Annotated in this window: 55 protein-coding genes (1 of these 55 running past the window's edge); 26 read left to right on the forward strand and 29 right to left on the reverse strand. The window is 70.1% G+C overall.

What is annotated here, in order from left to right; all coding sequences use genetic code 11:
• Positions 1–86: 86 nt before the first annotated feature.
• Entirely contained in the window at positions 87–1,331 is a 1,245-nt protein-coding gene (locus ABTW65_RS03965) for an acetyl-CoA C-acetyltransferase (RefSeq protein ID WP_350658636.1), read from the reverse strand.
• A gap of 150 nt (positions 1,332–1,481) precedes the next feature.
• On the opposite strand from ABTW65_RS03965, the gene ABTW65_RS03970 reads away from it, so the two are divergent.
• From ABTW65_RS03970 to ABTW65_RS03990, 5 genes are all read left to right on the forward strand, one after another.
• On the forward strand, positions 1,482–2,804 hold the full coding sequence (locus tag ABTW65_RS03970) for a 3-oxoacyl-ACP reductase (protein WP_350658637.1): 1,323 nt from the start codon (positions 1,482–1,484) through the stop codon (positions 2,802–2,804).
• Positions 2,804–3,685 (forward strand): MaoC/PaaZ C-terminal domain-containing protein, encoded by an 882-nt coding sequence (locus tag ABTW65_RS03975; RefSeq protein ID WP_350658638.1) that lies wholly within the window; start codon positions 2,804–2,806, stop codon positions 3,683–3,685. The genes ABTW65_RS03970 and ABTW65_RS03975 overlap by 1 nt, the downstream gene beginning before the upstream one ends.
• A 63-nt stretch (positions 3,686–3,748) precedes the next feature.
• Positions 3,749–4,663 carry a GNAT family N-acetyltransferase gene (locus ABTW65_RS03980; protein WP_350658639.1) on the forward strand — a complete coding sequence of 305 codons (915 nt, stop codon included), beginning with the start codon at positions 3,749–3,751 and terminating at the stop codon, positions 4,661–4,663.
• A 56-nt stretch (positions 4,664–4,719) separates the two neighbouring features.
• Positions 4,720–4,938 (forward strand): type II toxin-antitoxin system VapB family antitoxin, encoded by a 219-nt coding sequence (gene vapB, locus ABTW65_RS03985; protein ID WP_091041496.1) that lies wholly within the window; start codon positions 4,720–4,722, stop codon positions 4,936–4,938.
• Positions 4,939–4,976: 38 nt separating this feature from the next.
• Complete coding sequence (locus ABTW65_RS03990; RefSeq protein ID WP_350658641.1) at positions 4,977–5,342, forward strand: PIN domain-containing protein; 366 nt, start codon at positions 4,977–4,979, stop codon at positions 5,340–5,342.
• Positions 5,343–5,355: 13 nt separating this feature from the next.
• Here ABTW65_RS03990 and ABTW65_RS03995 read toward each other — a convergent pair whose 3' ends face one another.
• The 3 genes from ABTW65_RS03995 to ABTW65_RS04005 all read right to left on the reverse strand — a co-directional run bounded on the left by ABTW65_RS03995 (position 5,356) and on the right by ABTW65_RS04005 (position 7,780).
• Positions 5,356–5,706, reverse strand: coding sequence for an arsenate reductase family protein (locus tag ABTW65_RS03995; protein ID WP_350658642.1), 351 nt, complete (start codon positions 5,704–5,706; stop codon positions 5,356–5,358).
• Between the two features lie 139 nt (positions 5,707–5,845).
• Positions 5,846–6,724, reverse strand: coding sequence for an acyl-CoA thioesterase (locus tag ABTW65_RS04000; protein ID WP_350658643.1), 879 nt, complete (start codon positions 6,722–6,724; stop codon positions 5,846–5,848).
• A gap of 15 nt (positions 6,725–6,739) precedes the next feature.
• Complete coding sequence (locus ABTW65_RS04005) at positions 6,740–7,780, reverse strand: proteasome assembly chaperone family protein (protein WP_350658644.1); 1,041 nt, start codon at positions 7,778–7,780, stop codon at positions 6,740–6,742.
• Positions 7,781–8,009: 229 nt separating this feature from the next.
• Between ABTW65_RS04005 and ABTW65_RS04010 the strand changes: the two genes are divergently transcribed.
• On the forward strand, positions 8,010–9,209 hold the full coding sequence (locus ABTW65_RS04010; RefSeq protein WP_350658645.1) for a thiolase family protein: 1,200 nt from the start codon (positions 8,010–8,012) through the stop codon (positions 9,207–9,209).
• The gene (locus ABTW65_RS04015) at positions 9,206–11,299 is read left to right on the forward strand and encodes a 3-hydroxyacyl-CoA dehydrogenase NAD-binding domain-containing protein (RefSeq protein WP_350658646.1); all 2,094 of its coding nucleotides are present in this window, start codon (positions 9,206–9,208) and stop codon (positions 11,297–11,299) included. Before ABTW65_RS04010 ends, ABTW65_RS04015 begins: the two co-directional genes overlap by 4 nt.
• A gap of 66 nt (positions 11,300–11,365) precedes the next feature.
• Here ABTW65_RS04015 and ABTW65_RS04020 read toward each other — a convergent pair whose 3' ends face one another.
• The 11 genes from ABTW65_RS04020 to ABTW65_RS04070 form a co-directional block, all read right to left on the reverse strand.
• Positions 11,366–11,587: a hypothetical protein gene (locus ABTW65_RS04020; RefSeq protein ID WP_350658647.1), complete on the reverse strand. Its 222-nt coding sequence runs from the start codon at positions 11,585–11,587 to the stop codon at positions 11,366–11,368.
• Between the two features lie 213 nt (positions 11,588–11,800).
• Positions 11,801–12,946 carry a glycerate kinase gene (locus ABTW65_RS04025; protein ID WP_350658648.1) on the reverse strand — a complete coding sequence of 382 codons (1,146 nt, stop codon included), beginning with the start codon at positions 12,944–12,946 and terminating at the stop codon, positions 11,801–11,803.
• 3 nt (positions 12,947–12,949) lie between these two features.
• Complete coding sequence (locus tag ABTW65_RS04030; protein ID WP_350658649.1) at positions 12,950–14,323, reverse strand: GntP family permease; 1,374 nt, start codon at positions 14,321–14,323, stop codon at positions 12,950–12,952.
• Between the two features lie 152 nt (positions 14,324–14,475).
• Positions 14,476–15,591: a sugar diacid recognition domain-containing protein gene (locus tag ABTW65_RS04035; protein ID WP_350658650.1), complete on the reverse strand. Its 1,116-nt coding sequence runs from the start codon at positions 15,589–15,591 to the stop codon at positions 14,476–14,478.
• 8 nt (positions 15,592–15,599) lie between these two features.
• Positions 15,600–17,555, reverse strand: a complete 1,956-nt coding sequence (gene dxs / locus ABTW65_RS04040; protein WP_350658652.1) for a 1-deoxy-D-xylulose-5-phosphate synthase — start codon at positions 17,553–17,555, stop codon at positions 15,600–15,602.
• 10 nt (positions 17,556–17,565) lie between these two features.
• Positions 17,566–18,018, reverse strand: a complete 453-nt coding sequence (locus ABTW65_RS04045; RefSeq protein WP_350658653.1) for an NUDIX hydrolase — start codon at positions 18,016–18,018, stop codon at positions 17,566–17,568.
• 11 nt (positions 18,019–18,029) lie between these two features.
• The gene (locus tag ABTW65_RS04050) at positions 18,030–19,019 is read right to left on the reverse strand and encodes a zinc-binding dehydrogenase (protein ID WP_350658654.1); all 990 of its coding nucleotides are present in this window, start codon (positions 19,017–19,019) and stop codon (positions 18,030–18,032) included.
• Entirely contained in the window at positions 19,019–19,894 is an 876-nt protein-coding gene (gene phnE / locus ABTW65_RS04055; protein WP_350658655.1) for a phosphonate ABC transporter, permease protein PhnE, read from the reverse strand. Before phnE ends, ABTW65_RS04050 begins: the two co-directional genes overlap by 1 nt.
• Positions 19,891–20,754, reverse strand: coding sequence for a phosphonate ABC transporter ATP-binding protein (locus ABTW65_RS04060; RefSeq protein WP_350658656.1), 864 nt, complete (start codon positions 20,752–20,754; stop codon positions 19,891–19,893). Before ABTW65_RS04060 ends, phnE begins: the two co-directional genes overlap by 4 nt.
• Positions 20,754–21,695, reverse strand: coding sequence for a phosphate/phosphite/phosphonate ABC transporter substrate-binding protein (locus tag ABTW65_RS04065; protein ID WP_350658658.1), 942 nt, complete (start codon positions 21,693–21,695; stop codon positions 20,754–20,756). The genes ABTW65_RS04060 and ABTW65_RS04065 overlap by 1 nt, the downstream gene beginning before the upstream one ends.
• Positions 21,696–21,713: 18 nt before the next feature.
• The gene (locus ABTW65_RS04070) at positions 21,714–22,871 is read right to left on the reverse strand and encodes a TIGR03364 family FAD-dependent oxidoreductase (RefSeq protein ID WP_350658659.1); all 1,158 of its coding nucleotides are present in this window, start codon (positions 22,869–22,871) and stop codon (positions 21,714–21,716) included.
• Positions 22,872–23,039: 168 nt separating this feature from the next.
• Here ABTW65_RS04070 and ABTW65_RS04075 point away from each other — a divergent pair, with 168 nt between their 5' ends.
• Genes ABTW65_RS04075 through ABTW65_RS04090 form a run of 4 tightly spaced genes read left to right on the forward strand, consistent with a single transcriptional unit; the run spans position 23,040 to position 25,639 of the window.
• On the forward strand, positions 23,040–23,798 hold the full coding sequence (locus ABTW65_RS04075; protein ID WP_350658660.1) for a GntR family transcriptional regulator: 759 nt from the start codon (positions 23,040–23,042) through the stop codon (positions 23,796–23,798).
• A complete protein-coding gene (locus ABTW65_RS04080; RefSeq protein WP_350658661.1) occupies positions 23,795–24,484 on the forward strand; it encodes a phosphonatase-like hydrolase in 690 nt (229 codons plus the stop codon). Before ABTW65_RS04075 ends, ABTW65_RS04080 begins: the two co-directional genes overlap by 4 nt.
• Positions 24,485–24,544: 60 nt before the next feature.
• Entirely contained in the window at positions 24,545–25,375 is an 831-nt protein-coding gene (locus ABTW65_RS04085; protein WP_350658662.1) for a hypothetical protein, read from the forward strand.
• Positions 25,376–25,423: 48 nt separating this feature from the next.
• Positions 25,424–25,639: a hypothetical protein gene (locus tag ABTW65_RS04090; protein ID WP_350658663.1), complete on the forward strand. Its 216-nt coding sequence runs from the start codon at positions 25,424–25,426 to the stop codon at positions 25,637–25,639.
• Here ABTW65_RS04090 and ABTW65_RS04095 read toward each other — a convergent pair.
• A complete protein-coding gene (locus tag ABTW65_RS04095) occupies positions 25,636–26,865 on the reverse strand; it encodes a PucR family transcriptional regulator (protein ID WP_350658664.1) in 1,230 nt (409 codons plus the stop codon). The genes ABTW65_RS04090 and ABTW65_RS04095 overlap by 4 nt on opposite strands.
• Before the next feature lie 230 nt (positions 26,866–27,095).
• Here ABTW65_RS04095 and ABTW65_RS04100 point away from each other — a divergent pair, with 230 nt between their 5' ends.
• Complete coding sequence (locus ABTW65_RS04100) at positions 27,096–29,417, forward strand: molybdopterin cofactor-binding domain-containing protein (RefSeq protein WP_350658666.1); 2,322 nt, start codon at positions 27,096–27,098, stop codon at positions 29,415–29,417.
• An 8-nt stretch (positions 29,418–29,425) separates the two neighbouring features.
• Positions 29,426–29,917, forward strand: coding sequence for a (2Fe-2S)-binding protein (locus tag ABTW65_RS04105; protein ID WP_350658667.1), 492 nt, complete (start codon positions 29,426–29,428; stop codon positions 29,915–29,917).
• Between the two features lie 6 nt (positions 29,918–29,923).
• Here the strand turns inward: ABTW65_RS04105 and ABTW65_RS04110 are convergent, their stop codons facing one another.
• Positions 29,924–30,229, reverse strand: a complete 306-nt coding sequence (locus ABTW65_RS04110) for a thiamine-binding protein (RefSeq protein WP_350658668.1) — start codon at positions 30,227–30,229, stop codon at positions 29,924–29,926.
• A gap of 95 nt (positions 30,230–30,324) precedes the next feature.
• On the opposite strand from ABTW65_RS04110, the gene ABTW65_RS04115 reads away from it, so the two are divergent.
• The gene (locus tag ABTW65_RS04115; protein ID WP_350658669.1) at positions 30,325–30,552 is read left to right on the forward strand and encodes a hypothetical protein; all 228 of its coding nucleotides are present in this window, start codon (positions 30,325–30,327) and stop codon (positions 30,550–30,552) included.
• Entirely contained in the window at positions 30,549–31,235 is a 687-nt protein-coding gene (locus tag ABTW65_RS04120; RefSeq protein ID WP_350658670.1) for a hypothetical protein, read from the forward strand. The genes ABTW65_RS04115 and ABTW65_RS04120 overlap by 4 nt, the downstream gene beginning before the upstream one ends.
• A 170-nt stretch (positions 31,236–31,405) precedes the next feature.
• Here ABTW65_RS04120 and acnA read toward each other — a convergent pair whose 3' ends face one another.
• Entirely contained in the window at positions 31,406–34,096 is a 2,691-nt protein-coding gene (acnA, locus tag ABTW65_RS04125; protein ID WP_350658671.1) for an aconitate hydratase AcnA, read from the reverse strand.
• A 284-nt stretch (positions 34,097–34,380) separates the two neighbouring features.
• Here acnA and ABTW65_RS04130 point away from each other — a divergent pair, with 284 nt between their 5' ends.
• The gene (locus ABTW65_RS04130; RefSeq protein ID WP_141804792.1) at positions 34,381–34,752 is read left to right on the forward strand and encodes a hypothetical protein; all 372 of its coding nucleotides are present in this window, start codon (positions 34,381–34,383) and stop codon (positions 34,750–34,752) included.
• Positions 34,739–35,170 (forward strand): hypothetical protein, encoded by a 432-nt coding sequence (locus ABTW65_RS04135; protein WP_350658672.1) that lies wholly within the window; start codon positions 34,739–34,741, stop codon positions 35,168–35,170. Before ABTW65_RS04130 ends, ABTW65_RS04135 begins: the two co-directional genes overlap by 14 nt.
• Here ABTW65_RS04135 and ABTW65_RS04140 read toward each other — a convergent pair.
• The 4 genes from ABTW65_RS04140 to ABTW65_RS04155 form a co-directional block, all read right to left on the reverse strand.
• Entirely contained in the window at positions 35,167–35,985 is an 819-nt protein-coding gene (locus ABTW65_RS04140; protein ID WP_350658673.1) for an arylamine N-acetyltransferase family protein, read from the reverse strand. The genes ABTW65_RS04135 and ABTW65_RS04140 overlap by 4 nt on opposite strands.
• A 92-nt stretch (positions 35,986–36,077) precedes the next feature.
• The gene (locus ABTW65_RS04145; protein ID WP_350658674.1) at positions 36,078–36,800 is read right to left on the reverse strand and encodes a hypothetical protein; all 723 of its coding nucleotides are present in this window, start codon (positions 36,798–36,800) and stop codon (positions 36,078–36,080) included.
• Entirely contained in the window at positions 36,801–36,929 is a 129-nt protein-coding gene (locus ABTW65_RS04150; RefSeq protein WP_350658675.1) for a hypothetical protein, read from the reverse strand.
• A gap of 243 nt (positions 36,930–37,172) precedes the next feature.
• A complete protein-coding gene (locus tag ABTW65_RS04155) occupies positions 37,173–37,829 on the reverse strand; it encodes a TetR/AcrR family transcriptional regulator (RefSeq protein ID WP_350658676.1) in 657 nt (218 codons plus the stop codon).
• Between the two features lie 72 nt (positions 37,830–37,901).
• Between ABTW65_RS04155 and ABTW65_RS04160 the strand changes: the two genes are divergently transcribed.
• The gene (locus ABTW65_RS04160) at positions 37,902–39,170 is read left to right on the forward strand and encodes a glycosyltransferase (protein WP_350658677.1); all 1,269 of its coding nucleotides are present in this window, start codon (positions 37,902–37,904) and stop codon (positions 39,168–39,170) included.
• Between the two features lie 19 nt (positions 39,171–39,189).
• On the opposite strand, the gene ABTW65_RS04165 is transcribed toward ABTW65_RS04160, so the two are convergent.
• Positions 39,190–40,371, reverse strand: coding sequence for a class I SAM-dependent RNA methyltransferase (locus ABTW65_RS04165; RefSeq protein WP_350658678.1), 1,182 nt, complete (start codon positions 40,369–40,371; stop codon positions 39,190–39,192).
• Complete coding sequence (locus ABTW65_RS04170) at positions 40,368–42,383, reverse strand: APC family permease (RefSeq protein WP_502890544.1); 2,016 nt, start codon at positions 42,381–42,383, stop codon at positions 40,368–40,370. Before ABTW65_RS04170 ends, ABTW65_RS04165 begins: the two co-directional genes overlap by 4 nt.
• A gap of 121 nt (positions 42,384–42,504) precedes the next feature.
• On the opposite strand from ABTW65_RS04170, the gene ABTW65_RS04175 reads away from it, so the two are divergent.
• The 4 genes from ABTW65_RS04175 to ABTW65_RS04190 all read left to right on the forward strand — a co-directional run bounded on the left by ABTW65_RS04175 (position 42,505) and on the right by ABTW65_RS04190 (position 47,396).
• Positions 42,505–43,167, forward strand: a complete 663-nt coding sequence (locus ABTW65_RS04175) for a potassium channel family protein (protein WP_350658680.1) — start codon at positions 42,505–42,507, stop codon at positions 43,165–43,167.
• Complete coding sequence (locus ABTW65_RS04180; protein WP_091041412.1) at positions 43,167–43,838, forward strand: potassium channel family protein; 672 nt, start codon at positions 43,167–43,169, stop codon at positions 43,836–43,838. Before ABTW65_RS04175 ends, ABTW65_RS04180 begins: the two co-directional genes overlap by 1 nt.
• 118 nt (positions 43,839–43,956) lie before the next feature.
• On the forward strand, positions 43,957–45,657 hold the full coding sequence (locus ABTW65_RS04185) for an ABC transporter ATP-binding protein (protein WP_350658681.1): 1,701 nt from the start codon (positions 43,957–43,959) through the stop codon (positions 45,655–45,657).
• Positions 45,654–47,396 carry an ABC transporter ATP-binding protein gene (locus ABTW65_RS04190; protein ID WP_350658682.1) on the forward strand — a complete coding sequence of 581 codons (1,743 nt, stop codon included), beginning with the start codon at positions 45,654–45,656 and terminating at the stop codon, positions 47,394–47,396. The genes ABTW65_RS04185 and ABTW65_RS04190 overlap by 4 nt, the downstream gene beginning before the upstream one ends.
• Positions 47,397–47,446: 50 nt before the next feature.
• On the opposite strand, the gene ABTW65_RS04195 is transcribed toward ABTW65_RS04190, so the two are convergent.
• From ABTW65_RS04195 to ABTW65_RS04215, 5 genes are read right to left on the reverse strand one after another with little or no spacing between them, the layout of a single operon-like run.
• Entirely contained in the window at positions 47,447–48,460 is a 1,014-nt protein-coding gene (locus ABTW65_RS04195; RefSeq protein WP_350658683.1) for an ABC transporter substrate-binding protein, read from the reverse strand.
• On the reverse strand, positions 48,457–49,248 hold the full coding sequence (locus ABTW65_RS04200; RefSeq protein ID WP_350658684.1) for an ABC transporter ATP-binding protein: 792 nt from the start codon (positions 49,246–49,248) through the stop codon (positions 48,457–48,459). Before ABTW65_RS04200 ends, ABTW65_RS04195 begins: the two co-directional genes overlap by 4 nt.
• On the reverse strand, positions 49,245–50,387 hold the full coding sequence (locus ABTW65_RS04205) for a FecCD family ABC transporter permease (protein ID WP_350658686.1): 1,143 nt from the start codon (positions 50,385–50,387) through the stop codon (positions 49,245–49,247). Before ABTW65_RS04205 ends, ABTW65_RS04200 begins: the two co-directional genes overlap by 4 nt.
• Positions 50,387–52,066, reverse strand: coding sequence for a prolyl oligopeptidase family serine peptidase (locus ABTW65_RS04210; protein WP_350658687.1), 1,680 nt, complete (start codon positions 52,064–52,066; stop codon positions 50,387–50,389). Before ABTW65_RS04210 ends, ABTW65_RS04205 begins: the two co-directional genes overlap by 1 nt.
• Positions 52,063–53,265, reverse strand: a complete 1,203-nt coding sequence (locus ABTW65_RS04215; RefSeq protein ID WP_350658688.1) for a hypothetical protein — start codon at positions 53,263–53,265, stop codon at positions 52,063–52,065. Before ABTW65_RS04215 ends, ABTW65_RS04210 begins: the two co-directional genes overlap by 4 nt.
• Positions 53,266–53,376: 111 nt before the next feature.
• On the opposite strand from ABTW65_RS04215, the gene amiA reads away from it, so the two are divergent.
• The 4 genes from amiA to ABTW65_RS04235 all read left to right on the forward strand — a co-directional run.
• Entirely contained in the window at positions 53,377–53,475 is a 99-nt protein-coding gene (amiA, locus tag ABTW65_RS04220; protein WP_241248494.1) for a streptamidine family RiPP, read from the forward strand.
• A gap of 130 nt (positions 53,476–53,605) precedes the next feature.
• On the forward strand, positions 53,606–54,388 hold the full coding sequence (locus ABTW65_RS04225; protein WP_350658689.1) for a hypothetical protein: 783 nt from the start codon (positions 53,606–53,608) through the stop codon (positions 54,386–54,388).
• Complete coding sequence (locus ABTW65_RS04230) at positions 54,385–55,368, forward strand: CocE/NonD family hydrolase (RefSeq protein ID WP_350658690.1); 984 nt, start codon at positions 54,385–54,387, stop codon at positions 55,366–55,368. Before ABTW65_RS04225 ends, ABTW65_RS04230 begins: the two co-directional genes overlap by 4 nt.
• On the forward strand, positions 55,365–55,502 hold the 5' portion of the coding sequence (locus tag ABTW65_RS04235; protein ID WP_350658691.1) for a YcaO-like family protein. Its footprint extends 1,263 nt past the window's final position; only the first 138 of its 1,401 coding nucleotides appear in the window; its start codon is at positions 55,365–55,367; its stop codon lies beyond the right edge, outside the window. Before ABTW65_RS04230 ends, ABTW65_RS04235 begins: the two co-directional genes overlap by 4 nt.

A 55,502-nucleotide genomic window follows, 5' to 3' on the forward strand; every position in this document is an offset into this window, starting at 1 on the left:
TTATGAAAGACGCTATTTGGGAGGCTGTTTTTGGCGAATCTGCACCAAGCAGTGATCCAAAAGAATCTAGTGGAACAGAATCAGAACTAGGCGCAGACCGAGATCAGGCCGCGGCCGGAGCCCTTCTCATTGAGCAGCTTGGCGAGGTTGTTGATGATCCGGCCGCCGGTTGCGGCGAAGGGGTGGCCGGCGGCGAGGCTGGAGCCCTTGACGTTGAGCTTCTCGCGCGGGACCGACCCCAGCGGGGCGTCGAGGCCGAGCTTGTCCTTGCAGAAGTCCGGGGACTCCCAGGCGGCGAGGGTCGAGAGGACCTGCGACGCGAACGCCTCGTGGATCTCGAAGAAGTCGAAGTCGTCGAAGGTCAGGCCGTTGCGGGCGAGGAGGCGCGGGACGGCGTAGGCGGGAGCCATCAGCAGGCCCTCGCCACCGGCGACGTAGTCGACCGCGGCGACCTCGGCGTCGACGAAGTAGGCCAGGACCGGCAGGTTCTTGGCGGCGGCCCACTCCTCGCTCGCGAAGAGTACGGCCGAGGCGCCGTCGGTCAGCGGCGTCGAGTTGCCGGCCGTCATGGTCGGGTTCTCGCCCTTGACCCCGAAGACGGGCTTGAGCGTCGCGAGCTTCTCCACGGTCGAGCCCGGGCGGAGGTTGTTGTCCTTCTCCAGACCGCGGAACGGGGTGATCTGGTCCTCGAACCAGCCGGCCTCGTACGCGGCGCCGAGCTTCTGGTGGGAGGCGGCGGCCAGCTCGTCCTGGGCCTCGCGGGTGATGCCCCACTCCTGCGCGGTCAGCGCGGCGTGCTCACCCATGGAGAGCTTGGTGCGCGGCTCGACGTTGGCCGGGATGTTGGGGATGACGTCGGCCGGGCGGAGCTTGGCGAAGGCCTTGACGCGGTCGATGTTGGTCTTGGCGCGGTTGGCCTCGAGCAGGACCTTGCGGAGCTTCTCGCCCAGCGCGATCGGCGCGTCGGAGGTGGTGTCGGTGCCGCCCGCGATGCCGGAGTCGATCTGGCCGAGCGCGATCTTGTTGGCGATGTAGGTCGCGGCCTGGAGGCCGGTGCCGCAGGCCTGCTGCAGGTCGACGGCAGCAGTCTCGGGGGCGAGCTTGGAGCCGAGCACCGACTCGCGGGTCAGGTTGAAGTCGCGCGAGTGCTTGAGCACCGCCCCGGAGGCGACCTCACCGATGCGCTCGCCCTCGATGCCGAAGCGAGCGGCGAGTCCGTCGAGGACGGCGGTGAACATCTCCTGGTTGGACGCGGTCGCGTACGCACCGTTGGAGCGGGCGAAAGGAATACGGTTGCCGCCCACGATGGCGACACGACGAGTGGTGGTCATGAGTTCATCCTTGTCTGATGAAGCGCTTTGGAGAAGGGTATGTCAGAGAGATCACGAAAAGTGGACACCGAGTTACACGCCTAGTTACAACTGGCCAGTAACATACCAACGTACGCCTCAGAGACCACGTCCAGAAGGATCAGAGAGACCATGAGCGACAAGTACCAGAGCTTCACCCAGTCGGCGATCGGCAAGGTCCTCGTCAAGAACCTCGGGCTGCCGAGCCCCGCCAAGCTCGAGCGGTACGCAGCCGGTGCCCCGCTCGTGAAGGGCACCGTCCTCGTCGGCGGACGTGGTCGTCTGGCCGAGTCGCTGGGCGGGCTCCTAGGCGAGCTGGACATCACCTCGACAGACTCCGCCACCGCCGGCGCCAAGTTCAAGGGCCTCGTCTTCGACGCCACCGGCCTCACCTCGACCGCTGACCTGGTCGCGCTCCAGGAGTTCTTCACCCCGGTGCTGCGCAGCCTGGAGAACAACCCGCGCGTCGTCGTGATCGGCACCCCGCCCGAGCAGCTCAAGGGCGCAGAGCGGGTCGCCCAGCGCGCGCTGGAGGGCTTCACCCGCAGCCTCGGCAAGGAGATCGGCAAGGGCGGCACCGTCCAGCTCGTCTACGTCGCCGAGGGCTTCGAGGGCTCGTTGCTCTCCACGCTGGCCTTCCTGCTCTCCCCGAAGAGCGCCTACGTCTCGGGCCAGGTCGTGCGGATCGGCACCAAGAACGCCTCCCCCGCCGCCGAGCAGGTGGACCCGAAGAAGCCGCTGACCGGCAAGGTCGCGCTCGTCACCGGCGCCGCGCGCGGCATCGGCGAGGAGATCGCCAAGGTGCTGCAGCGCGACGGCGCGACCGTCGTCGGTCTCGACATCCCGCCCGCCGAGGACGACCTGAAGAAGGTCACCCCCGACTACATCACCGCCGACATCACCTCCGCGGACGCACCGGCCACGATCGCCGCCTACCTCCAGGAGAAGTTCGGCGGCGTCGACATCGTCGTGCACAACGCCGGCGTCACCCTCGACAAGAAGCTGGCCAACCAGAAGGCCGACCGCTTCGGCAAGGTGCTCGAGATCAACATCAGCGCGCCGGAGCGGATCACCGCCGAACTGCTCGAGCAGAAGCTGATCCGCCCCAACGGTCGCATCATCGGCGTCTCCTCGATCGCCGGCATCGCCGGAAACCTCGGCCAGACCTCTTACGGCGCCTCGAAGGCCGCCGTCATCGGCTTCGTCGACTCGCTGGCCGAGGAGCTTCCCGACGGCATCACCGTCAACGCGGTCGCGCCGGGCTTCATCATCACCCAGATGACCGCGGCCGTGCCGTTCGCGACGCGTGAGGTCGGACAGCGGCTCAACGCGATGGCCCAGGGCGGCCTGCCGGTCGACGTCGCCGAGACCATCGCCTGGTACGCCTCGCCGGCCTCCACCGGCGTCAACGGCAACGTCGTGCGGGTCTGCGGCCAGATGATGCTGGGGGCCTGATGAGCACGCCCAAGACCGAGCCCAGCTTCACCGGCAGGTCCGGTCCCGCTCTTCTCGTCCGGGCCGCGCTGCCGGCCATCCCCGGCATCAACGCGCTCCCGGGGATCAAGAAGACCGGCGTCGCCTACGAGGAGCTCAGCCTCACCCGCGAGCCCGTCGTCCTCGAGCGGGACGCGGTCGACGCCTACGCCGAGCTGTGCGGCTTCCCGATCAAGGACACCGCGCCGCTCCCCTACCCGCACATGCTGGCCTTCCCGCTGCACATGGCGCTGATGTCCTCGCCAGACTTCCCCTCGCCCGCGATGGGGATGGTCCACATCGAGAACTCGATCAGCGGCTACCGCCCGGTCTCGGTCGGCGAGGCGGTCGCGGTCACCGCGACCGTGGGGCAGCCCGAGCCGCACCCGGTCGGCAAGGCGTACCGGTTCCTCACCGTCGCCACCGTCGAGGGCGAGGTCGTGTGGGAGTCCACCTCGACGTACCTCGTCCGCGGGAAGCGCAACCCCGACGTCTCCTGGAAGTCTGACCTGATCGACGTGGATCCGTCCGGGCCGGTCTTCCCGCTCAAGGCCGACCTGGGCCGGCGCTACGCCAAGGTCGCCGGCGACTACAACCCGATCCACCTCTACCCGCTGACCGCGAAGGCGCTCGGCTTCAAGAGGCAGATCGCGCACGGGATGTGGACCAAGGCGCGCTGCATCGCGGCACTGGAGAACCGGCTGCCGGGCGCGGTGCGGGTGGATGTCGCGTTCAAGAAGCCCGTCTTCCTGCCCTCCTCGGTCGCGTTCGGGTCGCTCAAGCACCTGGACGGCTACGACTTCTCGCTCCACAAGCGCGGCTCGGACACGCTCCACCTGGTGGGGCGTACGACCGCTCTGTGACGCTGAGGGCCGCCACGATTTAACCCGTGGCGGCCCGGGTCCTGCAGGTGAGACGGTGCTCGCATGCCCGCCCCACTCCAGCTCCCGCCGCGCTACACCGAGCGGCCGTTGACACTCGCCGATGCCGCCGCCGTGACCCGCGTGATGGCGGCGAACGAGCTGGCCACCGTGGGCGAGGTCCTCATCGAGGAGGCCGACATCGTCGCGGAGTGGCAGCGGCCCTCCTTCGACGTCAGTGCGGCCACCGTCGGCGCGCTCGGACCCGATGGTGAGCTGGTGGCCTACGCGGAGTGCTCCGGCGGTGCCCGAGCCGACTCGGCCGTCCACCCCGACCACTGGGGTCACGGGATCGGCACCGCTCTGGCCGGCTGGATCAGCGCCCGCGCCGCCGAGCTCGGGGAGCCGGTCATCGGCATGCCGGTCCCCCAGGGCTCGCCCGGCGACCGGCTGCTCGAGTCGCTGGGCTGGTTCCCACGCTGGGAGTCCTGGGTGCTGGCGCTGCCGGAGGATGCGGCGATCCCGGTGCGGGAGCTGCCCGAGGCGTACGCCACCAGGGCTGCCGGCCCGCAGGACCACGAGCAGGTGTGGACCGTGATCGAGGACGCCTTCCTGGAGTGGTCCGAGCGCGAGCGGGAGCCCTATGCCGACTGGGTCGCCACGACCATCGAGCGTCCCGGCGCCGAGCCGTGGAACGTCCGCGTCATCACCGACCCGGACGGCGCCGTGGTCGCCGCGGCGGTGCTGGTGATGACCGAGGACGGCCGGGAGGGGTACGTCAGCAGGCTGGCCACCCGGGAGGACCAGCGCAACCGTGGCCTGGCCCAGGCGCTCCTCGCCGACGCGTTCGGCGCTGCCCGGGCCCATGGAGCGACGCGTGCGACCTTGTCGACGGACTCCCGCACCGGCGCCCTCGACCTCTACCGCCACGTCGGCATGGAGGTCGAGTCCACCTGGGTCCACCGCGCGACCCGCCCCTGATCCCACCTCGACGCCCTGTCCTCGGCTACCATCTTGCGTCCAGGAGGTGGACAGACATGTCCGACGTACTGATCCGAGGCCTCTCGGATGACGAGCTCGCGCGCATCGACACCGAGGCGACGCGGCTCGGGCTCACCCGCAACGAGTATCTCCGCCGATGGTTCACGCCCGACGCACTGCGTCCGCTGCCACCGGCGCGACCCGTGGCCGGCGGCGACTTCGCGAAGTTCGCCCCGCTCGCCGACCGGGGTCTGATGCGTGACGCATGGTCGTGAGGCGACCCTGGCTGATGCACCGGTCGGCACTCGCCCGGATGTCCACCAGCCCAGACGCTGAGAAGTGGTCCCGCCTGATCGAGCTGGGACAAGTACGCATCACCACCACCACACTGCTCGAGATCGGCCACCTGGCCCGCTCGGAGCGGGAATGGTCCGATCTCGTCGAGGACGTGCCGGTGATCCACATGCCGCTCGCGACCCTCACGCCGCGGACCGAGGCACGTGCGCTGGAGATCCAGCGGATCGTTCTCCGCGACGGCCGCCACCGGGCACCGTCGGTCCCGGACCTGCTGGTCGCTGCGGTCGCGGAGGAGGCCGACCTCACCGTCCTCCACGCCGACAACGACGTCGATCTGATCACCCGCACCACCGGTCAGCCGGTCGAGCGACTGCGCGCCTGACCAGCGCCGCATCTCAGAAGAGCTCGCGGACCTTCTCGATAGGCCGGGCGAGCACGCCGCGATCGCCCTTGAGCACGATCGGGCGCTGCAGCAGGGCAGGGTGCTCGACCATCAGCGCGACCAGCTCGTCCTCGGAGAGGTCGCGGTTGCCCAGGTCGAGCTCCTTGTAGACCGGCTCGCGCTTCCGCAGCACGTCACGAGCGCTCAGGCCGGTCTTCGCCAGGATGTCCTTGACCTCCTCGGTCCGCAGGCCGAGCACGTGGTAGTCGACCTTCTCGAAGTCGACGCCCTCCTCCTTCAGGAGAACGAACAGGTTCCGACACGTCGTGCAGGTCGGCTTCTCGTACACGGTGATCTGATCCACGGCGCCACCTTAGCCCGCGGGGTCGGTGCGCTATCGCGGCAGACGACCAGCGTGTGCGATAGTGCGCCGGCCTATTTCTAGCCACGATTATGAGACAGAAGCGCCGAGTCGCGTCAGGACGGGCCGACTCGGCGAAGGGTCAGCCGCGGGGCGGGCGGATGAGGCCCTCTTGAGCGACCGTGGCCGCCAGGATGCCGTCGGCGGTGAAGACCCGCCCGATGGACAGGCCACGACCGCCGTAGGCCGAGGGGCTCTCCTGGTCGTAGAGCCACCACTCGTCGGCGCGGAACGGGCGGTGGAACCAGATGGTGTGGTCGAGCGAGGCCATCTGGATGCCCTTGTGGTCCAGCGAGTGGGCCGCCAGGGAGGCGCCGAGCAGCGAGATGTCGGAGGCCCAGGTGAAGGCGCCGCGCTGGATGTCGGGATCGTCAGGGAGCGAGGCGCCCAGCCGGATCCAGAGACGCTGCTGCGCGGGATGGGTCGGGTCGGGCTTGATGCCGAGCAGCGAGTTGCCGACGGCACGCACCTCGACCGCCTCCCACTCGCGCGCCAGCGAGACGGCCTCGGGGCTGCCGGAGTCGGCCATCATCTTCAGGAAGTCGATGCACTTCTCGGGCGCCGGGACGGACGGCATCGCGTCCTGGTGCTCGAAGCCTGACTCCTCACGCTGGAAGTTGGCGGTGAGGTAGTAGATGTCGCGCCCCTTCTGGCGCGCCCGGACCCGCCGCGTCTCGAAGGAGCGCCCGTCGCGGATCCGCTCGACGTCATAGACGATCGGGTAGGACGGGTCACCCGGCAGCAAGAAGTAGGAGTGCATCGAGTGCACCGTGAAGGCCGGATCGGCCGACCGGACCGCTGCCATCAGCGCCTGGGCGGCCACCTGGCCGCCGTAGGCGCGCCCGCGCGAGTTACGGGTCGTGGTGGCACCGTGGAAGAGGTCCTTGTCGATCTCGACCAGGTCGAGCACGCCTACCAGCTCGGCCACTGCCTGATCCGCCGCTACGGCGTCGGTCGTCATGGGAGTGAGTGTCTCTCAATCCTTCTCAGGGTTGTCATCGGGGTCGGGGCCGTTCAGCCCGGCCAGGAACTGCTCGAACTGCTCGCCGAGCTCGTCGCCGGTCGGCAGCGGCTCGTCGGGCGCCAGGAGCGAGCGTCCGGACTCCTCGCCGCGCTGGAAGGTGTCGTACTGCTGCTCGAGAGCGGCCACGACCTCCCGCACCTCAGCATTGTCCTCGATGTAGGAGGCGATCTCCTCCTCGCGGCGCTGCGCCTCGGCCTCCAGGTCGGAGACCGGGATCGTCAGCCGGGCGGCGCGCTCGAGCGCCTCGACGAGCACGACCGCCGCGGCCGGGTAGTCGCTCTGGGCCAGGTAGTGCGGCATGTGCACGACATAGCCGCCCGCCGGGTGGCCCCACTCCCCCAGGCGTACCTCAACCAGGGCCTGAGCGGAGGCCGGGATCCGGATCTCGCCCTTCCACTGGCTCTCCCAGACCTGGCCGGCGAGCTCCTGCGCCGGGTCGTTGGCGTGCCTGGTCGTGGTCAGCGGCCGGGTGTGCGGCACCGCCATCGGCACCGAGGCGAGCGAGATCACCTCGGTTACGCCGAGGCGCTCGATGACCTCGCGTACGGCGCCGGCGAAGGCCTCCCAACGGTTGTCCGGCTCCGGGCCGTGCAGCAGGAGGTAGGGCGCGTCGCCGGTGTCCTTGAGCAGCCGGACGACCAGCCGCGGCGCGTCGAAGGACTCGTAGTGGTCGCTGACGAACGAGATCGCCGGGCGGCGGGCCCGGTAGTCGTGGAGCTCGTCGACATCGAAGGTCGCCACCACCGGCGCTCGCCTCGAGGTCTGGATCAGATGGGCCGCGGCGCGCTCGGCGGCCTTGCCCGCGTCGAGGAAGCCGTCCAGGACAACCACCAGCGGCAGCTGGTCACCTCCGGCAAGGATGATCTCCTCGGGCAGGTCGTCCACGATGTGCACCAGTCGTGATCCGGCCATCGGTGTCTCCTCCCGTTGCGTACGGCCCTCGCGGGCCTCGTCGTCGCTCGCCTCGCCAGGGATCGCGACCCTGGGGCTCAACCTTCTCAATACACGCTTCCACATGACGACAGCGCAGCATCCTGGACGCCCGCGTTATTCCCAAGCCGACGCGCGGAGACCGGCGATCGCCCCTGCGAGAGCCAGTGTGACCTCCCCCTCGGTGCGGCCGTTGTTACTAGCGGGTAATGTAAGCGACGGGCACCACCCGTGCCCGCACCAACAGCGCCGCCCGGCGGCAATCGACCGGCAACCCACATGGAGTGACACGGTGACCCGACAGCTGCGAGAAGTCGTCTTCGTCGACGGCGTACGCACACCTTTCGGCAAGGCCAAGGGCCAGTACGCCGAAACCCGCGCAGACGACCTCGTCGTCAAGCTCATCCGTGAGCTCACGCGCCGCAACCCTGAGCTTCCCCCCGAGCGGATCGACGAGGTCGCCATCGCCGCGACCACGCAGATCGGCGACCAGGGCCTGACGATCGGCCGCACCGCGGGCCTGCTCGCCGGGCTTCCGCAGTCCGTCCCCGGCTACGCCATCGACCGGATGTGCGCCGGCGCGATGACCGCGGTCACCACGACCGCCGGCGGCATCGCCTTCGGCGCCTACGACGTCGTCATCGCCGGCGGTGTCGAGCACATGGGCCGCCACCCGATGGGCGAGGGCGTCGACCCCAACCCGCGGATCATCTCCGAGAAGCTCGTCGACCCCTCGGCGCTCGTCATGGGCAACACCGCCGAGAACGTCCACGACCGCTACCCGGCGATCACCAAGGAGCGCACCGACGCGTTCGCCGTCCGCTCCCAGGAGCTGGCGGCCAAGGCGTACGCCGACGGCAAGATCCAGCCCGACCTGGTCCCCGTCGCCACCCGCTCGGCCGAGAACGGCTGGGGCCTGGCCACCACCGACGAGCCGATGCGTCCCGGCACCACCACCGAGGACCTGGCCAAGCTGAAGACCCCGTTCCGTCCGCACGGCCGCGTGACCGCGGGCAACGCGGCGGGCATCAACGACGGCGCGACCGCTTCGCTGCTGGCCTCCGAGGACGTCGCCCGCGAGCTCGGTCTGCCGATCAAGATGCGGCTGGTGTCGTACGCCTTCGCCGGCGTCGCCCCCGAGGTCATGGCCGTCGGCCCGATCCCGTCGACCGAGAAGGCGCTGGCCAAGGCCGGTCTCACGATCGACGACATCGAGGCATTCGAGGTCAACGAGGCGTTCGCGATCCAGGTGCTCGCGTTCCTGGACCACTTCGGCATCGCCGAGGACGACGAGCGCGTGAACCCCTACGGCGGCGCGATCGCGTTCGGTCACCCGCTGGCCTCCTCCGGTGTGCGGCTGATGATCCAGCTCGCCCGCCAGTTCGAGGAGCGCCCCGAGGTCCGCTACGGCCTCACCACCATGTGCATCGGCCTGGGTATGGGCGGCACGGTCATCTGGGAGAACCCGAACTGGACTGGGGAGTCGAAGTGACTGACATCAACACGCTTCTCGCGGACGTGGAGAAGCTCTTCTCCGACGACGAGGTCGTGACCGCGGCCAAGCTGGCGAAGGTCACCCTGCCCTCCGGCAAGGTCCTCGGTCTGGTCACCCTCGACAACGGGCACGACCACACCCGGCCGAACACGTTCGGGCCGAAGTCGCTGGTCGAGCTCAACACGGCGTACGACGCGGCCCTGGCCGACCCCGAAATCGACGCGATCGCGGTGACCGGCAAGCCGTTCATCCTCGCGGCCGGTGCCGACCTGACCTCGCTGCAGGCGGGGGGCCCCGACGGGATCCGTACGATCGCCGAGCTCGGTCACGCGGTCTTCCGCAAGCTGGGCGACGGCGCCGACGGGGTCAAGAAGCCGTCCTTCGGCTTCATCAACGGGCTCGCGCTCGGTGGCGGCCTCGAGGTCGCGCTGCACGCCGACTACCGCACGATCCAGGACTCGGTGCCGGCCGTCGGCCTGCCCGAGGTCATGCTCGGCCTGATCCCGGGCTGGGGCGGTGGCTACCTGCTGCCGAACCTGATCGGTCCGGCGAAGGCGGCCAAGGTCTTCATCGAGAACCCGCTCAACAACGGCAAGGTGCTCAAGGGCACCGAGGCGTTCGACCTGGGCATCGCGGACGCGATGTTCGGCGGCGCCGACTACCTCGAGCAGTCGCTGCTGTGGGCCGACGGCATTCTGTCCGGCGACGTGTCCGTTGAGCGTGAGGAGATCGACCGGGGCGCGGCCTGGGACGAGACTGCCAAGAACGCCGGCTTCTTCGCCTGGGCCAAGACCGGCGACGCCTCCCCGGCCGCCAAGAAGGCCGTCGAGCTGCTCACCCTGGCCAAGACCGCGACCCGCGACGAGGGCTTCGCGGCCGAGAACGACGCTCTCGTGGCGATGTCGAAGACCCCGCAGCTGCTCGCCTCGCTCTACTCCTTCGACCTGGTGCAGAAGCGCGCCAAGCGTCCCGCCGGCGCGCCCGACAAGGCGCTCGCGCAGAAGGTCACCAAGGTCGGCATCATCGGTGCCGGGCTGATGGCCTCGCAGTTCGCGCTGCTCTTCGTCCAGCGTCTCAAGGTGCCGGTCGTCATGGTCGACCTGGACCAGGAGCGTGCCGACAAGGGCGTGGCGTACGTCCACGCCGAGCTCGACAAGAAGCTCGCCAAGGGCCGCGCCTCGCAGGACGCGACCAACCGCCTCAAGGCGCTCGTGACGTCGTCGATCGACTACGCGGAGGCCTTCTCCGACGCCGACTTCATCATCGAGGCCGTCTTCGAGGAGATGGGCGTCAAGAAGACCGTCTTCGCCAACGCCGAGGCCGTCGCGCCGGAGACCGCGGTCTTCGCCACGAACACCTCGAGCCTCTCGATCACCGAGATGGCCGCCGACCTGAAGAACCCCGAGCGGGTCGTGGGCTTCCACTTCTTCAACCCGGTCGCGGTGATGCCGCTGCTGGAGATCATCCGCGGCGAGAAGACGTCCGACGCGGCCCTGGCCACGGCGTTCTCGGTCTCGAAGTCGCTGAAGAAGACCTCCATCCTGGTCAAGGACAGCCCGTCCTTCATCGTGAACCGGCTCCTGGGCCGCTTCATGGGCGAGGTCTCCAAGGTCGCCGACGAGGGCACCCCGATCGACGTCGTCGAGTCCGCCTTCGCCGGTGTCGCGCCGATGGGCCCGTTCGCGCTGATCGGCCTGGTCGGCCCGGCGATCGCGTACCACAACAACGAGACGCTCGCGAAGGCCTTCCCCGACCGGTTCCACCTCTCCGAGAACCTCCACCGGGTCGTCGAGGCCAAGAAGAGCTCCTTCTTCGGTCCCGACGGGCGCACCCTCGACCCCGAGGTCGAGGCGCTGCTCGTCTCCGGCGACGTGGTCAAGACCGCCGAGGAGGCCCGCCAGCAGGCCCTCGAGGCCATCGCCGACGAGATCGGCCGGATGCTCGAGGAGGGCGTCGCCCAGGCCGCCGAGGACATCGACCTGGCGATGATCACCGGTGCCGGCTTCCAGTTCTGGAACGGCGGCATCACCCAGCTCCTCGACCGCGAGGGCATCTCCGAGAAGGTCACCGGCAAGAAGTTCCACTGACCGTCGACGAAACCGCCCCCGGCCACGATGTGGCCGGGGGCGGTTCACGTTCAGCCGAGGTCTGGCTCAGACGTTGTTGCCGGCGAGCGGTCCGCTCCCGCTGCCGCCGGTCGCCGGCCTCGCGGTCCGCTGCCGAGCCGGTGGCCTCTGCTGGCCGTTGGTCTGCGCCGAGGCGCGCCGGCTCTCGATCTTCTTGCGGACCAGCTCGTTCGCCGCGTGCAGGTCGAACGGCGGCGACATCTGCTCCGGTGACCAGTGGAACTCGGCCACGATGTCGTCGTAGAGCATTGATTCCCCCGAGGTGCTGTTTGGTTGAGGTTGGTGACGGTCCGGGGAGCTTGCCGGTCCCGGGACCTATGACACTCTAGACCGGGATCAGCCCCGATCGGGCAGCGAACCGCCTGTGACGTACGATCGCCGCCGTCGAGCATCGACGCCTGACCTGCGAAAACCCTCCCTCCCGTCCAAGCTTTGCGATGTCTCAGGTTCAGAGACTGCCCGCTAGCCGGCCGACGCGGCACCCCACAGCCGCGCGATCGACTCCGCGACCCGCGACAGGTCATCCTCGACACGGTCCAGCGCATCGGCCAGCGGCCCGGGGCCGGGAGATGCGGAGAACACCGCGGTCATGCCGGCCGCGAGCGCCTCGCTCGCGCCCTGGGACACGTCGCCCGCGATCACGACCACAGGGACATCCTGTGCCTGGGCCAGCCGCATCACGCCGACAGGGGTCTTGCCTCCGAGAGACTGGGTGTCCAGCCTGCCCTCGCCGGTGATGACCAGGTCCGCGCCGGCGATCGCGGAGCCGAGCCCGACGGCGTCGGCGACCAACTCGAAGCCCGAGCGCAGCTCGGCACCCAGGAAGGCGAGCGCCGCGAACCCCAGCCCGCCCGCTGCCCCGGCCCCCGGAGACTCCGGGTCAGCCAGCGAGGCGCACACCTGGCCGAGCCGGCGCAGCCCCGCGTCGAGCATCTCGACGGTCGCCTCGTCCGCCCCCTTCTGCGGGCCGAAGACGCTGGCGGCACCGCGTGGACCCTGCAGCGGGTTGTCCACGTCGCACGCCGCGATCACCTCGCATCGCGCCAGGCCGGGGTGCACAGCCGCGAGATCGACCGTGGCGATGTCGCGCAGACCGGCGCCGCCGGGTGCCACATGGGCGCCGGTCGTGGTCGTGAAACGTACGCCGAGCGCCTGGGCCATTCCGACGCCCCCGTCGGTGGTCGCGCTGCCGCCCAGGGTGAGGATGAGCCGTTCGACCCCAGCGTCGAGGGCCGCCTTGATCAGCTCGCCGGTTCCGTACGTGGTGGCAGCCGCGGCGCTCTCGGGCGTGGGATCGACCAGGTGCAGTCCCGACGCGGACGCCATCTCGACCACGCCGGTCAGCCGGCCCGCAGGCCCCTCGGCCGGGATGAGACCGAGCTCCGCGTCGACCGGCCGACCGTGCGGCCCGGTGACCGTGTGACGGACGATCTGGCCGCCGAGGGAGCCGATCAGCGCGTGCAGCGTGCCTTCTCCCCCGTCGGCGACGGGCAGGCTGACGGTCTCCCAGCCCGGCGCTCCGCGCCGCCACCCGGCCGCGATGGCAGCCGCTGCCGCCGGGCTCTCGCAGCTGCCCTTGAATGAGTCCGGAGCGATGACGACGCGCATGGCTCAGGCGATCAGGAACGACAGCGGAAGGACCACGAGCATGCCCGCGACCCCTTGGACCAGCGTGGCCATCGTCTGAGCGCGGTAGGCCTGCTGCACGCTCATCCGGCTGAACTGGCTGACCACCCAGAAGTAGCTGTCGTTGGCGTGCGAGACGGTCATCGCCCCCAGGCCGATCGCGAGCACGACCAGCGTACGGCCCATGTCGCTGCCCAGGCCCAGGTCGGCGACCAGGGGCGCGACCAGGGCGGAGGTGGTGACCATCGACACCGTCGAGGAACCCTGGGCCGTCTTCAGCGCGGCCGCGATCAGGAACGGCACCAGGATCCCGATGCCCAGGGCGGACAGCTCCGTGCCGAGGTAGGTGCCGATGTCGGTCGCCTGGATGACGGCACCGAACGCGCCGCCGGCCCCGGTGATGAGGAGGATCGGGGCGGCATCGACGATGCCCTCGGCGACACGGTCGGTCACGGTCTTGTCGTGGTTTCTCGGGCGCAGACCGGCGACGGCGATCGCCAGGCCGATCAGCAGCGCGATGACCGGCTGGCCGACGAAGCGCAGCACGTCTGCGGCCAACGTGTCGGTGCCGGGCAGGAAGGGGAGCGACATCGCGGAGCCGAGCATGATCAGCAGGATCGGGATCACGATCGGGGCGAACGCCATCGCGGCACCCGGCCGCTGGACGGTGTTGGCGAGCTTCTCGAAGTCGGCGATACGGCGATCGACCTCGGCGTCCGAGGCACCATCGGGCTGTACGTCGCGGAAACGGGTCGCCCACAGCATCCCCGCTGCGGCGGAGACGAGACCGACCAGGAGTCCCATGGCCATCACCAGACCGAGCTTCGCGTCGAGGCCCAGGTTGCCGGCAGCGGCGATCGGGCCGGGCGTCGGCGGGACCAGCGTGTGGGTGGCGTAGAGACCGGTGGCCAGGGCGACCGACATCGCGACCGGGCTGGTGCGCGTGCGGGCGGCCATCGACTCCTTGAGGGAGTTGAGGATGACGTACCCGGAGTCGCAGAAGACGGGGATCGACACGACGTAGCCGATGATGCTCATCGTCAGCGTCGGGAACCGCCGGCCGAGCACCTTCACGATGGCGTCGGCCATCGTGATCGCGGCACCGGACCGGTCCAGGAAGACTCCGATGATCGTGCCGAGGATGATCACGATCCCGATTCCGCCCAGGGTCGCGCCGAAGCCGCCGGTAGCGATGGCGACGACGCCCGGGGTGTCCCCTTCGGTGAGGGGCGGTAGCCCGAAGGCCAGGCCGCCGACCAGCGCGGTCAGCAGGAGTGCCAGGAACGGGTGCATCCGTGCCCATGCGGTGAGCAGGATCAGCCCGGTCACCAAGGCGATCAGGATCAGTAGGTCGGCCATGAAAGGTCCTTCATCGTCGTACAGGAACGGCGTACGCCTGGCCTGTGCCAGGCACGTGCTGCACAGCATCTGTTGCGCGATGTGATGGCGTCCACAGGCAGATGGCCAAGGCCCGGGGACCAGATGTTGTGCACCTGCACAAGAGGGTGCGGCTACCGTTCCGAGCCGAGCACCGGTCCGAGGTAGAGCATCAGGACGTCGGGCAGGTGGTCCATCCGCAGACCGGTGATCTCGCCGATCCGGGCGAGGCGGTAGCGGACGGTGTTGCGGTGGACGTGCAGCGCCCCGGCAGCGGCCGTCGGGCTGGCGTTCTGCTGGATGTAGGCACCGAAGGTGGCGACCAGCTCGCCGGACCGGTCGGCGGCGACCAGCCGCCGCCACGGCTCGGCGAGCAGGTCGCCTCGCCACCCGTCGCCCATGCCCCTGACCAGGGCGAGCAACGGCACGTCGTCGAAGTCGTACGCTCCACCGGTCGCGTCGATGAGGCCGGTGACGGTCAGTGTGTCGCGAGCCGTCAGGTAGGCATGCTCGAACGCGGCTGACCCGGTGAAGGCGCGACCGGTGGCATGTCGGAGATCACCCTCCGCTGCACGCAGCAGCGCCGCGACATCCACGTTCGGGCCAGAAGTGCGACCGGCGGGGCTGAAGACGACGAGCTCCTGCGGCTCCACCCGGCCGACCAGGACGCCGCGTACCTGCGCCAGGTCCCGCTGGAGTCCGAGCAGAGCGTCCGTGTGCGTCTGCGTCCGGGCGGCCGGCGCGATGACGGTCGCCCGGCGGGGCCTCTCGAGGTCGATGTCCAGGCCTGCGGCCCACTCCGTGATCTCGCGCGGGGCGAGCCGTCCGGCGGCGGCATGGCCGATGAACTCCTCCCGCTCCCGGTAGCGCCACTGGCGGGACTCCGCGGCCCGGGCCTGGTCGACCATGAGCTCCGCGGTCACTCTGATCAGGTCGCCGAGGAGCCGTACTTCTTCCGGGTCGCCGGTGATGCCGACGACCCCGACCAGCTGGCCGTGGGAACGCAGCGGCAGGTTGATCCCGGGCTGGACGCCGTGCAGTGCCAGTGCGTCGGAGCGAGCGATCTCCACGACTCGGTCCTGCTGTGCCGCGAGGAGTGCACCTTCGTGCACGGCGCCGATCCGGTCGTCGTGACCCGAGGCCAGGATGACCCCGAGCGGGTCCATCACGTTGACGTTGCGGTCGATGACGCTCATCGTCCGCTCGACGACCTGCCGCGCCAGGTCCGAGGTCAGTAGCGCGGCGCTCACCACAGCGGTCAGAGCCGCGCCTGGCGCGGCGAGCTACCTTCGCCCTCGGCCTGCGCGTCGCCTTCAGGCTCGTCCAGACGCAGGCCGGCGTCGTCCTGGAGGCCGCCGTCGAGCACCGTGATGGTGTCCAGGGCGATCGCCTGCGGGGTCAGACCGATCGTCTCCAGGATCTTCGGCCGCTTGGCGTGGTCCAGGAACTCCTGGGGGATCCCGTGGATCTTCACCGGGGTGCGTACGCCCGCGGCCGTCACGGCCTGCAGGAAGGACGCTCCCACGCCGCCGGCGACGCCGTTGTCCTCGATGGTGACGACCAGGCGGTGGTCGGCGGCCGCCTCGATGAGGGCGGGGTCGATCGGCTTGACCCAGCGCGGGTCGACGACGGTGACGCCGATGCCCTGGGCGGTGAGCCGCTCGGCGACGCCCACGGCGACCTCGGCCATGGAGCCGACGCCGATGACCAGGACGTCCTTGGTGCCGTTGCGGACGAGCACGTCGGCGCCGCCGAGCTTCGCGATCGTGGAGATGTCCTCGGGCGGCGGGCCTTTCGGGAAGCGTACGACGGTGGGCGCGTCGTCCACCTCGACGGCCTCGTCGAGGAGCTCGTTGAGGCGAGCGATGTCGCGCGGCGCGGCCAGGCGGAGGCCGGGCACGACCTGGAGGAGCGACATGTCCCACATGCCGTTGTGGGAGGCGCCGTCGTCACCGGTCACGCCGGAGCGGTCGAGGACGAACGTCACGCCGGCCCGGTGGAGGGCGCAGTCCATCAGCACCTGGTCGAAGGCGCGGTTGAGGAAGGTCGCGTAGACCGCGAAGACCGGGTGGAGGCCACCCATCGCCAGGCCGGCGGCCGAGGTGGCGGCGTGCTGCTCGGCGATGCCGACGTCGAAGGTGCGCTTGGGGAACCTGGCCTGGAACGCGTCGAGGCCGACCGGGTGCATCATCGCCGCGGTGATCGCGACGATGTCCTGGCGGCTCTCCCCCAGCCGCACCATCGCGTCGGAGAAGTGGTCGGTCCAGATCCTGCCCTTGGGCTTCTCGGCGCCGGTCTGGACGTCGAAGGGACCCGGCGAGTGGAACTGGTCGGCCTCGTGGCGCTCGGCGGGGTCGTAGCCGTAGCCCTTGCGGGTGATCGCGTGCACGATCACCGGGCCGCCGAACCGCTTGGCCGAGGTCAGCGCCTGCTCGACGGCGTGCCGGTCGTGGCCGTCGACGGGGCCGACGTACTTCAGGCCGAGGTCCTCGAAGAGACCCTGGGGCGCGACCGCGTCCTTGAGCCCCTTCTTCACCGCGTGCAGCGCGTCGTAGGCCATCGCGCCGATCCCGGGCACCGCGTTGAGGCGGCGCTTGACCATGTCGAGGACCAGCTCGTAGCGAGGGTTCGTACGCAGCGCCGTCAGCGCCGTGGCCAGGCCACCGATGGTCGGGGTGTAGGAGCGGCCGTTGTCGTTGACCACGATGACCAGCTTGGAGTCGTGCTGGATCGCGATGTTGTTGAGCGCCTCCCAGGCCATCCCGCCGGTCAGCGCGCCGTCGCCGATCACGGCGACGACGTGGCGGTCCTCGCCGCGGATCGTGTAGGCCTTGGCCAGGCCGTCGGCGTAGGAGAGCGCGGTGGAGGCGTGGGAGTTCTCGACCACGTCGTGGTCGGACTCGGACTGGCTCGGGTAGCCGCTCATCCCGCCCTCGCGGCGCAGCGTGCCGAAGTCGCCGGCCCGGCCGGTGACGAGCTTGTGGACGTAGGACTGGTGGCCGGTGTCGAAGACGATCTTGTCGCGTGGGCTGTCGAAGACCCGGTGCATGGCCAGGGTCAGCTCGACCACGCCGAGGTTCGGCCCCAGGTGGCCGGTGTTGGTGGCCACCGTCCGGATCATCAGGTCCCGGATCTCGCTCGCGAGGAGCTCGAGCTGGTCATCGGAGAGATCACGAAGATCCTGCGGCGCGGCGATGCGTTCGAGGAGACCCATGGCCCGGATTCTACGTCTCGACCCTGAAGGACGCCGACCCGGATAGCGCCGCGTGCTGGGGCGATCCGAGGAACGGCGTCAGCCCGATCCGGGCCGAGTCGCTGAGGTCCAGGTCAGGCGCCTTCACGGGGTCGACGAAGACGATCTGTCGTCCCTCGTGGCAGACGATGTCGGCATCGGTGAGGTCGACGCCGGCCGCGTACAGGTGGAGCTTGTCGTCGGTCCCGGTCTCGAGGTGGTGGACGTCGTGGACGGCGAGAAGCTGCAGCTCGGCGGGGCTCAGGCTGACCTCGGTCTCCTCCTCGAGCTCGCGCACCGCACCGGCCAGCGGGTCCTCCCCCGGCTCCAGGTGGCCGCCGCAGAAGGCCCACTTCTCCGGCGCGATCACGGGGCGCTCGTCGCGCTCCTGGAGCAGCACCCAGCCACGACGGTCGACAAGGATCACAGCGGCGAACTCGGTCATGATGCGCGAGCCTAGTTGCTGCGCGGGCGCACCGACGCCCGCGGCCTCCCCAGCTCGCTCGTCAGTAAGTCACCCACGCGCTCGAGCCCGACGGGCTCCTCGACCAACTCCGTCCATGGCCGCTGCGACACCGCGAGGAAGGCGACCGCCTGTTCCAGATGGTGCGGCTCGTAGTTGTGTACGCCGCTGACCGACCGCCAGCCCCGCACGACCGCCTCGGGGTCGACCGAGATCGCGCGCCCCGGCGAGACCGACCCCACCAGGACGAGGGAGCCGCCGATGTCGAGGGCCCCGAGCGCCGCCTCGACCGCCGAGGCGGCGCCGGAGAAGTCCATCGCCACATCGACCGGTGGAAGCGGCTGACCCTCGGACAGCGTCGACGTCGCGCCGAAGTCGACGGCCAGCTCCAGCCGAGCGGGCTCGACGTCGCTCACCACGACCTCGGCCGCCCCGGCGTCGGCCGCGGCGGCGACCGCGGTGAGCCCGAGCATCCCGGCGCCGACCACCAGCACCCGCTTCCCGCGCAGCGAGCCGGCCCGCTCGAGGGCCGCCATCACGGTGGCGGTCGCACACCCGGCCGGCGCGGCGACCTCGTCTGCCACGGTGTCGGGAACGGGCACGATCGTGGCGCCGGCGGGCAGGAGCACGTGGGTCGCGTAGGTGCCCGACAGCGGCCAGGCCGGCTCGTAGGGCTCGTGGCCGAGCTTGCGGACCGAGCGGCACTTCGCGGTGAGCCCCCGGAGGCAGCGGTCGCAGGTCCCGCACGAGACGGTGACGCCCCAGACCACGCGCCGGCCGGTGCCCACGATCCGTCCGACGCCCTCGTGCCCGAGCACGCTCGGGTAGGCACCGGGACGCCGGCCGGAGACCGTGTGGTGGTCGGAGCCGCACACCGTCGCGAGGTCGATCTCGACCAGCGTCTCCCTCGGCCCCGGCACCGGGAGGTCCACGGTCTCCAGCGTCACCTCGGCGCCACCGCGCCACACCGCGACCCGTGCCATCAGACCGCGCCGACCTTCCGGCGCAGCCAGGCGCTGAACAGGTCGATGACGATGATCAGGACGATCACCATGCAGACGTACGTCATCATCGTGTCGAAGTGGAAGCTGTCCACCTCGGTCTTGATGAAGAACCCGATGCCGCCGGCACCGACGGTGCCGAGGATGACCGAGCTGCGTACGTTGGTGTCGAAGCGGTAGAGCAGCAGGCCGAGCAGCGACGGCATGACCGCGGGCAGCACGGCGTGCGCAGCCGACTGCGCGGGCGAGGCTCCGGCGACGCGGAGCGCCTCGACCGGCCCCTGGTCCACCTCGTCCATGGCCTCGGACCACAGTTTGCCCATGACCGCGACGTTGTGGATCGCCAGCGCGATCACGCCCGGGAAGGCACCGAAGCCGACCGCGGCGATGAACATCAACGCATAGACCGTCTCCGGGACGGCCCGCAGCACCGACATCACCGCGCGACCCAGGAGCCACAGCGGCACGAACCGGTTGGTCGTACGCGAGGAGATGACCGCGAACAGCAGCGCCACCGGGATCGACAGGGTCGTGCCGAGCAGGCCGATCCAGATCGTGAGCAGGCAGTACTCCAGGCCGGGCCGGATGGTCTCCGACCAGCGCAGATCGAGCGGGAAGGCACCGTCCTGATGGATGGTCTTGCCGTTCGGGTAGGTGCGGTCGACCCCGAACAGGAAGTTCCACAGCCCCCGCCAGCCCTCGAGGAGCTCCTTGGGCGAGGTGTTGGTCTGCACCGCGGCGTACCAGTGCACGAGGATCAGGGCGACCGTGATGGCCGCCGCGACGGCGATGCCGGACGGACGGAAGCGGGGCGGAATGTCGAGACGCGGTTCTGGCGCCTTGGTCACGCTGCTCATGCTGGCACCCCGATTTCGGCGGCTTCCAGGGCTTCCACGGCGGGCCGGTAGAGGTCGGCCACCGTCTCGTCGGTGACCTCGGCGCTGCTGCTGTCGAAGACGAGCCGTCCGCCGGCCAACCCAAGGATCCGGTCGGAGAAGCGGCGCGCCAGGTCGGGCTGGTGGAGCACCGCGGCCACCGCGAGGCCGTCGTCGTCGGCCAGCGAGCGGAGCAGGTTCATCACCTGCTCGGAGGCGGCTGGGTCGAGCGCCGAGACCGGCTCGTCGGCGAGCAGCACCTTGGCACGCTGGCACAGCGCGCGAGCCACGGCGACCCGCTGCTGCTGGCCGCCGGAGAGGCGACCCGCCTTCTCCCGGGCCCGGTCGGCGAGACCGACCCGGTCCAGGCATGCCATCGCCTCGACCTGCACCTCGCGCGGGAAGGCCAGCACGGACCAGGACCGGCTCAGGCCGAGCCGTCCGAGCGCTCCCGCGCAGACGTTGTCGAGCACGCTGCGCCGGGGCACCAGATGGATCTTCTGGAAGACCATCGCCACCGTCGGCATCGCCTCCGCGCTTCGCGCGGTTACTCCCTCGCTCGGCGCGAGCGGACGAGCAAGCTCGCCGCTCGACCTCGCTCCGGTCGTCTCGCCGGGCTTGGCAGCGACGCCGCCGACGGTGATCGTGCCGCCGTCGGGACGCTCCAGCCCGACAACGCATCGCAGCGAGGTGGACTTGCCGGAGCCGTTGGCCCCGAGGAGGCTGACCACCTCCCCGGAGGCGACCTCGAAGGCCAGGCCGTCCAGGACCGTCTTCTCCCCGAACGCCTTCCTCAGGCCGTTGATACGCAGGGCCGCCCCGGGCAGGTGGTCAGCGCCCATCAGAGGTCGTCCGTGGTCAGGTCGAGGGCCTCGGCGAGGTCGGACACCGGCTGGTAGTCCTCCTCGCTCACCGCGACCAGCGCGGGCTTGCCGGCGGGCGGGGTGAAGTCGAGGTACTCGCCGATCTCCGCGACCGACTCGGCAGGAAGGTTCAGCAGCGCCTCCTGGACGGCCTTGGACACCTCGGGAGTCATGTTCGGGCCCGCCGCGATCGGGTCGTTGAGGATCGGCTCCGACTTCCAGATCTGGCGGAAGGCGGACTCGTCGAACTGGCCCTCGGCCGTCGCCGAGGCCAGGGTCTGGCTGTTGATCTCGGCGGCGTCGACCTTCCCGTTGACCAGGGCCAACAGCGCCTCGGTGTGGCCACCGGCGTACTCGGCCTTGACGTCCTTCTCGATCCCGGCGTCGATGAGCGCCTTGCGCGGCACCGCGTCACCGGAGGTGGAGCCGGACTCGGACAGCGCCAGGGTCGTGCCCTTCAGATCCTCGACGGACTTGACCGGCGAGTCCTTCGGCACCCAGATGCCACCGGTGTAGGAGGAGACCTTGCCGTCCTCGCCCGCGAAGGAGGCCAGCGGCGTGGCGCCGGCCTGCTTCTGGGCGAAGACGTAGCCCAGCGGCCCGAACTGGCCGATGTCGAGCTTGCCGTTCTGCATGGCCAGGATCTCGGCGACGTACGTGTCGGAGATCTGCACCTCGACCTCGCAGCCGAGCTCTTCGCCGAGGGCCTTGCCCAGGGTCTCGTAGACGGGGATCAGGTTCTTGGGGTCCTCGAAGGGCTCGACGCCCATCTTCAGGGTGCCGTCGGGGCAGATCTGGTCGGGACCGACCTCGCCGCCCGCGGCGGCCTTGTTGGTCGTCGCCTCGCTGCCGCAGGCGGCCAGGGCGAGAGTCAGTGTGGCGGCGCCGGCGAGGGCGGTGAGGGAGCGCAGGGTGGACATGTTCGGTTTCTCCTGTGGTCAGAACAGCTGGTCGAGGACGGTGGGCGCGAGGCCCAGTGCTGTGGTCATGCCGATGCCCGACGTCACCGAGACGACCCGGAGACCCGGGAACGGCTCTGCGACGAGGAAGTCGGTCCGCGGGGAGTCCGCGTAGACCCCTCGCCAGCGACGTCGGACGGTGAGCGGAGCCCCGAGCAGCCGCGCCCCTTCCCGCAGCACCAGCTCGGCGACGTGCTCGTCGTCGAAGGGCAGGTGCGTACGGTCGTAGTGGTGGGTGTCGCCCAGGACGATCGAGCCGGGTCGGCCGCCGGTTCCGGGACGCTGGGTGAGCATGAGGTTCATGACGACGTCGAGGAGCTCCGGAGCGGTGGCCTCGAGCTGGGTGCGTACGTCAGCGGCCGCCGTGGTCTCGGCGAACCCGCCGTAGCGCAGCATCGAGAGTCCGGTCAGCACCGCCGGCCCGATCTCGACATCGCCCGGAGGCGCGACCTCGAGCATCTGCAGGCGGCAGCGGCGTACGGCTGCCTCCTCGGCGACCTGCGGGAAGAGCCGGTCGATGTCATGGCCGGCGGCGTGGACGACCCGGGCGGAACGGATGGTTCCGCGGCTCGTGCGGACGTCGATCCCATCGGCACCGGGCTCGATGGCACCGACGTGGGTCGCCCAGCTGAACCGGACGCCCTCGGACTCCAGCCACGCGGCGATCACGGGCAGCGCCTCGCGCGGGTCCACCCTCAGGTCGAGCGGCAGGTGTGCGCCGCCGAGGACCTCCGCGGTGGCCGGCGGGAACAGGTCGCGGGTGGCGTCGGCGTCCAGCAGGCGGGCCTGCTCGGTGCCCCGGATTCCGGCGAACTCCTCGAGCACGGCCATCTCGGCCTCGGTCCGGGCGACGACGACCGTGCCCGTCTCCCGGAGACCGAAGTCCGCGTTGGCGGCGAGGGCGAGCCAGCGCTCGCGGGCCGCGAGGGCGTAGGCGAGCGACTGGCCCGACTGGGCGGTGGTGCAGATGTGCCCGAAGTTTCGGATCGAGGCGCCGACGGCGCGCTCGTCACGCTCGATGACATGGACCTTCAGGCCGCGCGCGAGCCCTTCGACGGCATGCGCGAGGCCGACGATCCCGGCACCGACGACAACGAGGTCGGCGGCACCGTCGGGGGTGGTCGTATGAGTTGGCACGGCCCGAACACTTCTGTCTCGCGGCAGCCCCGGTCAACAGCCCCGACGAACATGTACATACAAGTTAACCGGTCGTTTTCCTGCGCACCGTTTGGACCTCTGAGCGTTATCCCGGCGTTCACGAAGCGCTTGATCGCACTTGTCTGATCAAGTTGTAGCCTGCTGTCCATGAGTAGCCCGTTGCATGTCCAGGTCGCCGAGGCCATCCGCGCCCGGATCATCGCCGGCGAGCTGCCGACCGGCGCCCCGATCCCTTCCGAGGCGCAGCTGTGCGAGCAGTTCGGCGCCTCCCGCGGCACGATCCGTACGGCACTGGCGAGCCTGCGCCGCGAGGGCCTGCTCAGCGGCGGCCAGGGGCGTCCGCCGACAGTGCGGGACACCGCGCTCGGGCAGCCCTTCGAGCAGCTGATCTCATTCAGCGCCTGGGTGCAGCAGATCGGCCACACCGCCGGCCAGCGCACCATCGAGGTCGCCCGGCGCGGCGCCACCGCCGCTGCCGCCGAGGCGCTCGACATCGACGAGGGTGACCCGGTGGTCGACGTGCTCCGGCTCCGTCTTCTCGACGGTCATCCCGCGATGCTCGAGCGCAGCACCTTCGTCGAGCGCGTCGGGCGGCTGCTCTTCGACTTCGACCCCGACACCGGCTCGCTCTACGCCCACCTGATCGCCGCCGGCGTCGACCTGCACGCCGCGCGCCACACCATGGACGCGGTCGCGGCCGACGAGACCGATGCCGACCTGCTCGACATCGCGGTGGGCAGTCCGCTGCTGCGCGAGCGCCGCCGGGCGACCTCCGCCGACGGCACACCGCTGGAGTACGCCGACGACCGCTACCGGCCCGACCGGGTCACCTTCACCATCGACAACACTCGCCCGTCCGCGGCGGGGATCCGCACCGACGTACGCATCCTCAAGGAGATCTCGTGACCACCGCCTTCCAGCTTGCCGCCCTCGACATGGCCGGCACCACCGTCGATGAAGGCGGGCTGGTCTACGACGTGCTCGAGTCGACGGTCGCCGACGCCGCCGGCGAGCCGGTTTCCCACGACCTGCTGCTGCAGTGGAAGGGCACCTCGAAGTGGGAGGCGATCCAGGGACTACTGCGCGGGCTCGGCCAGGACCCGACCACCGCCCAGGTCGACAAGATCTTCGACGGCTTCGGCGAGCGCCTCGTCACCGCCTACCGGGAGACCCCGCCGCAGCCGTTCCCGGGTGTGCCCGAGATGTTCGTGACGCTGCGCTCACGGGGCGTCAAGGTCGCGCTGCAGACCGGCTACTCCACCGAGATCGCCGCCGCCATCCTCGACGGCCTCGGCTGGACCGTCGGCCCCGACGCCGACTCGACCGTCGACGCCCTGGTCACCTCCGACCTCGTCGCCGCCAGCCGCCCCGCCCCCTACCTCGTCTTCCACTGCATGGAGGCCACCGGCATCCAGGACGTACGCCGCGTGCTGGTCGCCGGCGACACCCCCAACGACCTCGGCGCCGGCACCAACGCCGGGGCCGGCTTCGTCGTCGGCGTCGCCACCGGCTCCTTCAGCCACGACCGGCTCGCCACCGAGCCCCACACCCACCTCCTCCCCTCCACCGCCGACCTGCCGAGCCTGCTGTAGATCGTCGATAAACCGGCGAAACCGCCGCCGCGGCACTCATCTAGAGATACCCTCCGGCGCATGACCAACCGGACCCTGATGCGCGCCGTGACGGCCGCCGCCGTCGCTGTATTGGCGACGATGAGCCCCGCCCCCGCCACGCAGGCAGCCACTTCCGGACCGAGCATCCAGACCGTGGCTCGCCCCATCTATGGGTTCACCCTCGCGTCGAGCTTCAGGGTCATCTATGAGGCCTACAACGGCAGCGAACTGGCGGTCGGTGGCAAGCCCGTTTACGTCCAGGTGCGAGTCTCGAAGACGCCCCTCACCTCGACCAGCCGACGAGCATGGACCTACCCGTCCCACCTGCAGCGCGTGGGGCTGACCTCGACATGGCGGACGGGCCAGATCACCGTCGGCATCAATCAGGGCCAGGGATCGTGCGTCGGAGCCCGGGCCGTAGATGCCGCCGGGCGCGTCGGACCCTGGGGCCACACGACATGTATCGCACGCTTCTTCGACGACAACCAGCTCGAGCGCAAGGGCGCGGTCAAGACGGTCCGTGCGAAGAGGTTCTGGCACGGGGTCGCCACCGAGCTCGACGGCGGCGGGCAGCTGGTCCTCCGGCATGTCCCCAGGGGCAGCGATGTCTGGGTTCTGGGACGGCCGGCGCCGTACTCGATCCCCGCCTACTGGGGATTCACGCCGCGGGTCATCGGCATGAACTCGACAGGGACGAAGCAGATCGTCCTGGGCCAAGACGGCGGCGACAACGTCAGCAACCGAAGCATGTGGAGGGCCCACGTACGCACTCAGCGCCTAGGCCCGGTGTGGCTGCGTCGAGACCCCGACGGCACCTTCCCGATCGAGGGCATCGTCGTGATCCCACCCTGGGCACGATCGGCCGCCTGACCGGCCAGGATGCTTGACGCAAAGCAAACGACGGCAAAGACTGGCGATATGGCACTGACCAAGAAGCAGAAGACGATCCTGACCACCGGCGCGCTCGTGGCCCAGGCGGCGGTCGCCCCGGTGATCCTGCGCGACCTGCAGACGCGCTCCGACGACGAGATCCGCGGACCGCGGACGCTGTGGCGGCTGTGGGGCAGCACCAACCTGCTCGGCGCGGCGGTCTACTGGTTCTACGGGCGCAAGCCGGCCGCGGCGCAGGCCTAGGCCCTCGCCACCCCGCGAGGCTCGGTGAGGAGCCGGATCGCGAAGATCAGCTCCTCGACGTCGGCGAACCGGCGCAGGTCGCAGCCGGTGCGCTCGGCGATCCGCTCGAGCCGGTGGTAGGCGGTGTTGACGTGGACGTGCAGGCGCTCGGCGGCCAGCTTGGCGTTGAGGTCGCAGGCGACGTACGCCAGCATGGTCTCGATCATCACGCAGTCACGCGCGAGGTCCTCCTCGACGAACTGGCGCAGCGCGGGTCGCACCAGACGGCGGGCGGTCGGATCCTCGCGCAGCACCAGGTAGTCGATCGTCGAGATCATCGGCAGGGCCATCACGCCGGGATCCGCACCGAGGACGTCGCGAGCGATCCCCGCCTCTGCGTACGCGGCGGGCGCGGCACCCAGGCCGGCGTGCACGGTGCTGGCACCCACGGCCAGCTCGAAGCCCTCCCGGGCGAGCTGGCGATAGATGCGCCGCAGGTCGGGCACGATCGTCCTGACGTCGTCGGAGGCGACGGGCAGGATCGCGACGAGCTGCTCCTGACGGATCACCGTGACCCCCTCCCGCGCGGGGCCCAGCTCGGTGCGTACGTGCCGCAGCGCCTCCCGCAGGCTCCGCCCTGGGCGTAGCGGCCGCACCGGCACCGCGACCAGGACGATGATCCGGTCCTCGGGCTCCAGCCCGCACCTGCGGGCCACCTCGAGCATCGGGCCCGGTCGGGCCCCGCGCCCGGCGAGCAGATCCTCGACGAGGTCCCGGCGGATCCGGTCGCCCTCCGCGAGCTCGACCTGATGGGCGGCGAGATAGGCCTCGGCCGCGACCGTGCTGCCGACCTCGATCACCTGCATCACGTGCGAGGCGACCGGAAGCGCCGCGCGGCTGGTCTCCGGGTCGGCGGCCGCGATCTCGACGATGCGCTCCCACAGCGCCACCTGACCGATGCGGAAGGCCTGCAGGAAGTCGGCGAGCGCGACCCCTTGGCGAACCCGGCGAGTCGCCTGGTCCACCGTGAACTGGAAGTCCTCGCGTACGGCCGCGCGTCCCTCCTCCAGCGTGGTGAGCACCGCCAGGAAGACCGCCTCGGCGTGGTCGCCGACCTCCTTGCGCAGCTCTGGATCGGGGCTGACGGCGTAGGCCGGCACCTGGTCCCAGTTGTGCTTGAGGAACAGCTCCACGGTGTGCGGGAGGTCCTCCCTGATGCCCGCGACGATGCGTTTGATCGGCTCCATGCTCATCGCGCTCCCTCGGTGTTTCGCTGGCGGTTGCGGCGTCAACCAGATCAACGCGCGAGTGTGGCGACAGTCACGGTTTCGGGGTCATGTGATCGGTCTCCATCCGGGTTGTCGCGCCCTCACACATTTCCCGACGCGCCCTTCCCAACCGAGATCTGGCTGGTGAATGGTGCTATGTGTCGGGGGTCACAAAACTCGGACCCTGCCCACGCCAGGAGTGATTACACATGGGGACGCACAACCCGGAAGGCCCTGCTCGGGTCTCCAGACGATCGTTCGTCGGATACGTCATCGGCGGCACCACGCTGATCGCAGCCGCAGACCTGGGCCTGGCTCCATCGGCCGCCCACGCCGCACCGATCCCGTCGGTGCCACAGGTCCCCGAGGTCTATGACCTCAACGACTTCCTCACCCATTGCGCGATGCCGACGTCGAACCTGATCGCCATCGAGGTCGACGAGAAGGGGCACGCCCACTTCGCGCTGCCGCGGATGGAGGTCGGCCAGGGCATCACCACAGCCGTGGCCATGCTGATCGCCGAGGAGCTCGAGCTCCCGGTCGACCACGTACACGTCACCCTGGCCCCGGCCCGTCCCGAGCTGCTCTTCAACCAGCTGACCGGTGGCTCCAACACGATCATCTCGGTCTACACCCCGGTCCGGGTCGCCGCCGCCATCGCCCGCAAGGCACTGCTCGAGGCCGGCGCCATCCTGCTCGGGACGACGGTCGCCCAGCTGGTCGCCAAGGGCGGCGTGATCAGCGTCCCCGGTGGTTCCTCGGTGACGTACGGCGAGGCGGCCGCCAAGGCGGCAGCGCCCACGACCGAGAAGGTCGAGGTCGAGCTCAAGGAGACCTCCGATCACACCATCGTCGGCAAGCCCCATCGGCGCATCGACGCACGCGCCGCCGTCACCGGCAAGAAGAAGTTCGCGATGGACCTCGACATCCCCAACGCGCTGCCCACGATGGTCTGCCGGGCACCCGAGCTCAACGGCACGCCGGAGTCGATCAACAACAAGGGCGACGTGGAGACGATGCCGGGCGTCACCCACGTCGCGATCATCCCCACCGGCGTCGCGGTCCGGGCCAAGACCTTCGGACAGTGCATCGACGCCGTACGCGCGCTGGACGTGACCTGGAACTCCGGCACCGTGACCACGATGTCGGCCAAGCACATCAAGGCGGAGCTCAAGGCCGGGCAGATCCCGCTGGCGGTGCCGAAGATCGGGGCGACCTCGGTCGACGGTGAGTTCACCTTCCACTTCCGCAGCGGCTCGGCCCTCGAGCCCAACTGCGCCGTCGCCGACGTACGCGACGACAAGGCCACCGTCTGGGGAGGTCTGAAGTCGCCGATCGACGCCCAGGGCAGGATCGCCAAGGCACTCGGCCTCCCGCAGAACAGCGTGACGGTCAACGTGGTCCAGGGCGGCGGCTCCTTCGGGCGCAAGCTGTTCAGCGACGCCGCCGTCGAGGCTGCCCACGCCTCCAAGGCGTTCGGCGCGCCGGTCAAGCTGATGTGGCACCGCGCCGACGAGCCGCGCCAGGGCCGGGTGCACCCGATGGCGGTCTCCCAGATCCGGGCGACCGTACTGGCCGGCAGCATCCTCACCTTCGAGCAGCGCCACGCCAGCGTGGCCTGTGACTTCACCCATGGGCTCGGCGAGCGGCTGACCGCCGAGGCGGCCGCGCTGCCGACCGGCCTGTCGAACCTGACCTTCTCGGAGTCGATCTTCCTGCTCAGCCAGGAACTGCCCTACAACTTCGGTGTGGTGACCCAGCTGCTCAACGAGCCGAAGCCCGCGGTCGACCGGTTCAACACCAGCTCGGTGCGCAACATCTACTCCCCCGACGTCGCCACCGCCAGCGAGCTGATGGTCGACCAGCTGGCCAAGAAGCTGAAGCAGGACCCGGTCGCTTTCCGGCGCAGGTACCTCAAGAGCGACAACGTCAAGCGGGTCCTCGATCGTGCCGCCGAGCTCGGCGACTGGGGCCGCTCGATGCCCGCCGGCACGGCGCAGGGCATCGCCGTCCACAAGGAGTACAAGGGCGCCACCGCCGTCCTCGTCGAGATCGACTGCCGCCCCGAGACGGTCAACCGCGAGATCCGCGACGCGGTCACCGGGCCGCGGGTCACCAAGGCCATCGTGGTCGCCGACGTCGGCCTGGTGATCAACCCCGCCGGTGTGAAGGCCCAGATGATGGGTGGTTTCTCCGACGGCATGTGCCAGGCGCTGACCTACAGCAACCACCTGGTCGACGGTCAGTTCCTGGAGGCCAGCTGGGACAACTCGGCCTACACCCGGCAGTGGAACACGCCGTTCGAGTTCGAGTGCGAGGTGATGGAGTCGCACGGCAGCCAGCCGGGCGGTGTCGGTGAGGCCGGTGTGGCCGCCTCGATGGCCGCCGTCGCCTGCGCCTACGCCCGCGCGACCGGCGAGGTGCCGACGGAGTTCCCGATCAACTTCCACGAGCCGCTCCACTTCAAGCCCAAGTCCTTCATCCCGTCCGTCCCCGAGTCGCCGACCGACGGCCTCGCCTACACGTTCTGAGGTCATCGATGCCTTCTCACACCTTCCAGCTCAACGGCGAGACCGTCACCGTCGACGTCGAGGACGACGTGCGCATCCTGTGGGTGCTGCGCGATGTCCTCGGCGTCACCGGTCCGAAGTACGGCTGCGGCATCAACGTCTGCAAGGCCTGTACGTCGCACATCAACGGCAAGGCGTTCAACCCGTGCTCGGTGCGGGTCGCCGACATCGGCGCCGACGACGAGATCACCACCATCGAGGGCCTCGCCGACACCGCCCCGGGCGACGGCCTGCACCCGATGCAGGAGGCCTGGCTCGAGCACGACGTCGCCCAGTGCGGCTACTGCCAGCCCGGCCAGATCATGGCCGCGGTCGCCCTCGTCAACAAGGTCCGCAAGGAGGGCCGCGCCATCACCGAGGCCGACCTCGACGCGATCCGCAACGTCTGCCGCTGCGGGACGTACTCCCGGATCCGGGAGGCCATCAAGACCGGACAGGACGCGATGGCCCGCGGTCTCTAGCCTCGGTCAGTCTCCGGAGAGCTCCTGCTCGATCCGCTCGACCTTCGCGGTGAGCTGGCCGGTGTAGCCGGGCCGGATATCGGCCTTGAGCACCAGCCCGACCCGCGGGGAGACGGTGGCGACCGCGTCGACGCACTGCTTGATGACACCCATGACCTCGTCCCACTCACCTTCCAGATTGGTGAACATGGCGTTGGTCTCGTTGGGCAGTCCGGACTCGCGGACGATGCGGATCGCCTCCGCGACGGACGCGGCCACCGAGCCGTCGGGGTCGTCGGTGGTCGTCGGGGCGATCGAGAAGGCGACAAGCATGTCGAAACACTATCCAAACCCGGCACGCCCCACCTCGGCCTGCATATAGTGGCGCCGCCGGGGGCCGAAGGTGCACCGCCGGCGGGAAGGAACCGATGAGTGAGGGACTCGACCGGCTCGCTGCCACGCTGGGCGTGCCGGCCACGCGGCTCGCGCCGCTGGAGGCGTACGACGACCAGCAGCTGGACCGGTTCAACGAACTGACCCAGGGCGCGATGATCGCGGAGGACAAGGCCTTCGATGCCTCCCTCGACGAGGCGCTGAAGCTGGTGCCGAAGATGCTGCGCGGGGTCGTCCAGAAGATGCTCGGAGGCAGCCGATGACCGCCCTGACCAGCGCGCTGGAGATCACCAAGCTCGCCCACGAGATGCACGTGGACGAGGCCGAGCTCGCCGAGTTCGCCACCACCTCGCCCGACGACCTCCGCGACCTGCGCGGGATCGTCTCGCACGCGATGTTCAGCCGTCACGAGTCCCGGGTGAAGGGGCTGGCCGCGGTCAGCAAGAAGCTCCCGGCGGCCGTCACCGCGAAGATCACCGAGATCGCGATGGGCCCCATGCTCAGCGCCCGGGTCGCGGCGGTGATGGACCCGGCCGACGCGGCGAAGCTCGCCGGCCATCTGAAGCCCGAGTTCCTCGCCGAGCTCTCCGTCCACCTCGACCCGAGCCGGGTCGAGGGCATCATCGCCAAGCTCGACAGCGCGCTCGTCGTCGAGGTCGGCCGCCGCCTGCTGTCCGAGGGACACCTGCTCACCCTGGCCAGGTTCACCGGCGTCGTACGCCCCGAGACGTCGCTCGAGGTCGTCGATGGCGCCTCGGGCGCCGAGATCCTCCAGCTCGCGCTCTTCATCGACGAGCCCTCCGTGGTCGACCCGATCCTCGCTGGGCTCCCCGACGAGACCGTCGCGGAGATCGCCGCCGCCACGGCCGAGCACGGCGAGGCCTCCGATGCCCTCCTCGCCGCGCTCCACGAGGACAGCCGCGCCAGGATCGCCTCGCTGACCTGAGGCCGAGGTGTCACTCCCGTCGGTCGAGACGTCACGTACGTCGGTCGAGACGGCACATCGCTGCCATCTCGACCGACGTACGTGACGCTTCGGTCGACCTGGCTGACGGCTCGGCATGGAGAACGGCCCGCCACCCCAGTCGGGGTGCCGGGCCGTTCGTCAGGTCAGGCTCAGGCGTTGACCAGGCTGCGCAGGACGTACTGCAGGATGCCGCCGTTGCGGTAGTAGTTGGCCTCACCGGGGGTGTCGATGCGGACGACCGCGTCGAACTCGACGCCCGTGTCGGTGGTGACCTTGACCGTCTTCGGGGTGACACCCTCGTTGAGCGCGGTGATGCCGGAGATCGAGAAGGTCTCCTCACCGGTCAGGCCGAGGCTGTCGGCGTTCTGGCCCGCGGGGAACTGCAGCGGGATGACGCCCATACCGATCAGGTTGGAGCGGTGGATGCGCTCGAACGACTCGGTGATGACGGCCTTGACGCCCAGCAGCGAGGTGCCCTTGGCGGCCCAGTCGCGAGACGAGCCGGAACCGTACTCCTTGCCACCGAGGACGACCAGCGGGGTGCCGGCCGCGGCGTAGTTCTGCGCCGCGTCGTAGACGAAGCTGACCGGAGCGTCGGGCTGGGTGAAGTCGCGGGTGTAACCACCCTCGGTGCCCGGGGCGACCTGGTTCTTGATCCGGATGTTGGCGAAGGTGCCGCGGATCATGATCTCGTGGTTGCCTCGGCGCGAGCCGTAGGAGTTGAAGTCCCGCTGCTCGACACCGTGCTCGATGAGGTACTTGCCGGCGGGCGAGTCCTTCTTGATGTTGCCCGCAGGGCTGATGTGGTCGGTGGTGACCGAGTCGCCCAGCTTCAGCAGCACGCGCGCACCCTCGATGTCGGCGACCGGGGCCGGAGCCTTGGCCATGCCGTCGAAGTAGGGCGCCTTGCGGACGTAGGTCGACTCCTCGTCCCAGGTGAAGGTGTCACCGGTCGGGGTCGGCAGGTTCTGCCAGCGCTCGTCGCCCGCGAAGACGTCGGCGTAGTCCTTCGTGAACATGTCGGAGGAGATCGCGGTGGCGATGGTCTCCTCGACCTCGGCCGGGGTCGGCCAGATGTCCTTGAGGAAGACGTCGTTGCCGTCCTGGTCCTGACCCAGCGGGTCCTCGAACAGGTTCACGTTCATGTTGCCGGCCAGGGCGTAGGCGATGACCAGCGGCGGCGACGCGAGGTAGTTCATCTTCACATCGGGGTTGATGCGACCCTCGAAGTTGCGGTTGCCGGAGAGGACCGAGACGACGGCGAGGTCGTGCTCGTTCACCGCGGCGGAGACCTCGGGGATGATCGGGCCCGAGTTGCCGATGCAGGTCACGCAGCCGTAGCCGACCAGGTTGAAGCCGACCTTCTCCAGGTAGGGCGTGAGGCCCGACTTGTCGTAGTAGTCGGTGACGACCTTCGAGCCCGGCGCGAGGGTGGTCTTGACCCACGGCTTGCGGGTCAGGCCCTTCTCGACGGCCTTCTTGGCCAGCAGCGCCGCGCCGATCATGACCGACGGGTTGGAGGTGTTGGTGCAGGAGGTGATCGAGGCGATCGTAACCGCGCCGTTCTCCAGCTCGAACTGCTGACCGTCGGCCAGGGTGACCGGGATCTTCGCGTCGGTCGCCTTGGAGGTGTACGTCGGCAGGTGACCCTCGAAGGAGGTCTTGGCGTCGGTGAGCGAGACGCGGTCCTGCGGGCGCTTCGGGCCGGCGATCGAGGGGACGACCGTGGAGAGGTCGAGCTCGAGCTTCTCCGAGAAGCGCGGCTCGGCGGCCGGGTCGTGCCAGAGGCCCTGCTCCTTGGCGTACTTCTCCACCAGCGCCAGCTGCTCCTCGGAGCGGCCGGTGAGCTTGAGGTAGTTGATGGTCTCCTCGTCGACCGGGAAGATCGCGATGGTGGAGCCGAACTCCGGGCTCATGTTGCCGATGGTGGCGCGGTTGGCCAGCGGCAGCGCGGTCACGCCGTCGCCGTAGAACTCGACGAACTTGCCGACCACACCGTGCTTGCGCAGCATTTCGGTGATGGTGAGCACCAGGTCGGTCGCGGTCGAGCCCTCGGGCAGGTCGCCGTTGAGCTTGAAGCCGACCACGCGCGGGATCAGCATGGAGACCGGCTGGCCCAGCAGCGCGGCCTCGGCCTCGATGCCGCCGACGCCGAAGCCGAGGACGCCCAGGCCGTTGACCATGGTGGTGTGGGAGTCGGTGCCGACGCAGGTGTCGGGGTAGGCCTGCAGCTCGCCGTCGACCTCACGGGTGAAGACGGTGCGGGCCAGGTGCTCGATGTTGACCTGGTGGACGATGCCGGTGCCCGGCGGGACGACCTTGAAGTCCTCGAAGGCGGTCTGGCCCCAGCGCAGGAACTGGTAGCGCTCGCGGTTGCGCTCGTACTCGATCTCGACGTTGCGCTCGAAGGCCTCCGGGGTGCCGAAGACCTCGGCGATCACGGAGTGGTCGATGACCATCTCGGCGGGCGAGAGCGGGTTGATCTTGGTCGGGTCGCCGCCGAGCTCGGCCGCGGCCTCGCGCAGGGTGGCCAGGTCGACGATGCAGGGCACGCCGGTGAAGTCCTGCATGATCACGCGCGCCGGCGTGTACTGGATCTCCTTGTCGGGCTCGGCGGTCTCGTCCCAGCCCGCCAGGGCCTTGATGTCGTCGGCGGTGATGTTCGCGCCGTCCTCGGTGCGCAGGAGGTTCTCCAGCAGCACCTTCAACGAGAAGGGCAGCGACGCGACGTCGAGGCCCTCACCCTTGACCGCATCCAGGCGGAAGATCTCGTAGGACTTACCGTCCACGTCCAGGGTGCTCTTGGCACCGAAGCTGTCCTTGCTGGCCAACGCGTCCATCTCCTTGCTCGCGTCTACAGACGTACGAATTCAAGTCTTTGAGGCCCATCCTGCCCCGGCCACCTACGCCGGGAAAACAAAGGCTCACCTAACCTTTTACCGACGGACGTGCCGTCGATCTCTTGATATCAAGATACATGATGTCGAACGACATTTCGAATCACCCCGGCGCGCCGTGTTGTGACCACCGCCGCTGACAGCGATCCTCGGATGCTCCATGATTGGTCCGACCGGGCCACCCGTCGGGCCGCTACTCGTCGGGCACTATTGATTCGAGGAGAGCCTTGAGCACCCTGATCGCCGTCGTGGCGCTGGTGATCGCCGTGGCCGCCGCCGCTGTCGCGTGGCGCCTGCGGCGCGCCAACAAGGCGCTGCGTGCCGAGACCATCGGTCTGCTGTGGCGGCTGGAGCAGGCCGACATCTCGGCCCCGCGCACCGCCTACGCCGAGCTTCCGCCCGAGGACCGGCTGCTGAGCATCCGCATCCTGAACCCGCTCGAGCTGGCTTCTGCCCAGACCAAGGCGGCCACGATGCTGCACAAGGTGCGGCCGGCGCTGCTCTCGAAGATGGTCTACGACCAGGCCGCCGAGTCGCTGCGCGAGCGGCTCGCCGACGAGGGCGTCGTGGCGGAGGTCAAGGTCCATGCTGGTCGCTAGCCTCGCGCTGCTCGGTGTGCTCGGCGCCGGCGTCGTCGTCGCTCTCGCCTTCCTGGAGCAGCGTCGTCTGGAGCAGGCCCTGGAGGACGTACGCCTCGCGGACCTGAAGGCGCGCACCTCCCTCGCGGAGGCCGAGCGTGCCGCCGACTGGCTCAGTCCCATCACCGACCAGATCACGACACCGTTCGCGGAGGCGACCCGGTCGGTGGCCGGAGCCCTGGCTCGCGTGGTGCCCTATTCCGGGCGCCGTGGTCCGCGCGTGCTCAACGCGATGCCGGCCACCACGACCGGTGAGCTGCTGGGCACGCTCGGCCCTCACCTGGACGAGGCCGTCCTGGACCGCCGGCAGCTGATCACCGACCTCTCCGAGGACCCGACGATGGCGATGCGGATCATCACCGACGAGGCCAGTCGCTAGTCCAGCGTCTTCAGCCGCTCAACGAGGCGGCTCCGCTCGTCGTCGGTGAGCGGCACCTCGAGCTCTTCGACGTAGGCCATCACCTCGTCGAGACCGATCTCGCGGTGCTCGGTCTCCTCGCCCTGGCGGCGGATGGTGACGGTGTTGTGGGTGAGGCTGACGTGTCGACCCTCGAGGAGCTTGGTCACGATCATCCGGTGACGGAAGTGCACCGTCGGATGGGTGCTGGTGTAGTGGTGGCCCAGCGCGACGTCGCTGGGCACGACCAGCGCCTCGTCGTGGGTGTGCATGAGCTCCCAGCCGTCGTCCTTGGCCCGCTCCAGCGCCCAGCCGTGCTCACCCCAGCGCACCCGGTGGGTGATGCCCCGGACCTCGTCGACCGCGCCGTCGACCATCGGGATCGGGCGCCAGACGCTCAGCCCGAACCCGGGGTCGGCCAGCAGCCGCTCCCCGTCCAGGTCGACGACGACCACCAGATGCGTACGTCCCGCCGCGGTCGGGTCGGGGCCCACCCGCGCCAGCCGCCGCTCGACGGCGAAGCCCAGCCGGTCCAGCACCGCCGCGAACAGCGTGCCGTGCTCGAAGCAGTAGCCGCCTCTCCCCCGGCCCACGAACTTCCCCTGCACGTCGGGCAGGTCGACGCCGGGGTGCTGGTCGAGCAGCACGTCGATGTTGTCGAAGGTGAAGGTGCGCAGGTGGGCGTCGTAGATCTCCTCCAGCGCCTCCCGCGACGGGCCGGGTGGCTCGGTCACCCCGATCCGCTCCAGGTACGCCGTCAGGTCGAGCCGGTCGGTCCCCCACAGGTCATCGCTCACGGGAGCATCTCAACGCCGATGCGCGCGACGCGCAACCGATATCAGGTGTGAGGCTCAGTTCGGGAGCATCTCGGAAGTGACGAAATGCGAGCCTACTGCGCTTCCTGCCCACGGAACCGGTCCAGGATCCGAAGATGCTTCAGGGACACCGGGTCGGGCGTGATCTCCCGACCCGTCCCGCCCTTCTTCGCCTCGAAGGCACGCCACGCATTCACCGTCGCCCGACCGGCCCAGCCGTCCACAACGAGCTTCTGGCCCTTCGGGAGAAAGCTGACGTTCAGAGCGTTCTGGATCGTCGCGACACCGTGGTACCGCTTCCGGGCGCCCTTCCTCGCGCCGGCGGCGATCTGGAACTGTTTCTGCACCAGCGCCAGGTCGGAGACCGCGTCGGGGTTCCACTTCCACACCGGCTCCGAGCTGAGCCATCGGGTGGTGTCGGTCCACTTCGCGGGGTTCTCCACCACGGATACGTGAACGTGCTTGAAGTGGCCGTTGCTGCCCTTGTACTTGCGGGGCACGAACCCATAGGTGCGGGAGTAGATGACCCCGTTGCTGATGACGTACCAGACACGCTTGTCGTGACGGGCGGCCTCGACGACCATCAGACGCAGGTCAGCAGTCGGGTCCTTGTCGTCGACGTCGACGTCGATCGCACGCACAGCGCCTCCGTTCGCCCAGTCAGGGTTGTGGGAGGACTTCCGGGCTTGGTGCGACGGGTCCCCGATCCAGCCGTCACTGGCCTTGTCGCGGTGCGAGAACCGGGTGTTCACCTCATCGCGCAGCGTCACGAGCGCAGGCACCAGGAAAAAGGACATCTAGAACCCCTCCTTGTCCTCTTCGGCTACGAAGACGTCGTCCACGTAGTCACCGGCCAGGTCGTCCGGGTTGCGCTCATCTTCGGGCTCCGCCACCACGCCAGGCTCTTCGATCGTCTTCTCACTCATTACTCATCCCTCGTCGAGGGGCTCTGGCAGCTCGTGGCCATTCGGATACGCGAGCACCTTCACTACCCACATCGGACCTGCATCGGGGCCTGGCGATTAGATGGCGTTTGCGCCACAGGAACCGAGTCGCCGACACATGGGCCCGGCACTCTCGGATTTTGATTCGCTGCTTTCTACTAGCAATTAACCTGCAGCGCGGGCCCGGAATCATCCTCAATCTTGCGTACCCGCGCCAGCGGCGAATCACGCGGCGAGCAGCTGTGTGGTGAGCAGTTGGTAGAGGAATGACTCGGTTCGTTCGGCCGACCATCCCCGGCCGGTCCGGACGGACTGGTAGAGCTCGGCACTGAACAGCACAAGAAGGATGTCGGTCGCCTTGGCCACCGTGAGCCCGGGGCGCAAGCCACCCGGCTTGGCGGCGATGATTCGGACCGACTCCCGGTAAGCACCGAGACGTCGTTCCTCGCTGGTTCTCAACACTTCGGCTGCTTCCGGGTCACCACTGGCACCGTGCAGCGTGGCGACAAGGGGCGCTGCGCGCTCGAGGATCCCGACACCGTGGGAGAAGAAGGTGTCGAAGGCGGCGTCCGAGGTCGGAGACGACTCGAACTCTTCCCACCAGTGGTTCCACGGCAGGAGCTCGTCGATCTGTGGATCCGCCGGCGGCGGGCGCCATCGATCGAATCCCACGATCGCCGCCCCCAGCGCCTCACTGAGCAGTACCGCCTTGGTCCCGAAGGTGTAGTAGATGGTCGGAACGGCAACCCCAGCCTCCTTGGCGATCGCGGAGATGGTGGTGCCGAGATACCCGTTGTCGCAGAACAGGTCGTAGGCGGCGCGGACCATGCGACGACGAGTGACCAGCGCTCGGTCCGCTCTTGTCGAGGAAGCCATAGACATACGCCCGAGGGTAACTCACTATAGTCATACTATAGTGAGAGGCGACGGCGGATGAGGATCCTGTGCGCATCGATGCCCGCAGACGGGCACTTCAACCCTTTGACCGGGGTCGCGGTGCGGCTCGCGGAGCGGGGGCACGACGTCCGCTGGTACGCCGGTCCGACATACGGCGCCAGGCTGGACCGACTCGGCATGCAGTGGTTTCCCTATCGGGCGGCCACCGAGGTCATGGCTGGCAACCTCGGTGACCTGTATCCCGAGCGGGCGCAGCTCAGCGGCCCCAAGCTGATCTCGTTCGAGCTGGACAAGTTCTTCGTGAGCCAGGTCGAGAACCACTTCCAGGACATCGTCGCGATCATGGGCGAGTGGCCGTTCGAGGCGCTGCTCTGCGACGGCGCTCTCTACGCCGAGCAGCTCGTCGCCGAGTCGCTGCGTCTGCCGGTGTTCGCCGTGGGCCTGACCATGGTGATGCCTGACGAGAAGGGCCCTCCACCGTTCTTCGGACTGCGTCCCGCGCGCACACCCGTGGGCCGGGTGCATCACGCGATCGTGCGCAGAATGTTGGCCGGTGCGATGAAGGCCGGCACGACTCACTACAACGACATCTTGGCCAGGCACGACATCGCGCCCATCCGACGCGATGGCTTCCCGCACGAACCGATGCTCAGGACGCGCCGGGTGTTCCTGAACGGCTCCCCTGGGCTGGAGTTTCCGGGTTACGAACCGCTCGCCAACGCCGAGTACGTCGGCCCCCTCGTCCCGGCCCGCCGTGCGCTGAGCTCCTCCAGCCCGATGCCGGACGTGGTCACCGACCCTGCGACCAAAGTGGTCGCTGTATCTCAAGGCACGGTTGACAACACCGATCCGGACAAGCTGATCGTCCCCACCATCGAGGCGTTCAAGGACTCCGAGTACGTCGTGGTGGCCACCACCGCCGGAGCTCGCACCGAGGAGCTTCGCACGCGGTTCTCCCAGCCGAACGTCGTTGTCACCGACTTCATCAACTACGACGACCTGTTCCCACACGTCGACGTCTTCGTCACCAGCGGTGGTTTCGGCAGCAATCTCTCTGCGTTCCTGCACGGCGTCCCCGTCGTGTGCGCTGGCAAGCGCGAGGGCAAGAACGACATCAACGCCCGGATCGGCCACAACGGTCTGGGAATCGACCTGCGCAGCGAGCGACCGAAGCCGGCGGCGATCCGTAAGGCGGTCCACAGGCTCGTTCGGGATCCGAGCTATGCCGCAACCGTCGCAGCGCTCAGAGCGGAGCTCCTGGCCTACGACCCCATCACGATCATCGAGAACGCGATCGCTACGCGCGGCCATGACCTAGCAACTTGAGGCGTCACCACAGTTGAGATCAGATTCTCTCAAGAAGCGCCACGCACTCCACGTGGTGCGTCATCGGGAACAGGTCGAAGGCGCGCAGCGAGCGCAGCCGGTAGCCGTGCTCGGCGAAGATCGCTACGTCACGGGCCAGTGCGGCGGGGTCGCAGGCGACGTAGGCGACCTTGCTGGGCTCCCGGGCGACGACGGCCTCGACGACCTTCCGGCGGGCGCCCTCACGGGGCGGGTCGAGGACGACGAGGTCGAAGGGACCGTCCTCGAGACGGCCCAGCACGGTGGCGACGTCGCCGGCGCTGATCTCGGCGGTGGGGACGTTGCCCACCGAGAGCGCTGAGGCGGTCGGGTCGCCCTCGACGGCGACCACACGGCCGGCGGGACCGACCCGGTCGGCGAGGAAGGCGGAGAAGAGGCCGACGCCGGCGTAGAGGTCCAGGACGGTGTCGCCCGGGGCCGGTGAGAGGGCGGACAGCACCGCGGAGACCAGGGTCGAGGGCGCACCCGGGTGGACCTGCCAGAAGCCGTCGGCGGAGACCTCGAAGGAGTGTTCCGCTCCCCCGACGGCGACCTGCTCCACGACCGTCCCGGCACCCGGCTCGCGGGCGTCGACGGTGGCGATCAAGCAGTCGTCGACGGGGATGACGTCGTGCGAGCGGTACTTCCGCATGCCTCGGCCGCCACCCGGAGCTGTCGTGTAGCGCTGCCGGGTCCGCCAGCGCAGCCCGTCCTCGTCGCCCGGGACGGCCTCGACAGCCAGATCGGCGACCAGCGGGTCCTCGGCGGCCAGGCCACCCAGGCGGACCAGCTGCTCGCGCAGCACCGTCGCCTTCAGCTCGCGCTGGGCGGAGAGGGAGACGTGCTGGAAGTCGCAGCCGCCGCAGAGGCCCGGGCCGGCGTAGGGGCATGGCGGAACTACCCGTTCCGGTGCGGCCGAGACGACCGAGACAGCGTCACCGCGCCAGAACCGGTCACCGGCGGTTCCCTCGGTGATCTCGACGAGCACCTGCTCACCGGGCAGGGCGTGGCGTACGAAGACCACGCGGGAAGCGTCCTCGATCTGGACGCGGGCCACGAAGTGTCCGCCGTGGGCGACCGGGCCGACCTCGACCTCGAAGCGCCGCCCGACGTACGACTCGCCCTTCGACGCCTTCGGACGCGGTCGCCGTCCGCGGGGCGCGGGACGCTGAGGACGGCTCATCGTCGTCCGTCGCTTCCGCGGCGCAGGCCGGGCGCGAGCCAGTATTCCTCGCGCAGCTCCTCGGCGCGCTCCTTGCCGGAGGCGAGCTGGTAGGGCACCGAGATGACCATGACTCCCGGGGTGAACAGCAGCCGGCCCTTGAGCCGCAGCGCCGTCTGGTTGTGGAGGAACTGCTCCCACCAGCGGCCGACGACGTACTCGGGGATGTAGACGGCCACGACGCCACGCGGGTTGGCGTCACGGATCGCCGAGGCGTACTCAACGACCGGGCGGATCAGCTCGCGGTAGGGCGAGTGGAGCACCTTCAGCGGCATCGGCAGGTTGCGCTCGTCCCACTGCTTCAGCAGGTCGGCAGTGTCGGAGTCGGTCGTCGAGACCGTCACGGCCTCGAGCGCGTTGGGCCGGGTCGCCTGAGCGAAGGCCAGCGCTCGCAGCGTCGGCTTGTGGAGCTTGGAGACCAGGACGATCGCGTGGACACGTGTCGGCAGCACTCGGTCGCGCTCGTCGGCCGCCAGCTCGAGCGCGACGTTGTCGTAGTGGCGGCGGATCCCGGTCATGAGCAGGAACGCGATCGCCATCGCCACGATCGAGATCCAGGCACCGTGGGTGAACTTGGTGATCAGCACGACCACCAAGACGATGCCGGTGACCGAGAGCCCGAAGGCGTTGATGAGCCGGCTGGTCTGCATCTTCGCCCGGATCACCGGGTCCCGCTCGTCCCGGAGCAGCCGCGACCAGTGGCGCACCATGCCGGTCTGACCGATCGTGAACGCCACGAAGACGCCGACGATGTAGAGCTGGATCAGCCGCGTGACCTCGGCGTTGAAGGCCACGATCAGGAGGATCGAGAATCCCGCCAGGATCACGATCCCGTTGCTGTAGGCGAGCCGGTCGCCGCGCGCCGCGAAGGCGCGAGGTGCGTAGCCGTCCTTGGCCAGGATCGAGGCGAGCACCGGAAAGCCGTTGAACGCCGTGTTGGCCGCCAGCACCAGGATCAGGCCGGTGGAGAGCGTGATGACGAAGAATCCGGGCGGGAAGTTGTCGAACACCACGTGGGCGATCTGGCCGACCAGCGGCGCCTGGTGGTAGTCCACCAACTGCTCCCCGTTGGGGCCACGCAACTGGTGTGCCGGGTCTTCGACGACCTGGGCGTGGATGATGTTCGCGAGCGCCACGATCGACATCGCCAGCGTGATCGCGATCGCGCCGAGCAGCGCGAGCGTGGTGGCGGCGTTCTTGCCTTTGGGCTTACGGAAAGCCGGTACGCCGTTGGCGATCGCCTCGACGCCGGTGAGTGTCGCGCATCCGGAGGCGAAGGCGCGCAGCAGCAGGAAGGCCGCCGCGACCCCGGCGAAACCGTCGGCGAACTGGGGCTCGGCCACGACTTGGAGATCCGCGCTCTCTGCCCGGCCCAGTCCGCCCCCGAGGAAGTGCTGGCCGAGTCCCCAGGCCACCATGCCGAGCATCGAGAAGATGAAGATGTAGGTCGGGATCGCGAAGGCCGTCCCGGACTCGCGCACCCCGCGGAGGTTCATCGCGGCCAGGAAGACGACCGCGACGATAGCGATCGTCACCTCGTGGCCACGAGCGACGTCGACCGTGGTCGCGAGATACTGCGCCGCCGAAGAGATCGACACCGCCACCGTCAGTACGTAGTCGACCAGCAGCGCGCTGGCCACCGTCAGCGCCGGCTTCGCACCCAGGTTGGCTCCGGCGACCTCGAAGTCGCCTCCGCCGCTCTGGTAGGCCTGCACGTTCTGGCGATACGACAGCACCACCGCCAGCATCACGAACCCGACGACGATCGCGATCTTCCAGGAGAAGGTGTAGGCGGTCACGCCGGCCAGCGCCAGGGTCAGGAAGATCTCGTCGGGCGAGTAGGCCACCGACGACAACGGGTCGCTCGCGAACACCGGGAGCGCGATGCGCTTCGGCAGCAGTGTCTCGCCCAACTGCGAGCTACGGAGCTTACGGCCGATCAGGAGCCGTTTCGATACGTCACCAACACCCACAACCGCAGACGCTACGGCACGTCGCCGCTTCCGCGCGCTTCCGGATCGCCACGCGCGTCCGAACACGCCAACTTCGAGGGCGTAGGCGACGCGCGGCCCGGGCGAGTGCAATCATGACACGGTGCACGTAGTGATCATGGGCTGTGGCCGCGTCGGCTCGACCCTGGCCAGGAGCCTCGAGGACCGTAACCACACGGTCTCGGTCATCGACCAGAACTCCGATGCGTTCCGGAGGCTCGGACCAGGGTTCAACGGCGACAAGGTCGCCGGGATGGGCTTCGACCGCGAGGTGCTGCTCAAGGCCGGCATCAAGCGCGCCGAGGCGTTCGCGGCGGTCTCCAGCGGTGACAACTCCAACATCATCTCCGCCCGGGTGGCGCGTGAGGAGTTCGGCATCCAGCAGGTCGTGGCCCGCATCTACGACCCCGGCCGCGCCGAGGTCTACCAGCGCCTCGGGATCAGCACCGTCGCGACCGTGAAGTGGACCGCCGACCAGGTGCTCCGCCGGCTCCTGCCGGCCGGCGCCGAGCCCGACTTCCGCGACATGTCGGGCAACATCCGCATCGACCAGGTGATCATGCCCGAGTCCTGGGTCGGTGAGCGGACGATCAAGTTCCAGCGCCAGTCCGGCAGCCGCATCGCCTGGATCGACCGGCTCGGCGAGGGCGTCCTCCCGGTCCGCGAGAGCGTGATCCAGGAGGGCGACGTGCTCCACATCGTCATGCGCGAGGAGAACACCACGCAGGCGTACAAGACGATCAAGAACGGCCCCGAGGAAGACTGATGCGCGTCGCAATTGCCGGGGCCGGAGCCGTCGGCCGGTCCATCGCCCGTGAGCTGATCACCAACGGCCACGAGGTGCTCCTCATCGACAAGAACCCGGGCTCGATCAAGCCCGAGCGGGTCGCCGACGCGGAGTGGCTGCTCGCCGACGCGTGCGAGCTCTCCTCACTCGAGGAGGCCAGGCTCGACAACTGCGACGTGGTCATCGCCGCGACCGGTGACGACAAGGCCAACCTGGTCTGCTCGCTGCTGGCCAAGACCGAGTTCGGCGTGCCGCGCACCGTGGGCCGGGTCAACCACCCCAACAACGAGTGGCTCTTCACCGAGGCCTGGGGCGTCGACGTCAACGTCTCCACCCCGCGGATCATGTCCGCGCTGGTCGAGGAGGCCGTCACCGTCGGCGACCTGGTCCGCCTGTTCACCTTCCGGCAGGGCCAGGCCAACCTGGTCGAGATCACCCTGCCCGCCGACTCGCCCTATGTCGGCAAGCCGACCGGTCTGGTGCCGTTCCCGGAGAACTGCGCGCTGGTCACGCTGCTGCGTGACGGCCAGGTCTACGTACCGACCCCCGAGCAGCCTCTCGAGCAGGGCGACGAGCTCCTCTTCGTCGTGCCCACCGAGAAGGAGGACGAGCTCGAGCGTCTTCTCGCCCCCACCGGTCACGGCGGCTGACGCCGAGGATCTCGTACGCAGCAACCCCTCGATCTCGGCAGGACAACAGTTGGCTCGCTCCCCCCTCCTCCAGACGCTTCGTCCTGTCCGGGGAAGGCTGGTCGTCAGCCTGTTGCTGATGGTCGTCTCGACCGTCGCCGGCCTGGTGCCGCTGGTCGGGATCGTCGAGCTCGCCCGGATCCTGCTGCCCGCAGCGTCCGGCGCCGCTGTCGATGCCGACCGCGCCTGGGTCGTGGTCTGGGTGAGCGTGGCGGCGCTCCTGGTGCGCCTGGCGACGGTGCTCGGCTCGTCCTGGCTCTCCCACGTCGCCGACCTCGACCTCTCCATCCACCTGCGGCGGCTGCTGGTCGGCCGGCTCGGCCGGGTGCCGCTGGCGTGGTTCACGGAACGCAACTCCGGCACCGTGAAGAAGGCAGTGCAGGACGACGTCGCCGCGCTCCACCATCTGGTCGCACACTCGGTCATGGAGCTGACCGCGGCGATCACGCTGCCCTCGGTCGTCGCCGTGTATCTGTTCATCGTCTCCCCGCCGCTCGCCCTCATCACCCTGATCCCGCTCGCGCTCGGCCTGGTCGGGTTTCGGATCTCGATGCGGGGTGCCGCCGCGCTCTACCGCGACTACGACGCCGGGCTGGCCGAACTCGCCGCGGCAACAGTCGAGAACACCGGCGGGATCGCGGAGATCAAGACCTTCGGCGCCACCGGGCAGGCTCACCGGCGGCTGGCCGAGGTCGCCACCCGGTTCGGCGGGTTCAACCGGGCCTGGATGCGTCACTCCGCCCTGGGGATGCTGCTGATGGAGCTCGCGCTGACACCGGCGCTGACCCTCGTGCTCGTCCTCGGCGCCGGAGTCTGGATGCTCCGGGCCGACTGGATCACCGGACCCGACCTGGTCCCGTTCTTCGTCCTCGGACTGGCCATGACCGCGCCGGTCACCGTCGCCGGCTACGCCGCCCGCGAGCTGCGCGAGGCCACCGAGGCGGCCCGGCGGATCCAGCGCCTGCTGGCCGAGCCGGAGCTCCCCGAGCCGGCCGTCCCCTGCGCGCCCCCGGGTTCGGCCCGCGTCGAGCTCCACCATGTCTCCTTCGCCTACTCCCCCGGCGCGCCACCGGTGCTCCACGACATCGACCTGGTTCTCGAACCGGGCACCGTGACCGCGCTCGTGGGCCACTCCGGTTCCGGTAAGTCGACGCTGGCCAAGCTGCTGCCCCGTTTCGCCGACCCGATCGCCGGCCGGATCACCATCGCCGGGGTGGACCTGCGCGAGATGACGAGCGCACAGCTCTACGAGCAGGTCTCGTTCGTCTTCCAGGACACCGGGCTGCTGCGTACCTCGATCCGGGACAACATCCGGCTCGCCCACCCACAGGCACACGATGAGGACGTACGCCGCGCGGCCGAGGCCGCGCAGATCGCCGACCGCATCGACGAGCTCCCGCGGGGCTACGAATCGGTGGTCGGCGAGGACGGCCAGCTCTCCGGCGGTGAGCGGCAGCGGGTAGCGATCGCCCGCGCCCTCCTCTCCGACACCCCGATCCTCGTCCTCGACGAGGCCACCGCGGCGGCCGATCCCGAGTCGGAGGCGCTCGTCCAGCGGGCCCTGTCGCGCCTCGTCGCCGGACGTACGCTGCTGGTGATCGCGCATCGACTCTCGACAGTCACCGCGGCCGACCAGATCGTCGTCCTCGACGAGGGCCGGGTCACCGAGATCGGCACCCACGAGGAACTCCTCGCCCGGGGCGGGCGCTACGCCCGGCTCTGGGCCGCCGACCAGCGCGCCCACCCGGTGGACGGCTGGGCCGAGGAGGAGTCGGCATGATCACCATCGTCCGTCTGCTGGCCGACCTGCTCGATCACACTCATCGGCGCCAGCTCGCCCGCGTCGTGGCGATGTTCGTCACCACCGGCGTACTCCAGGGCCTGGCCTTCGCCTGTGTCGTGCCGGTCCTGGACGCCGCGCTGCGCCAGGACTGGGACGCCGCGACCACCTGGCTGGGTGTGCTCGCCGGCCTCTTCGTGGCCCATCACGTGGCCCTGACGGTGGGCAACCTGGACGGCTACGACCTGGCCTGCGACCTGCTCGACATCACCCTGGCCCGGCTCGGCGACCACACCGTGCGGCTGCCGCTGGGCTGGTACGACCAGGACCGCACCGGCCAGCTCTCCCGGATGGCCTCCAAGGGCGCCACCGACATCGCCTCGGTGCCGGGGCATCTGCTGCGGCCGCTGATCGCCGCTGTGGTCAGCCCGATCACGGTGGTCGTCGCGATGGCGTTCCTGGAGTGGCGCCTGGCGCTCGCGCTCCTCGTCGGCGTCGTCGCGGTGCTGGCCACCACCCGGCTCCTGGCGGCGATCGTCGGCCGCGGCGAGGGTGCCTACGACGCGGCGATGGCGGAGGGCTCGGCGCGTGTGGTCGAGTTCGCGCTCAACCAGCCGGCGCTGCGGGTCTTCGGCCGCACCGTCCACGGCAACGAGCTGGTCGAGAACGCGCTGCGGGAGCAGAAGCGGGCGTCGCGACGGCTGCTGGTGACCGGGTTCGGCGGCCTGGGGATCCAGCTGCTCTCCATCCAGGCGCTGCTCACCCTGGTGATCGCGCTGACCGTCCACCTCAGCCTCGGCGGCGCGCTCGCCCCGGCTACGGCGATCGGTCTCCTCGTCCTCACGGTGCGGTTCGTGGAGTCGCTCATCGACTACGGCGAGCTCTCCAGTGCGCTGCGGATCGCCGAGGGCTCGTTGCGACGTGTGCTCGACGTGCTCGCTCTCTCGCCGCTTCCAGAGCCCGTCACGCCCGGCGAGCCGGCCGACAGCGGGATCGAGCTGCGTGGCGTCGGCTTCTCCTACGACGGCACTACACCGGTCCTCGACGAGGTCTCCTTCACCGCGCCGCCACGCTCGCTGACCGCCGTGGTCGGGCCGTCGGGCTCGGGGAAGAGCACCCTGCTGCGCCTGGTCGCCCGGTTCCACGACGTCACGGTGGGCTCAGTGATGCTCGGTGGGGTCGACGTACGCGATCTCGGCACCGAGGCGCTGATGCGGCGCGTCTCGATCGTCTTCCAGGACGTCTACCTCTTCGAGGGCACCCTGCGCGACAACGTGATCATGTCGCGACCCGGCGCCACCGACGACGAGCTGCGGGAAGCCGCCCGGCTGGCCCGCGTCGACGACATCGTCGAGCGTCTCCCGCGCGGCTGGCAGACGCGGATCGGCGAGGCCGGATCCACGCTCTCGGGCGGTGAGAAGCAGCGGGTCTCGATCGCCCGGGCGCTGCTGAAGGACGCCCCCGTCGTGCTCCTCGACGAGGCGACCGCCGCCCTCGACGCCGAGAACGAGGCCGCGGTCCAGGAGGCGCTCACCGCGCTCGCCGCCGACCGTACGGTCATCGTCATCGCCCACCGCCTCCAGACCGTCGTCGCCGCCGACCAGATCGTCGTCCTCGACGGCGGCCGGATCGTGGAGCGCGGCTCCCACGACGAGCTCCTCGCCCACGGCGGGCGATACCTCGACTTCTGGCGCGAACGTACGCAGGCCGAGGGCTGGCGGCTTCTTGCCAAAGAGTAGACACGAGAGCCGGCCGGGCCGTCCCTGAGGACGACCCGGCCGGGCGTGGCTCAGAACGCGTCGGGGTGCAGGCCCTCCGCGATCGTGCGGACCGCGGTGACGTTGCCGAGCGTGCCCGGGAACGTGTCCGGGGTGCGCAGGGCGATGAAGCGGTCCTCCTTGACGGCGGTGACGTCGGGGAAGGTCTTGCGCAGGTACGCCTCGACCCGCCCGGCCTCGGACGGCTCCCGGACGGCGAACACGATGGCGTCCGGGTTGCGCGCGGCGACCTCCTCCGGGGAGACCACCGCGGAGAAGAACTGGGAGAAGAGCTCCTCGTCCGGGCTGAAGACGTTCTCGCCTCCGGCGCGCTCGATCATGTCGTACTCCACCCCGGCGCCGATCGCGGAGAGCGTCTTGCCCTCGACGAAGAGCTGGGCGACCTTGGGTCGCGGGCGGTCCTGCACGGCCTTCTCGACCGCCTCGAGGTCGCCCCGGGTCTCGGCGACCAGCTCGTCGGCGGCGCCCGGGACACCGAAGATGCTCCCGAGCGCCTCCAGATCGGTGAACAGGTCGGTGACCTCACCCGTGGACCGGCGCTCGGGGCAGCCGCCGGCGGCGACGTAGGTCGTCACCCCGGCGCCGGTGAGCTGGTCGATGGTGGCGAAGCCCTGCTCGGCGGTGAACTCGTACTCGGTCGGGGCGACCACCGCGTCGGGCTGCACGTCGAGGAGCTGCTCGCGGGCCGGCGGCGCGTCCGTGCTCAGTTCGGGCACATCGCTCGCGTCGGCGGCGACGTCCTCGGGGAGCTCGTGCATGGCCGTCTGCGCTTGGCCGACGAGCCGGTCGGCGACTCCGAGGCGTACGAGCAGCTCGGTCTGCGCCGGGCTGAGTCCGACGATGCGCTTCGGAGCCGACTCGACCGTGATCTCGCGGCCGCAGTTCTCCACGGTGACCGGGTAGCCCTCGGCCGCCTCGCCTCCCGCCGCGGCCTCGTTCTGGACGCCGGTGCCGCCGCAGCCGGTGGCGGCCAGGAGCGTGAGCGCTGCCACCGGGACGGTGCGCAGCAGTGGGGTGGTGTTCATGTGTTCCTTTCTCGAACCCGCGCGGACGTCCCGCGCAGGAGCAGGTGTGGGGTGCCGGCCTCGGGATCGGTGATCCGGCTGGCCTCCACTCCGAAGACCTCGCGCACCAGATCGGGCGTGAGGATGTCCGCCGGCTTCCCGAGGGCGACGACGTGCCCGTGGTCGAGGACCGCGACCCGGTCGCAGTAAGCCAGCGCGAGGTCGAGCTCGTGAAGTGCGACCACGGTGGTGATCCCGAGCTCCGCGACGGTGTGCATCAGCTCGAACCGGTAGGAGACGTCGAGGTGGTTGGTGGGCTCGTCGAGCAGCAGGAGCTCGGCCTCCTGCGCGATCGCCCGGGCGAGCAACGTACGCTGCCGCTCACCGCCCGAGAGGCGGTGCACCGGCCGGTCTGCCAGCGTCGAGACGCCCGCCAGCTCCATGGCCCGGCTCACCACCAGCCAGTCCTCGGGACTGTCCCGGCCGAGCACTCCCCGGTGCGGCGTACGTCCCAGCAGCACGCTCTCTGCGACGGTGAGCCCGAACTCGTCCGGCGGTTCCTGGGCCATCACCGCGACCCGACGCGCGATCTCGCGACGGCTCATCGTGCCGACGTCGGTCCCGTCGAGGCGTACCTGGCCCGAGACCGGCCGGAGGGCGCCGAAACAGGCGCGCAGGATGGTCGACTTGCCGCTGCCATTGGCGCCGAGCAGGCCGAGGACCTCCCCCGGTTCGACCACGACCGAGGCCGCGGTGACGACCTCCCGGCTGCCCCGGTTCAGGGTGAGGTCTTGCGTCTCGAGCCTCATCGCGCCATCCCCTGCTCGTCGGCGGCCCGGCCGCGCATCAGCCACAGGAAGAACGGCACCCCGATCAGCGCGGTGATGATGCCCAGCGGCACCTCGGCGGGAGCCGAGACGGTCCGGGCGATCAGGTCCGCGCCGCACAGGAAGAGGGCTCCGCCGAAGACCGCCACGGGGACGATCCGCCGGTGGTCGGAGCCGACCAGGACCCGGGCGATGTGCGGGACCACCAGGCCGACGAAGCCGATCCCGCCGGCGACCGAGACGACGGTGCCGGTGAGCAGCGCGGCGGCGAGCAGCAGGACCGACCGCAGCCGGTTCACCCGGACCCCTAGCGCCGTGGCCGTCTCGTCGCCGACCTGGAGCGCGTTGACCGCGCGTCCGGTGGTGATCGAGACGCCGAGCGCGACCAGGAGGGCCACCAGCGGACCGGCCAGGTCGGTCATCGTGGCGGCGGAGACCGAGCCCAGCAGGAAGAACATCACGCTGAACACGTTCTGCGCCTCGGTCGTGAGCGTGAGATAGCTGGTGATGGCGCTGAAGAACGTGCCCAGCGCGACGCCGGTCAGCACCAGGCGCTGCGGGGCGATGCTGCCGTTCTTGTACGCCACCCAGAACACCGCCGCGGTGGCAACCGCGGCACCCAGGAAGGCCGCCGTGCCGATCCAGGCGCCGACCGCCGCGGCGCCCAGGACGACCACGGAGACCGCGCCCACCCCTGCGCCCGAGGACACGCCGATGATCGCGGGCTCGGCCAGGGGGTTGCGTACGACTGCCTGGATGAAGACACCGGCCAGGCTCAGCGCCGCTCCGGCCAGCGCGGCCAGCAGCGCACGTGGCAGCCGGAACTGCCAGACCACCTGGTCCTGCAGCACGGTGTAGGTGCCGTCGCTCATCCAGGGCATCCCTGGCAGGAGGTGTCCGGTGACGAGCCTGGCGGCGTCGAGCGCGCTCAGGTCGACGGTGCCCGACGACGCGGAGAGCGCGATGACGACGAGGAGGGCGGCCGCGAGGCCGACGGTCAGCAGCCGGGCGCGCCATCTGCGCCGGGCGATGGCTGCCGGCACCGGGACGCGGTCGCCGGACCGCGAGAGCGCCGGTGGCGAGACGTCGTCCGTGGTCACGGAGATATCGGTGGGGGTCATCACACTCCTGTGGATTGGTGAGCTGAGTCGAGGGCGAAGTCGAGGACGGAGGCGGCGAAGTCGTGCACGGCGTCGAGGTGGTTGCCGCCGTGGCCCATCCGGGGGCGGTGGCTGCGTACGACCTCGGCGCCGCGAGATGTCAGCACCTCGGCGAGCCGATCGGTGGGGGCGGCCGCGACCCGGGAGTCCTCCGCGAACGTGGTCAGCAGGAAGCGGGGCCAGCGCCCGCCCGGAAATCGGCGGGCGCGCTCGAACGGCGAGTAGTCGTCCATGGCGGCCCGCACCGCCGGATCGTTCGGGTCGCCGAACTCCGCGGCCCAGTGCCGCGTGCCGGGGTGCTCGCTGATGCGGTGCGGGTCGAGCGGAGCGGCCGTGCAGGCGACCCCGGCGACGAGGCCCGGCTCCGCGAGCGCCGCGGAGACGGCGACCAGTCCGCCGAGCGAGGCCCCGGCGAGCACCAGCCGCTCCGGTCTGGTGAGGCCGAGGCGCACCAGCTCGCGCGCGACGGTGACGGCGTCGGCGACCGTACGCGTCTTGCCCACGCCCTGACCTGCGGTGTGCCAGGGCGTGCCCGCCCCGCCTCCGCCGCGCAGCCGGGCGGTGACGTGCAGCCCGCCGAGCTCGCACCAGGCGCCGACCGAGGGTTCGAAGGCTGGGAGGTCGACGATGCCGAACCCGCCGTAGACCTCGAGGAGAGTCGGGCCGCCGGGGTCTCCGGTCAGGATCAGCTCGATCTCGGCACCGTCGTCCGCGGTCACGGTGGTCAAACGCGATCGCGGGCCCTCGCTCGTCGAGCCTGCCGCCTCCTCGAGCGGCATCACCCGCGACGCCTCGGCCGGCGACTCGATCCGCACCAAGGCGCGGTCCTGCGCCCAGGAGAGGCCGGAGACGGTGCGTGCGTCGTGCTTCTGCGAGATCGCGACCGTCTCCGTCGGCGCGAGGATGCCGGCATCGGCCGCGAGCCGGACCACCAGCGAATGACCGTCCCGGACCAGGTGGACCAGGCAGCCGCCCGGGACCGCCTGCGCGTGGACCGGGACTCCCGGCAGGGCCTCCAGCCGACATCGTGCTGGTGCCGGTCCGGGCACCTGGAGACTCACCAGCTCGTCGCCGGTCACCGCCAGCAACGTGTCCGCCGCCGCGCTGACGCTGCGGACCCTGGGGAGCTCGAGGATCGCCGCACCGTCGATGCCGACCAGCCGGGTCCGGTCCTTGTCGGTCCTGGCGATGATCATCCGGCCGCCGACGCCGATCGGTGCCGTGCGCTCACCAGCGGCGGCGGTGAACAGCGTCCGTGGCGGCTCGCCGCGCCTGACCTGCAGGCAGCGGCCGTGGGCATCGACGAGGAACAGGTCCACACCGGCCCAGGCCATCCGCGCGTGCCTCGTCGCCACGCCCGCGAGCTCGGTCGACGCCCGCGACGCCGTGTCCACGACCACCACACGCCCGTTCTCGGAGCCGTCCTCACTGACCTCGAGAGCGACCAGGTGCCCGTCCGGCGACGGCGCGAAGCCCTGGATCCGGACGCCCGGGTCGAAGACGAGTCCGCCGTGCTCGTCGACGAGGACCGGGAGCAGGTCACCGGGACGACGGGACAGGCTGAAACGCCCCAGCGGCAGTCCTGGACGGCCCGACCGCTCGGCACGACTCAGCGCGTCGCGCACGCTCGCGCGCTTCACCGTCCCACCCCGTCGACCCAGGTCTCGGGAGGCCTGATGACGCCCAGGTGGCCGCCCTCGTCGAAGGGAGACCCCAGGTCGAGGGTCGACTCGATGCCCGAGCGGCCGACGAGGTGGAGCTCGCCCTCGCCTCCGCGCGTGACCGCGGCCAGGTCGCCGGAGACCAGCGCCAGCGCCCGCCGTTGTGCGGACCTGTCCCCGACGGGGTCCCAAGGTGCGACCCCGGGACGTGGGGCGGCGCTCATCGGCGGCAGCTCGACCTCGCTGAGCCGGCCGCCGGCGAGCATCGCCAGCCGGTCGCCGTCGGGATGCACGATCGTCCAGGCGATCGTTCCGCCGGCGGCGTCGGGCCGGAACACCAGGCCGTCACCGGTCCGGGTCACCTCGGCCGCTCCGTCCATGCTCCAGCGCACCAGGTGGTTGGTCCAGGTGTGCCACTGCCCGGCGTCAGAGTCGGCCCCGCGCACGGAGCAGACGATCCCCAGTGCCGGACCGAAGCGGAGGAAGTACGCCCGTCCCGGGACCGGCCACGGCCACGTCTCCAGACGCTCGGGCCGGCCATCGATGACGCGGAGTCGCTCGATGCCCGCTTCGGTGGACAGGTGGACGACTCCGGACCGGTGGTCGGCGGCGTCGCCGTGTCCGAGGTCGCCCGCGAGCTTCAGGCGCTCGCCGCGTACGACCGGGCAGTGCGGCCCGGCCCGGAGCAGGTCGTGCAGCGGGATGACCTCCGCCTCGCCGGGCTCGCGGTGTCGCAGCACGACCATCGGCTCGCCTGTTCCGACATCCGGAACGATCACGACGCCGGGTTCGCCGGTGCGGACCCGCACCCGCACGGCGGTGGTGCCGCTCGGGTCGGCGAGGTCCACGACCGTGACCAGGTCGCTCCACGGATCCCACGAGGCGCCCAGGCCCGTGGTGACGACGACGTAGCGCCCGGTGGGGTCGCAGGCGAGATGCTCGGCGGGGATCGCGATCGGCACTCTCCGCGCCTGACCTGCGCCGTCGAGGACGACGAGCGTGCCGAGTGCGTCGTCCGCGAACACCGCCCGCGCCCCGCCCGGAGCGCCGGCCGGGAGGGTGAGGAGACCCGCGTGCTCGGCCAGCGTCGCCCGCGACCACAGGCCGGGCGAACCCCCGGGTTCGGAGGTCTGCCAGCGGCCGGCGCGATGGTCTGCCAGGACGAGTGTGGGGCTCATGGTCGGACACACTACTGGTATTGGGAATGATTCTCATATACGTTTTGCCGCTGTCCGCACCAGCGGGCCCCGGCAATGCCGGGCCGAACGATCCGACAGAGGAGACAGCCGATGAACAACGACATCGTGAGCGAGATCGAGGACACCGAGCAGCTGGCGCACCTTTCCGCCACCCACTCCAACGCGCTGGTCGAGAACCCCTTCGACTGATCGCCGACGGGTGAGCACTCAGTGCCGTTCGGGCGACCTGGCCACCGTCTGATCGCGGGGGTGTCGGGCTGACGAGCCCGGCACCCCCGGCCCTGTCCGAACCACGACCACCAGCAGCCAGGAGACCCCGATGTACCCCAGACACGACTGGCGCCCACTCCCCGCCGCCCGCGGCGAGGTCCACCTCTCGACCGACATGCCGGCGCTGCGTACCGGCTCGGGCGACTTCCTCAGGCTGCACGACCTACCCGGCCCGGGCCGGTTGCCGACCTACCGCTACCTGCTCCGGGTACGCCGCGCCGCGCTGGAACGGGACGAGCGAGCCCGTGCCTCACGGTGGCCCGAGGGCCGGCGCAGCGTCCTCGTCCTTGGCCGCGGCCGGCTCAGCCGCGCGCTGGCCGCCGAGCTCGCGCGGTCGGGGGCCGAGGTCATCCGCGACGACGGGACCCGGAGACCTCCGCGCGCCGACGCCGTCGTAGACGTACGCGAGGTTCCGCAGCGGCCGGACCCCGAGTCCGACGAGCGTCTCGAGCACGTCACCACCGGCGGAGCCGTCCTGCTGCGCGGTCGCCGCGAGGGCGGCCACATGCTGATCTTCCCGATCGTCGTCGACGGCAGCGAGGCGACCCCCGACCAGGTCAGTCGCCGTCGGCTGGCCGCCTCCCCCGCCGCCCCCGAGCTCTCCTCGTGGCTCTCGAGCGGCCACCGCGACCCACGGCCGCTGCGTCGGGCGACCTTGACCCTCACGGTCGCTCGCTGCCTGGCCATCCTGGAGGACTGGGCAGCCGACGATCCTGAGCTCGCCGAGCACCGGCGTCTGCTGCGCGTCGTCGGCGACGGCCCGCGCGAACGTACGCACACGGTCCTCGGCTTCGACGAACCAGCGCCGCGTCCGCAGGACTCCGCGCGGTGACCGACCCGGAGGCCAGCCCCTTCCCGGTCAGCACTCGCGACGGCGTCGTCCTCGGCGGCTGGCTCGTCCGCTCGGTCGGCGCCGCACGTGCCGTCGTGCTCGTGCGGACGCCGTACGACGCCCGCGCGCACCTGGCGCTGGCCAGGTCGCTGGCGCGTCACGGCTTCGACTGCCTGGTCCAGGACGTACGCGGCCGCTACTCCTCCGGCGGCGCCTGGCGGCCCTACGCCGCCGAGGCCCTCGACGGGAAGGACACCGTCGACGCTCTGCACCAGCGCTGCCCTCGGACACCGGTGGTCACCTACGGCGCCTCCTACGCCGCCCACACCGCCCTCGAGACCGCTCGGAGCGACCCTCGGGTGACCCGTGTGGTCGCCGTGGTGCCGGCCCTCGGTGCGTACGAGACCGCCTACTCGGCCGACGGGACCCCTCAGCACCTGGACCGGCTCGGCTGGTGGGCGATCCACGGGTTCGCGCGCGAGGACGAGGCCGCCTTGGCCCCGTCCGTCCTGCGCGCCGCGGCGGCCGTCGCCGACCGCGAGGGACCGATGGCCGCCGCGGCTCATCTCGGCTGGGACCCGGCACGCCTCGACGCCTTCCGCGAGCTGTGGGCCGCCCCCGCGCTCGATCTTCCCGACCACTTCGGCGACGTCACCGCGCCGCTGCTCGTCGTCACCGGCGACGACGATCCGTTCGACGCGTACGCCCGCCGGCTGGCCGCCGGGTGGGGCGCCCGCAGCGGAGCGGGCTGCGCCCTGGTCAGCGGCCCCTGGGGCCACGACCTCGGTATCGGCACCACCGACTCCGCGCTGCGGGCGGCGTACGACGCTGCCGGCTCCCCCGGCCGCATCATCCTGCGCTGGCTCACCCACGCCGAGCCCGCTCCCGGGCGGGAGCTCCGGCTCGATGTCGCCTCCCGGACCTGGTCCGAGCGGCGACTTGCCACGACCGCGGCGGCAACCGAGAGAGGACACGCATGACCACACCCACAGCCATGCCACCGCTGGACGTCGAGCGTCTGGTGGACAAGGAGACCGGACTGATCCGGCGGGTGCGCGAGGTGCTGCGCCCCGAACGGGCGCCGTTGCGCTATACCTCACTGACCGCCGAGGTC

The organism is Nocardioides sp. NPDC127503 (genome assembly GCF_040302165.1).
Lineage (GTDB): Bacteria > Actinomycetota > Actinomycetes > Propionibacteriales > Nocardioidaceae > Nocardioides.

What these genes read in the sequence shown, in the direction of transcription:
- ABTW65_RS03965 (WP_350658636.1), bottom strand. Translation starts at nt 1,331, where the DNA reads ATGACCACCACTCGTCGTGTCGCCATCGTGGGCGGCAACCGTATTCCT.
- ABTW65_RS03970 (WP_350658637.1), top strand. Translation starts at nt 1,482, where the DNA reads ATGAGCGACAAGTACCAGAGCTTCACCCAGTCGGCGATCGGCAAGGTC.
- ABTW65_RS03975 (WP_350658638.1), top strand. Translation starts at nt 2,804, where the DNA reads ATGAGCACGCCCAAGACCGAGCCCAGCTTCACCGGCAGGTCCGGTCCC.
- ABTW65_RS03980 (WP_350658639.1), top strand. Translation starts at nt 3,749, where the DNA reads ATGCCCGCCCCACTCCAGCTCCCGCCGCGCTACACCGAGCGGCCGTTG.
- vapB (WP_091041496.1), top strand. Translation starts at nt 4,720, where the DNA reads ATGTCCGACGTACTGATCCGAGGCCTCTCGGATGACGAGCTCGCGCGC.
- ABTW65_RS03990 (WP_350658641.1), top strand. Translation starts at nt 4,977, where the DNA reads ATGTCCACCAGCCCAGACGCTGAGAAGTGGTCCCGCCTGATCGAGCTG.
- ABTW65_RS04000 (WP_350658643.1), bottom strand. Translation starts at nt 6,724, where the DNA reads ATGACGACCGACGCCGTAGCGGCGGATCAGGCAGTGGCCGAGCTGGTA.
- ABTW65_RS04020 (WP_350658647.1), bottom strand. Translation starts at nt 11,587, where the DNA reads ATGCTCTACGACGACATCGTGGCCGAGTTCCACTGGTCACCGGAGCAG.
- ABTW65_RS04025 (WP_350658648.1), bottom strand. Translation starts at nt 12,946, where the DNA reads ATGCGCGTCGTCATCGCTCCGGACTCATTCAAGGGCAGCTGCGAGAGC.
- ABTW65_RS04030 (WP_350658649.1), bottom strand. Translation starts at nt 14,323, where the DNA reads ATGGCCGACCTACTGATCCTGATCGCCTTGGTGACCGGGCTGATCCTG.
- dxs (WP_350658652.1), bottom strand. Translation starts at nt 17,555, where the DNA reads ATGGGTCTCCTCGAACGCATCGCCGCGCCGCAGGATCTTCGTGATCTC.
- ABTW65_RS04045 (WP_350658653.1), bottom strand. Translation starts at nt 18,018, where the DNA reads ATGACCGAGTTCGCCGCTGTGATCCTTGTCGACCGTCGTGGCTGGGTG.
- ABTW65_RS04050 (WP_350658654.1), bottom strand. Translation starts at nt 19,019, where the DNA reads ATGGCACGGGTCGCGGTGTGGCGCGGTGGCGCCGAGGTGACGCTGGAG.
- phnE (WP_350658655.1), bottom strand. Translation starts at nt 19,894, where the DNA reads ATGAGCAGCGTGACCAAGGCGCCAGAACCGCGTCTCGACATTCCGCCC.
- ABTW65_RS04060 (WP_350658656.1), bottom strand. Translation starts at nt 20,754, where the DNA reads ATGGGCGCTGACCACCTGCCCGGGGCGGCCCTGCGTATCAACGGCCTG.
- ABTW65_RS04065 (WP_350658658.1), bottom strand. Translation starts at nt 21,695, where the DNA reads ATGTCCACCCTGCGCTCCCTCACCGCCCTCGCCGGCGCCGCCACACTG.
- ABTW65_RS04075 (WP_350658660.1), top strand. Translation starts at nt 23,040, where the DNA reads ATGAGTAGCCCGTTGCATGTCCAGGTCGCCGAGGCCATCCGCGCCCGG.
- ABTW65_RS04085 (WP_350658662.1), top strand. Translation starts at nt 24,545, where the DNA reads ATGACCAACCGGACCCTGATGCGCGCCGTGACGGCCGCCGCCGTCGCT.
- ABTW65_RS04090 (WP_350658663.1), top strand. Translation starts at nt 25,424, where the DNA reads ATGGCACTGACCAAGAAGCAGAAGACGATCCTGACCACCGGCGCGCTC.
- ABTW65_RS04095 (WP_350658664.1), bottom strand. Translation starts at nt 26,865, where the DNA reads ATGGAGCCGATCAAACGCATCGTCGCGGGCATCAGGGAGGACCTCCCG.
- ABTW65_RS04100 (WP_350658666.1), top strand. Translation starts at nt 27,096, where the DNA reads ATGGGGACGCACAACCCGGAAGGCCCTGCTCGGGTCTCCAGACGATCG.
- ABTW65_RS04105 (WP_350658667.1), top strand. Translation starts at nt 29,426, where the DNA reads ATGCCTTCTCACACCTTCCAGCTCAACGGCGAGACCGTCACCGTCGAC.
- ABTW65_RS04110 (WP_350658668.1), bottom strand. Translation starts at nt 30,229, where the DNA reads ATGCTTGTCGCCTTCTCGATCGCCCCGACGACCACCGACGACCCCGAC.
- ABTW65_RS04115 (WP_350658669.1), top strand. Translation starts at nt 30,325, where the DNA reads ATGAGTGAGGGACTCGACCGGCTCGCTGCCACGCTGGGCGTGCCGGCC.
- ABTW65_RS04120 (WP_350658670.1), top strand. Translation starts at nt 30,549, where the DNA reads ATGACCGCCCTGACCAGCGCGCTGGAGATCACCAAGCTCGCCCACGAG.
- acnA (WP_350658671.1), bottom strand. Translation starts at nt 34,096, where the DNA reads ATGGACGCGTTGGCCAGCAAGGACAGCTTCGGTGCCAAGAGCACCCTG.
- ABTW65_RS04135 (WP_350658672.1), top strand. Translation starts at nt 34,739, where the DNA reads ATGCTGGTCGCTAGCCTCGCGCTGCTCGGTGTGCTCGGCGCCGGCGTC.
- ABTW65_RS04145 (WP_350658674.1), bottom strand. Translation starts at nt 36,800, where the DNA reads ATGTCCTTTTTCCTGGTGCCTGCGCTCGTGACGCTGCGCGATGAGGTG.
- ABTW65_RS04150 (WP_350658675.1), bottom strand. Translation starts at nt 36,929, where the DNA reads ATGAGTGAGAAGACGATCGAAGAGCCTGGCGTGGTGGCGGAGCCCGAA.
- ABTW65_RS04155 (WP_350658676.1), bottom strand. Translation starts at nt 37,829, where the DNA reads ATGTCTATGGCTTCCTCGACAAGAGCGGACCGAGCGCTGGTCACTCGT.
- ABTW65_RS04160 (WP_350658677.1), top strand. Translation starts at nt 37,902, where the DNA reads ATGCCCGCAGACGGGCACTTCAACCCTTTGACCGGGGTCGCGGTGCGG.
- ABTW65_RS04165 (WP_350658678.1), bottom strand. Translation starts at nt 40,371, where the DNA reads ATGAGCCGTCCTCAGCGTCCCGCGCCCCGCGGACGGCGACCGCGTCCG.
- ABTW65_RS04180 (WP_091041412.1), top strand. Translation starts at nt 43,167, where the DNA reads ATGCGCGTCGCAATTGCCGGGGCCGGAGCCGTCGGCCGGTCCATCGCC.
- ABTW65_RS04185 (WP_350658681.1), top strand. Translation starts at nt 43,957, where the DNA reads ATGGTCGTCTCGACCGTCGCCGGCCTGGTGCCGCTGGTCGGGATCGTC.
- ABTW65_RS04190 (WP_350658682.1), top strand. Translation starts at nt 45,654, where the DNA reads ATGATCACCATCGTCCGTCTGCTGGCCGACCTGCTCGATCACACTCAT.
- ABTW65_RS04195 (WP_350658683.1), bottom strand. Translation starts at nt 48,460, where the DNA reads ATGAACACCACCCCACTGCTGCGCACCGTCCCGGTGGCAGCGCTCACG.
- ABTW65_RS04200 (WP_350658684.1), bottom strand. Translation starts at nt 49,248, where the DNA reads ATGAGGCTCGAGACGCAAGACCTCACCCTGAACCGGGGCAGCCGGGAG.
- ABTW65_RS04205 (WP_350658686.1), bottom strand. Translation starts at nt 50,387, where the DNA reads ATGACCCCCACCGATATCTCCGTGACCACGGACGACGTCTCGCCACCG.
- ABTW65_RS04215 (WP_350658688.1), bottom strand. Translation starts at nt 53,265, where the DNA reads ATGAGCCCCACACTCGTCCTGGCAGACCATCGCGCCGGCCGCTGGCAG.
- amiA (WP_241248494.1), top strand. Translation starts at nt 53,377, where the DNA reads ATGAACAACGACATCGTGAGCGAGATCGAGGACACCGAGCAGCTGGCG.
- ABTW65_RS04225 (WP_350658689.1), top strand. Translation starts at nt 53,606, where the DNA reads ATGTACCCCAGACACGACTGGCGCCCACTCCCCGCCGCCCGCGGCGAG.